Origin of the sequence: Pseudarthrobacter sulfonivorans (genome assembly GCF_024391045.1) — a bacterium.
Taxonomy (GTDB): domain Bacteria; phylum Actinomycetota; class Actinomycetes; order Actinomycetales; family Micrococcaceae; genus Arthrobacter; species Arthrobacter sulfonivorans_B.
The window spans coordinates 1-57,671 of the sequence record NZ_JANFCZ010000027.1 but is presented as its reverse complement, the minus strand read 5'-3'; the positions used below and the strand labels follow the sequence as shown (position 1 = coordinate 57,671).

Here is a 57,671-nt window from a genome sequence, read left to right as displayed (position 1 = left end):
CAGTTGGCCGGTGTTCAGCAGTGGTTGGTTGCGGACCCACACTACGGAGTCAGCCGACCTGCTCTCCTGGTGCCATCCACCGGGAAGTTTCCGGTCAATGGAATCGTAGGACGGAGCGTCCGGATCACGCAGAAGCTGGACTGTGTCGATCGACAAAAGATCGGCCAGAACCCTGCCGGTCGTAGGGTCAGTCTCGAAGAGCTTCGTGGCTGCCGCCCCACAGGTCCAGCCATGGCTCGAGATGCAGAGATCCTCAGCGTATCTGGCGAACATGATGGGCGAATAAAGGTTCTGGACTTCGGCAGAATTCAAGTACCAGGCATTCGATGCAAGCGTCTCATTCCAGATCTCCGGGCCAAGCTTCGTGGGATCACCCACGATAAACGTGCCACCTTGTGCTCCCGGCAGCTGACGTGCGTAACTTTCCGGGGTATCAGGCATCCGATAGTCGGGCAGCGGGGACGCTTTGAAGGCCATGTGCTGCCCCGCAGTGATCGTCATACTCACGAGCAGCACTCCTGCCGCCACGACCACGGGTCCCCTAAAGCGCGACCAACGGGGGGGATAGTAGAGGATGGCTAGAAGGCACACGATGCCTCCAGCCGCCAGGAGCCCGAAAAAGGCCGCCGTTCGGAACGACGGGTACTGGCTCCAAGCCAGGTACAGGCCGGACGTAACAATCCCAGCTGTGACCACTTTTCGCCCTCGACTCAGGACATGAACCCTGAACCGGGAAATCATCACCGAAAAAGTCAGCAGGACCGCCAATGAAACATACGGCATGATCCGGATCGGGAAGCGAAGAGGCCCCAAGTCGCTTGGGGCCAGGGTCAGGGCTAGAGAAACCACTCCCACAAACCACAGCGCTGACATCTCCCTGCTCGCTGCTTTGACCTTCGAGTAGTCGACTACGGCAATTAGGGGGAGAAACCACGCGACATACAACAGGGGCACGGTTGCAAATCCGCCCCACCAGCCGGTGACCTGGGGCAGGCTGCCCGGTACCCAGGCCGTAAAAAGTCCGGTGAGGTCGGTCGTTAGGAAGCCGCTGTTTGCGATTCCACCGGTGCGTGCCGTGACGGGGGCCGTGAGAACGCCAGGAAGGTATACCGCCATGGCGATGAGCCCGGAAACAAAACCGGCCAAAAGCAGGCGGAGGGCGCTCCTTCGGCTGCGTTTAAGCCACGCCTCCAGCAACAGACCTAAAACGACTACGACAAGCATGAGGGTCCCGTGAACATAACCGATGGTGATCAGCACGTAGGCAGGGACTAGTGCAAAGAAAGGGTTGCCATCCTGAAAGGCCATCCGGCGCAGCCCCCACCAAGTGAGAGGCAGCAAACTGAATACCATGAGCCCAGTGACCCAGGAAGCCGCGTCCATGTACACCGTAAATCCGGTCAGGGTGACAGCAACACCAGCGATGGCCCCCCACTCCGGCCGGGCATTGTAGCTCCGCGCCAACAGAAAGGTCCCGCCAGAAAGAATGCAGAGCAAAGCGATTTTAAGAATAGTCGAAAAGACCACGATGTTGGCCGATCGGCTTGCCAGCCAGCCGAGCAAAAGAATGAGCGGATTCCAGATCCCCCACTGGCCCTCGGCAGCATAATTACCAGCCCCCCAAGCGGTATCACTGAATAGTGGCCACTCCCCTGCACTGAGTTTCGTGCCTATTTCGAACCAAATGCCGAAAGCCCCAGCCTGGGTATCGTCATAATAGTAAAATCGGTTATTTGATATTAGCGGGATCAGCGAACCAAGGAAGGCGGCGGCCACTGTCCCCGTCAGCCACATGACATCGTTGCGGTGACGGGTCCGAATCACAGGCTCCCCTCAGATTCCGCGTGCGCGGAACGACGCCGCAACTCTGCAACCACATCGTGCACGTCGCCGTCCATGACCACGTTGCCATGCTCGAGAAGCACACCACGCTCACACACAGTTGCAACCAGATCCAGATCATGGCTCACGACAAAAAGGGTTTTCCCCAATTCCGAAAGTTCCTTAATCTTCGCGATGCACTTGCGTTGAAAAGGCTCGTCCCCCACAGCAAGGATCTCGTCGATCAAGAACACTTCCGGATCAGTGTGTACTGCGATGGAGAACGCCAGGCGGAGATACATGCCAGAGGAGTAAAACTTGACTTCCGTGTCGATGAACTCGCCAATTTCCGAAAATTCGACAATAGAGTCGAACATTTCATCAATCTGTTTCTCTGTCATCCCCAGGATGGCACCATTGAGGTAAACGTTGTCCCGGCCGCTTAGGTCATGGTGGAACCCTGCGCCCACTTCGATGAGTCCAGCCACTCGGCCGCGCGTCCTGACAGTCCCGCCATCGGGTTGCAGGACTCCGGAGATTAGCTTCAGCAGTGTCGATTTTCCCGAGCCGTTGAGCCCCATGAGTGCCACTGTCTCGCCTTGTTTGACTTCAAGGGAAACATCTTTGAGGGCAAGGAACTTCTTCGACAAGTCCCCTTTGCGCCCTTTGACCAGCCACACCAAGGCTTCCTTGAGGGAACGAGTATGGCGCAGGACAAATTGTTTGCGGATGCCGATGCAGCTGATTGCTACCTGGCCATGCGATGTCATTCTAGAGCTCCTGGGCGAAATGGATGGCAAGCCGTCGGAACATTAGCTGTCCTACAAACAGCACTGCAAGAGTGATTAGCATCGCAACCGGTAACCATAGGGCAAAGAAGTCGGGCGGCAGGGTCGCGCCCACTGGCTGGTCTGGCTTCAGAGTCGGTTCCCAGAAAGTCCAGTGGAATACTTCTACGGCCACAGTCATCGGATTCAGCTGGTAGATCCAGAACCAGGGCCCCATGACTCGTTCGACCATAGACCAAACATAAAGAACTGGCGACGCCCAGGTGACGACCATGATGATCATGTCAACAATGTTCTCGGAGTCGCGGAAGTAGACGTTCACCGCGCCGAACATTAAGCCCAGCCCCGTGGCGAGAACCGCAACCATCAAAAAGATTAGTACGACGGCCGCCAATTGAAGTATGGAGGGAGCCCACCCAACCACCAGGCAGGCGACAACCAGTACCAGCAGTTGCGGAAGGAAGTGTGCTGCGGACACCCATACCGTGGCTGCGGGGAAGAGCTCCCGGGGGAGATAGATCTTTCTTATAAGATCTCGGTTATCGACGATTGAACGAGTCGCATTCGCCAGGGATTCAGTAAAAAAGTTCACCAGGACAATTCCAGCAAACAAGTAGATGGCGTAGTTCGGAGTGCCGCGTTCGAGGTTTAGAAAAATGCCGAGGGCAATGAAGTAAATAAGGAACTGAATCAGCGGTTTCACGTAGGACCACATCAGTCCAAGTACAGATCCGCGGTAGCGGACTTTGATCTCTTTGCGGACCAAAAGTTTCAATAGGAACCTGTGACTGTAGACGTCCAGTAGCCCACGTCCCTGACCTGGCTTCACCAATTCGTCTGTGCTGGTCGCCATCTATTTTTCCATCTCTGAAGCCGCGTCGAAGGTCTTCTTCCAAGCGGCCATGGACGTCAAGTCGGGAACAGCGGCCCGATACTGCTCGGCAAGTCGCTCCCACTCCCGGAAGATCCTCATGTGAAGCCCGGTGGCTTCAGTCAGCATGGACTTGAGTTTCTTCGGATCCCTGCGATACCACGAGGCGCCCGTTCCTTCGGCATTTGAAACGACGACACTGTCATAGTGGGCCAGCCGGAACCACCGGTTGTCACGATGAGCGAGAAATCCCTGCGGACGTTCTGCGCTCTCGGGGTCAGGAGCTGTGACGAGTTGCCGGGCAACCGTTTTGAGACCCCAAGGAACGAGTTCTTTTTTGCTCGGCATACCAATCGGGGCGCCGCCCATAGGACCCCGGCCGATCTTGGGTGTTGGAAAATCGTCCGCGTTTTCGCGCAGTTGGGCATCGGAGTAACTGGACTTCAGCGCGTTGATTTCCGGCAGTTTGGTGCCGAGCGATCCGTGAAGACCACCAGGCCCCTTGAGCACATCCTTGAGCGCCTCGATTCGCCCATGCTCAGTGAAGTACTGCATCGACACAAGATGTTTCACATCGTCCTGCACAGATTCGCGCAGGACTCGTCCACCCTTTTTATAGGGGCTGTGAATAAGAGTGGTAACGAGTCGGTTGCGCGAATGGAAGTACGCTTGCCAACCCACGAGATCGTCCTTGTCTGTCCATGAGACGTGCCAGACGGCGGCGCCGGGCAAAGACACCGTAGCGATGCCAGCCTCACGCGCGCGCAGCCCGTACTCGGCATCGTCCCACTTAATGAAGAGTGGCAGCGACAGGCCGATCTCTTTAATCACTTTCGTCGGGATGAGGCACATCCACCAGCCGTTGTAGTCCACATCCACGCGTCGGTGCAGCCATGGGGTCTGCCGGAGGTTGGCGAGGCTAAAGTCGTGCCTGACCTCCATGTCTGCGTGGGGCACTGCCGGCACGATCCGGTAGGGATCGACGACCTCACCGAACGTATGCAGGACACTGCGGTTGTAAAGGTCGAACATGTGCCCTCCGACAATTGTCGGCCTCTTGCAGTGGTCCGCAAAGGAAAGCAACCGAACGATGCTTTCGGGCTCGACGACGATGTCATCGTCGAGCAGCAGCACATAGTCGCTGCCATTTTCTACCGACTCATACATGCCCCGTGCGAACCCGCCGGATCCGCCCAGGTTCGCCTGGTTGATGACCCTGAGCTTCCCACCAAGAGCTTCCTGGATTTCGGCGAAGCCTTGCTCTGCCTCGACTTTTTGTGTCCCCTGATCAACGATCAGGATTTCCTTAACGTTGACGAGAACATCGGCATTTTCTGCAAGAATTCGGGCGTTATTCAGGCAAAAGTCCGGCTTGTTCATGGTGGTGATCTGAAGGGTCACTTGGCCGCTCGGACGCGGAGCCTTCTCGGCCTCCCACTGGGCATCCTCAAGGATCAGTTCGTTCGAACTGGCCGCCAGGTCAAACCAGTACCAGCCGCCGTCGCCGAACGGTTTCAGTGAGAGTTCGAAGGAAGATGTAGCCTCGCCATCGACGTGGACACCGTCAACGCGCTGGACGGAACCGCGCGCATTGGACTTATAAACAGTGACGGTTCCCGTACCGTGCGTGTTGACCGTTAGCCGAATGCTCCGGATCGACGTCCAGCGGCGCCAGTAGCTTGCGGGGAAGGCATTAAAATAGGTGCCGAAGGAAACCTGTTCACCGGACCGGACTCTTATGGAATGCCGCGTCAGTAGGTCCTCGAAATGAGCCTCCCGGTCTCCGGAACTAAACATCTGCAACTTTTGTTCCGGCGACTTGGGGGTGCGGGCAAGTTCGTCGTTTTCTCGCAACCGAATCCCGCTGGCACTGCCCGCATCGACATAAAGAGAAACTGTGTCCGGCTGATCCGGCGAGGGCAGGATAACGCGCTGGATTGGTGCCCAGTCTGTGATTACATTCAGCGAGCTCATGCGTCCACGCCTCCGCTTTCAATCTTGGCGCCAGCCTCGAAGTGCGGGCGGATCTTGTTATCAAACATCGTCAAGGCCGAACCGATGGCCATGTGCATGTCAAGGTACTTGTAAGTGCCGAGCCGGCCGCCGAACAGGACGTTCTTCTCAGCAGCGGCCAGGTCACGGTATTTGAGTAACCGCTCCCGGTCCGCGGCGGTGTTGATCGGGTAGTAAGGCTCGTCGCCCTTTTCGGCGGCACGCGAGAATTCGCGCATGACGACGGTCTTTTCAGTCTGGTAATCACGCTCAGGGTGGAAATGGCGCGGTTCGATGATGCGCGTGTAGGCAACGTCGGCGTCGTTGTAGTTGACCACGGACGTTCCCTGGAAATCGCCGACGTCCAGAACTTCTTGTTCGAAGTCGATAGTCCGCCAAGAAAGGTCGCCTTCAGCGAAGTCGAAGTAGCGGTCCACGGGGCCCGTGTATATCACGGGGATGTTGCCAACCACTTTATTCTTGCTGTACTCATGCGACTCGTCGAAGAAGTCCGTGTTCAGGCGAACTTCGATGTTCGGATGTTCGGCCATCTTTTCGATCCACGCCGTGTAGCCGTTGGTCGGCAGGCCTTCGTACTTGTCGTTGAAGTACCGGTTGTCGTAGTTGTAACGCACAGGGAGGCGGGAGATGATGCCTGCGGGCAGGTCCTTCGGATCCGTCTGCCACTGCTTGCCGGTGTAGTGCTTGATGAAGGCCTCGTAGAGCGGACGGCCTATCAGCTGGATGCCCTTGTCATTCAAATTCTGCGGATCGGTACCTGCGAGCTCGCCGGCCTGCTCCTGGATCAGTGCCTGGGCCTGGCCTGGAGTCATGTTGGCCCGGAAGAACTGATTGATCGTGGCCAAGTTGATTGGCAGGGAATAAACCTCTCCCTTGTGCACGCCATAAACCTTGTGGACGTAGTTCGTGAAGGTGGTGAAGCGGTTCACATACTCCCAAACACGCTCATTAGAGGTGTGGAACAGGTGTGCGCCGTAGCGGTGCACTTCGATCCCCGTCTGCTCTTCCTTCTCGCTGTAGGCATTTCCACCGATGTGATGACGGCGGTCGAGGACAACCACCTTCAAGCCGAGCTCGGTGGCGGCCCGTTCTGCGATTGTCAGGCCAAAAAAGCCAGACCCTACGATGACGAGGTCAGCGGTCACAAAATCTCCAGTTTCGAAAGCGGGCAGCGCAATGTTTATGCAAAGTCTGCTGTTCCAGCCTACCCGAGACCCCATCGTGACCTACTAATCGCGGCAGCCTGCTCCCTCATCCAACAGGTACCGAACTGCAGCTAATCCCCCACCTCGCGCAGCCCGCCGTCGTGCGCCTCATAGCGGCTACCGGTCTGCGGGCACACCCATCCTCCGTTGTCTTCCTGCAGCGGCAGGCCTGCTTTTCCCACCCAGCCGATGCGTTTGGCGGGAACACCGGCCACCAGGGCGAAATCGGGCACGTCACGCGTCACCACGGCACCCGCGGCTACCGTTGCCCAGGAGCCGATAGTCACCGGCGCTATGCACACAGCGCGCGCCCCGATGGCGGCGCCTTCCTTGATCCTGACACCCACTTTGTCCCAGTCGTCTTCCGTCTTGAGCGACCCGTCAGCATTGATCGCCCGGGGAAACACGTCATTCGTCAGCACCGCAGCGGGCCCGATGAAAACACCGTCGCCCAGGACCGCCGGCTCGTAAACCAGGGCATAGTTCTGCACCTTGCAGTTGTTTCCCAACTGCACGCCGGGACCAATGTACGCGCCGCGGCCAATAACGCAGTTCTCCCCCAGCACGGCACCCTCGCGGACCTGCGCCAGATGCCAGATTCTCGAGCCGTGTCCGACCTCGGAGCCGGCTGAAACATCGGCGCTTGCTTCCACTGAAATCACGGGATCGCTCCTTCTGCCGGGGCGGCTCTGCTGAGGTCCGAGGCGTTGTGCCACTGATCCTAACCGAGGCGTGCCGACGAAGGACAGGCTCCGCCAAATTGGCTCCTCCCCTTATCCACATAGGGCCGTCGACACCGCGACACCAGGCCGCGTGGTGGCTAGCTTGAAAGGAAGCCAAATGTAAGGACTTCTACATCATGCCGTTGCACTGCACGCTCGTTCGGAGCCCGTGCGCATCCCTGAGGGAACCACCCGTTGAGCTGACCATCGAGGGTCCAAAAGGCACAGGGGGTGCGGCCCTTCAGGCGGAGCTGGCGGCCAGGTTTGGCACCGGTAACGTGTCTATCGACGGACAGGACCTGACTTCACTCACGCTCGGACAGCCGCCCCTGATCAATGGTGCCACTCTCGTCGATGCGGCGAGGATCGCTGACCGCAGATCCAGGCAGCGCACGCCGGAACCACCCGCTTCCCTGGCGCTAGCGGTGCACAGCGGCGCGGGTGCTGGCCTGGTGGTCCCTCTCCGACGGGGCACGTACACGATCGGCCGCAGCAATGCTGACATCATCATCCCTGACGCCGATCTGTCCCGGGTCCACGCTCGCCTGGTTGTAACCGAGACCGCCATCATGATTGAGGACCTGGCCAGCTCCAACGGCACCGAGGTGGACGGCGAGCGCCAGAGGAACGCCGTGGTCACCACCGCCTCCACCATCGCGTGCGGCAACTCGACCATGTCATTGGCCTTCCTCAACCAGCCGCCCGGTCAACTCGACCTTGCGGGTCTTAATGTCCACGAGCCGTTGGTTATCAGGCGGCACGATTATCCCTCGAACCGGACAGCACTCCTCCTGGCCGCTGTTCTCCCATTGATCATAGGGGTGGGTCTTGCCGTCATCACGGGGATGTGGATGTTTCTGGCCTTCACCGCCGTCTCGGCAATCTCCATCCTCGTTCCTGCGATCGGCGGGCGCAGGCAACGTAAGGAGCTGGCTGCAGCCTTAAGTGCCGCTGTCGCCACAGATCAGGAACGACGACGGCGGGCCGCGCCACCGCTGTCTGCCCTCACTCTCGGCGATGCATCCGACAGGAACCGGGTCTCCCCCGACGCGGACACCGGCATCTGGCTCCGGCTGGGGCAAGGCGCTCAGCCAGCGAATCTCAGGTTCGATCCGCCCGCTCCGGGCCGGCCCGTCCCATCAGGCGGAATCCTGCCGGTCACTCTCGACCCCGCACGTCCTCTCACCATCATCAGTGGACCGCGGGATCTGGCGGAGGGGCTGGTGCGGTCGCTGCTGATGCAACTCGCCGGCTACCCGCTGGGCCGGGAAACCCATGTGGTAGTCCACGGAAAGAATGGTCAACTGCCCCTCGCAGCCCGCTTCCTTCCGGGTGTCACCCTGTCCGGCCATGCCGCCACTGCCCACACCCTGGTGGAGCACGGCATCACCCCCTCGCATGGACACGGCGTCCTGATCCTTCTCGACGACGCAGAGAACGCGCCGGCAATCATTGAAGAGGCCCGCGAACACGGGTGGCAGACCATCAACTTCCCCGGCGATAGCCAAACCGCTCTCCCCGCCGACATCGAACTCGAGGAACGCACCTCCGTGCTCAGGACCGGAACGGAGACCATCCGTTTCCAGCCGGATCTGGCGCCCGCCGAGGTCTTTGAAGAGTTTTGTCGCCGCTTGGCCGGGGATACCTCCGAGCCTGGTACTACCTGCGGAAACGTCCCACCCATCTGCCAGCTTGTGGACCTTCTCCCGGCTTCCGCCCCGGACATAGCCAGACAGTGGGCCACAAACACGAGCAAGCCCGGACTGGCCGTTCCCGTTGGGCTAAATGCGGAGACCGTGCAGACACTGGACCTTCAGTCCGACGGGCCGCATCTCTTGATTGCCGGGACTACGGGCTCGGGAAAGTCTGAACTCCTCCGTACCCTGACCATTGCATTAGCTACCAGCTACCCACCGGACCGCATCAGCTTTCTCTTTGTGGACTTCAAAGGGGGTTCGGGTCTGGGGCCGCTGACCCGGCTTCCCCACTGTGCCGGGATGCTCACCGATCTCAGCAGCCACGAATTGGAACGGCATTTGCAGTCGCTGCGGGCAGAAATCCGATTCCGGGAAGAAATCATGGCCTCCGTGGAGGCACCCGACCTGACGGCCTACCGCGCGACTGCGGCGGGCCTCACGTCGCCGCTCCCGCATCTTGTGATTATCATCGACGAATTCCGCATGCTCGTAGAAGACGCCCCGGAGTCGCTCCGCGAACTCATGAGGATCGCCGCCATCGGCCGTTCACTCGGGATACACCTCATCATGGCCACACAAAGGCCCCAAGGCGCGCTGACCGCAGACATCCGCGCAAACGTGACCACAAGCATCTGCTTGCGGGTCCAATCCGAAATGGAATCACTCGACATCATCAATTCGACAGCCGCCGCCGGCATCAGCATTGACACACCGGGCCGCGCCTACCTTGTGCGTGGCACTCAATCCCCGGTGGAATTCCAGGCCGCCTCCCTGACCGCCGGGGATGAGGCGTCCGAACCGACCAGGCTCTCGGTCCACCTCGCCACGGACTACATCCACGACCCGCCGGCCGGCGGTGAACCCGACGCCGCAGCCGCAAGTCCGACACCCGCCCAGGCAACCACACCGCTGATCGCTTCCCTGGCCAAACTGTGGGAGGCGATGAACGGCGCCCCCGTCAGGAAGCCGGTAGCTCCCTCGCTCCCCCGTGTCCTGACAGAACCACCCGCCGAGGCAGTCCGTTGCCCCGGCAATGCAACCGGCAGCACAAATGATGATGCGGAACCTGCCCAGCACTTAATGGAGCGCGACTCTGAAGCGCCCGCAGATCACCACTGGACCGTCAGGCTCGGAGTCATGGACCTGCCGTCGGAACAGCGGACGGCACCGCTCATCTGGGAACCGGGGAGACACGGACACATGGGGTTTGTGGGCGGACCCGAAGCAGGTGTAGCTGACGCCACCAGGCTCGCGGTGCTTCGCCTCGCCTCACACAGGCACGAATCGCACTTGTACATCCTGGATCCGGACGGCTCGTTCGCGTCGCTGGACACGCACGGCCGGGTGGGCGCCAGGGCCGGGCTGCACGAGATTCGCCGTGCCGTTCGCGTTCTGGAGCGCCTCGCACAAGAGCAATCGCGCCGCCTGGCCGGTCCGCTCATCGATGTCACTCCACTCGCGCTGGTGATCGCCGGCTGGGGTTCCTGGACGTCGGCTTTTCGCTCCGGGCCGCTCGCCTGGGCGGAGGACCTGGTCCACGATTTGATCCGTGACGGCGCCAAAGCCAGGATCAGCGTGATCATCTCCGGCCAGCGGGAACTCGTCACCTCGAGGTTCTTCGCCGCCATTCCGAACCGCGTGTATTTCCCCACCGGTTCAACCGAAGAGAACAGGATTGCGTGGCCGAACCTGCCCACAACCGCACCGGTGACCGGCCGGGGCGTCGCCACGGGCGCACTGTCCGGCGGGACCACGGCTGTTTGCCAGTTCTACTCGGCCGGTCCGGACTCAGCCGGTCCGGACTCGGGCGAGGTGTCATCCGGCCATACGCTGACAACTCCCGCGACCATCCGGCCGTTCCGGGTTGAGCCACTGCCAGTCATGCTTCCCGCAGCCCACCTTCTCGCCAAGTCTCAGCCACTGACCTTGAACGGGACACCCGCCGACACACCGGATGAGGCAACCGCCAGGGCCCGGCAAACCCCCGGCCTGCTCCGGATCGGCGTTGGCGGCGACGAACTCGAAACGGTCTCCATCCGGGTGCCACCAGGCGGAGTCCTCGCTGTGCTGGGCGGCCCGTCATCGGGGAAGTCCTCGCTTCTCCGACTCTTGCCGCATATCAACCCGGATGCAAGCCCCTGGCTTCGGCCTGACCCGGGAAGCGAGCCAACGGCCTACTGGGCCGAGGTCCTGAACCAGGCATCTGCCGGCGTCCTGGACAAGCGATCCGTGGCCCTGGTGGACGATGCAGACCTATTGCCTTTCGACGTGAACCGTCAGCTCGCCGAGATCCACGCCCTCGGAATCGCTGTGATTATCACGGCCGGCTTCAATCCGTCACTGGCACAGCGGGTACCGCTCGCGTTTCAGGCGCGCAATCTGGGCACCGGTGTATTGATCGCGCCCAGGAGCTTTTTAGACGGGGATCTTTTCGGGGTGCGGTTTGAGGTGCAATCGAACCCTCCACCGGGCCGCTGTGTCGTCATCCAGAACGGGCACGCCATGCCTGTCCAGCTGGGCTGGGTGCCGCCTGACGAAGAAGATTCACCCGGCCTTACAGCGCCGGAGGCATCCCGCCGGTCCGGGAGGCGAAGCTGATGACGCGCTTGTCGAACAAAAGTACTGCGGCCGTCAGCGCCGGCAGCACCAGGGCCAGTCCGGCCACCACGACACCCGCTGTAAGCGTGGGGAAGCCGATGGTCAGGACAAACAGCTGAGCCACGAGGGCTGCAGCCCTCGTCCACCGTCGTCCCCGGAAAAGGAAGTGTCCCACCGAATAGAGCCAGGCTGAGAAGGCCAGCAACAGGCCCAAGGTGAAAACAGCGCCCCAAAACGAAAGCACGGGCGCACCGGTCACAAGTTCGTACGCATACCAGCCCGCTGCAACCAATAGGGCTGTGGCCTCGGCGGCTACAATCAGCGCGATCACCAGGATTCCGCGCGGGCGGCCCATGCTGGCGGGAGCAGGTTGGGGCAGCGGATCTGAAGGGTTTTCGGGGGCTCTTGACACACTGGCACCATACCCGACATAGTCGGACAGTGGTGGGGGTCGGCAACGCGGATGTGATGTATCGCTCAGGAATCCGGGGATTTCAAGCTGTATTACCCCTTGTTTACACAGCGTTAACATGACAACCTTGATGGAGATGACCGATGGGGCCCACAGGGCCCTTTTCCTTTGTAGCCCCTAGTGAATAATTTCACAAACGGCTTTTCCCAGAATTGGAGCAACTGATCAGCATGGATTGGCGTAACCGCGCGGCGTGCCTCGACAAGGACCCGGAACTGTTTTTCCCCGTCGGAAACACAGGGCCGGCCCTCCTCCAGATCGAGGAAGCAAAAAGCGTATGCCGCCGCTGCCCCGTTGTTGACACCTGCCTCCAGTGGGCCCTCGAATCGGGTCAGGATGCCGGCGTCTGGGGCGGCATGAGCGAGGACGAGCGCCGCGCCCTTAAGCGTCGTGCTGCCAGGGCCCGTCGCGCCTCCTAAGCACAAGCGAGCTGGCGGCGCCATGGCGGCGCCGCCACAAGAGCAGTCCAGACGGTTTGCACGAAGCGAATGGCCGCGACCCCGGTGGGGTCGCGGCCATTGCGTTAAGTGACAGCTTTACCGCGCCGCCAGGCTGAGTCGGATCTGCACCGCCGTGCCGCCGCCCTCGCGTGGACGCCACTGAATGGTACCCCCAAGTTCACTGGTGACAAGCGTTCGGACGATCTGCAAGCCGAGCCCCTCAACATGCGGCGTATCCGGCAGGCCCACGCCGTCGTCGGCAACTGTCACCGTCAGCAGTTCCTCACCGTCTTCCTCCTCGGAACGGTCGGCGATGAGCCACACAGTTCCCGTCCGCCCCTCCAGCCCATGCTCGACGGCGTTGGTCACCAGTTCGTTGATCACCAGGGCCAGCGGGGTGGCGAAGTCGCTGGGCAGGTCCCCGAAAAGCCCGGAACGCTCGGTCTTGACCTGCTGCGAGGGAGACGCGACCTCGGCCGAGAGCCTGAACTGGCGGCCAATAAGTTCGTCGAAGTCCACACTCTGCGCCAGGCCCTGCGACAGGGTCTCATGAACCAAGGCGATAGTAGCCACACGGCGCATCGCCTGTTCCAGCCCCTGCTTGGCCTCATCACTGACCATCCGCCGGGACTGCATGCGCAGCAGGGCAGCCACCGTCTGCAGGTTGTTCTTCACCCGGTGATGGATCTCACGGATGGTGGCGTCCTTGGTGACAAGCTCCATCTCCCGGCGCCGCAGTTCCGAAACATCCCGGCACAGCACCAGCGCACCAAACCGCTGGTGCTCATCGCGCAATGGAATGGCCCGCAGGGAGAGGCTGACGCCGCGTGATTCAATCTCGCTGCGCCACGGCATGCGCCCTGTCACCACCAGCGGCAGCGTCTCGTCCACCATCCGCCGGTCTTTCAACAGCCCGGCGGTGACCTCGGCCAACGATCTTCCTTCCAGCGACTCGCCGTCGCCAAGCCGCCGGAAGGCGGATACTCCGTTGGGGCTCGCGTACTGCACAATCCCCTCAGCATCGAGCCTGATGAGCCCGTCGCCTACGCGCGGAGCACCGCGCCGAGAGCCGGTGGGTGAGGCGAAGTCCGGCCATAGCCCCAGCGTCCCCATGCGGAGCAGATCGTACGCGCACTGCCTGTAGGTGAGTTCCAGACGTGAAGGCATCCGGGAACTGGACAGGTCCATGTGAGTGGTCACCACAGCCAATGTCCGGCCGTTGCGGACCATCGGCACAGCCTCCACCCGCAGCGCCATGTCCGAGTTCCAGTTGGTCTCGCTGGACCGCTCAATGGCATGGCTTTCCCAGGCCTTGTCCACCAGCGGCTGCAGGTCCGCCCGGATGGGTTCGCCCACAAAGTCGCCGTGGAAGACCGTGTGCGTGGTTGAGGGCCGCACATGTGCCAGCGCAATGTAGCCGTGTTCCGGGTGCGGAAACCACAATGCCAGGTCCGCGAATGCCAGGTCCGCAACCATCTGCCAGTCGCCCACCAGGAGGTGCAGCCATTCGGCATCGCCCGGCCCGAAATCAGCATGTTCCCTGATGGGGTCCGTAAAGATTGCCACTGCACCTCCAGTTGCGACGCAGGGGATTCCTAGCGTCGGACGATTGACCTCAAGAGCCTCAATGCTACCGACAGTGAGGCCATGTCGTCGGTTTCAAGCGCGTTGACCTCATCGAACATGCTCTTGGCCCTGCCCAGCTGCTCGGCATTCTGGCCCTCCCACTCCTTCAGCCGGTTCTCCGGGGAGTCCCCGGACGCTGTCGACTCAAGCACCGCCGTCGTCATGTCCGTAACTGTGGAATACAGGTCGTCGCGCAGTGCGGCCCGCGCCAGCGCCTGCCAGCGGTCCTGCCGCGGCAGGCTGGTGATCCGCTCCAGGAGCGCGTCGGCGTGGAACCGGTTGAACACCGTGTAATAAACCGACGCGATCTCCTCCACCGGCTCCTTGCGGGTGTGCACGATCTTGGCGATGTCCAGCAGGACGAAGCTTTCGAACAGCTCAGCCCACCGCATGGCAAGGTCTTCCGGGAGTTCCCACCCCAGACCCTTATCCAGCCAGCTGGTCACCCGCTCGCGGTCATCGCCCTTGAGGTAGTCCAGCAGCCGGCCGCGCATCGGGTCCAGGAGCGGCTTGAACTCAGCCACCGTCTCCGCGATGGGACGCGAGCTGTCTCCCTGGGCCAGCAGCCACCTGACCGCCCGGTCCAGGATGCGCCGGATGTCCAGGTGGACGGCGCTCCAGTGTTCAGTGGGGAACGAGGCCGGAAGGCTGTTCAGCTGGTCCACCATGACATTCAGTTCGAAAACCTCACGGAGCGCCACGAAAGCCTTGGCCACGGCCACTTCTGTGGCCGAGGTTTCCTCCATGGTCCGGAACGCGAACGTAATGCCGCCCAGGTTGATCATGTCGTTGGCCACCACCGTGGCGATGATCTCGCGCCGCAGCGGATGGGTGTCCAGCTCAGCGTCAAACCGGTCCCGCAGCTGCGCGGGGAAGTATGCGCGAAGGGTCGCCCGGAACCACGGATCATCGGCCAGGTTGCTGTCTCGCAGCGCCGACGAAAGCTCAATCTTCGCGTAGGCCGCCAGTACCGAAAGCTCCGGCGAGGTCAGGCCCTGGCCCTGGCTCAGCCGTTCCTGCAGGGTCTCCGTGCTGGGCAGCGCCTCGAGATCACGCTTGAGGTCCGCAGACTTCTCCAACCAGTCCATCAGGCGCTCGTAGCTGGGGCTCCACTCGGCCACCCGCTGCCGGTCGTTCAGGAGCAGGATGTTCTGGTCCACGTTGTCCTCGAGGACCAGCCGCCCGACTTCATCTGTCATGGACGCCAGGAAGCCTGCGCGCTCGTCCGCCGACAGCTTGCCCGCCGCCACCATCCGGTCCACGAAGATCTTGATGTTGACTTCATGGTCGGAGCAGTCCACACCGGCGGAGTTGTCGATGGCATCGGTGTTCAGGATGACGCCCTGCAGTGCCGCCTCAATCCGGCCGCGCTGCGTCATGCCCAGGTTGCCGCCTTCGCCCACTACCTTGACCCGCAGGTCTTTGCCGTCCACGCGGATGGCGTCGTTGGCTTTGTCGCCCACTGATCCGTTGGTCTCGGTGCTGGCCTTCACGTACGTCCCGATTCCGCCGTTGTACAGCAGGTCGGCCGGGGCCAGCAGGATCGCACGGAGGAGTTCGGGCGGGCTCATTTCGGTGGTGCCCTCAGGCAGGCCGATGGCGGCCCGGACCTGCGGCGAGACCGGAATGGACTTCACCTGGCGGGGATACACGCCGCCGCCTTCGCTGATGAGGGACTTGTTGTAATCGTCCCAGGAGGACCGCGGCAGCTTAAAGAGCCGTTCCCGTTCCGCAAACGAGGCTGCCGGGTCCGGCCTCGGGTCAAGGAAGATGTGCCTGTGGTCGAACGCGGCCAGCAGCCGGATGTGCCGGGACAAAAGCATGCCGTTCCCGAACACGTCGCCGGACATGTCGCCCACGCCCACCACCGTGAAGTCCTGGGTCTGGGTGTCCACGTCCAGCTCGCTGAAGTGCCGCTTGACCGACTCCCACGCGCCGCGGGCGGTAATGCCCATGGCCTTGTGGTCGTAGCCTACCGAGCCGCCGGAAGCGAACGCATCACCGAGCCAGAAGCCGTATTCCGCGGCCAGACCGTTGGCGATGTCCGAGAAGGTGGCCGTCCCCTTGTCCGCCGCCACCACGAGGTAGGAATCGTCGTCGTCGTGCCTGACAACGTCCGACGGCGGCACTACGGTTTCCGCCCCGGCTTCGGTCACGAGGTTGTCGGTAAGGTCCAGCAGGCCGCGGATGAAGGTTTTGTAGCTTTCCATACCCTCGGCCAGCCACGCCGCCCGGTCCACGGTGGGGTCCGGGAGCCGCTTGGCAAAGAAGCCGCCCTTGGCGCCGGTGGGAACAATTACCGCATTCTTCACGGTCTGCGCCTTGACCAGGCCAAGTATTTCCGTCCTGAAGTCCTCGCGCCGATCGGACCAGCGCAGGCCGCCGCGGGCCACCTTGCCGAAGCGCAGGTGCACGCCTTCAACCCGCGGTGAGTAGACCCAGATCTCGAACATTGGCCGCGGGAACGGCAAGCCCTCGATCTTGGCCGAATCGAGCTTAAAACTCAGGTGCGGCTTGTACTGGTAAAAGTTCGTGCGGAGGGTGGCCTCGATCAGGTTGGCGAAGGTGCGCAGGACACGGTCGGCGTCGAGCGTTGCCACCTCGTCGATCGCCGCCGAAAGTTCCGCACGGACCTTTCCCTGGGCGGCGGGCCGCTGGTCCCCGGCGAGCGCCGGATCAAATCGGGCCGCGAACAGGGCCGTCAGGGCCTTGGTAACGTCCGGATTGGCGAGCAGCGTGTCCGCGACGAAGCCCATCGAGTTTGTGTTTCCCATTTGCCGCATGTACCGCGCATAGGCCCTCAGCACCGTAATCTGCCGCCAGTGCATCCCCTCGCGCAGCACCAGCCGGTCAAGGCTGTCCGACTCGACCGCTCCGGAGATGGCAGCCCCGAACGAGTCACCGAGCAATTCGCCGGTGGCCAGCGGATCGACGCCGGTGGGGTACTTCAGCCCGAGGTCGTACAGGAAGAAGTCGCGGCCGTCGGCTGTCTCGATCTCGAAGGGACGCTCGTCCAGCACCTCGAGTCCCAGGTTGTGGAAGTAGGGCAGGATCTGGCTCAAGCTCTTGGGCTCGAGCATGTACAGCTTGACGCGGGCATCCTCTTCGAGGTCTTCCCCGGCACCGTTGGGCAGGTAGACGTGGACACCGGGACGTTCCTGTTTGGCCCCGGCGACGCGCTCGGCCTGGGCACCGTATTTCTCAAACCGGGCGATGTCCTCCAGCGCGTCCTCAACCTCGTAGTCCACGCGGTAGCCGGCCGGGAAGGCCTCGGACCAGATGCCGGCGAGTTCCTTGGACTGCTGGCCGGCCGCGCCGCTGCGCAGCACCTCGGCTACGCCTTCACTCCATGAGCGTGCCGCCCGGACCAGCCGCTTTTCGAGTTCCTCGGTGTTGACATGGCTAAGTTCAGCGTTCTTGGGCAGGCGAATCCGGAAGAAGAGCCGGGCGAGGGCGGATTCTGTCATCCTGGCCTCGAAGTCAATGGATTCAGCCTGGAAAGTGGACCGGAGTTCCTCCTCGATGCGGAGCCGGACGTTGGTGGTGTACCGGTCACGGGGCAGGTAGACCAGCGCTGACATGAACCGGCCGTAAATGTCCGGCCGGAGGAACAGCCGCGTCCGCCGCCGCTCCTGCAGCCGCTGGATGCCTGTCGCCGTTGCTTTCAGGTCCTCCACTTCAATCTGAAACAACTCATCACGCGGATAGGTTTCCAGGATGCCCAGCAGGTCCTTGCCGGAATGGGAGTCCGGGGGGAATCCTGCGCTGCCCAGGACCGCGTTCACTTTTTCGCGCACGATCGGGATATCCCGTACCGACCCTGCATAGGCGCTGGTGGCGAACAGGCCGATGAAGCGGCGCTCGCCGTTGACGTTGCCCGCGGCGTCAAAACTTTTGACGCCGATGTAATCAAGGTAGGCAGGGCGGTGGACGGTGGACCTGGAGTTCGCCTTGGTGATGACCAGCGCACGCTTTTCGCGCGCCTTTTTCCGTCCCGCGTCTGTCAGGTGCTGCAGATGCGGGGCACCTTCTTTTTTGCGGAGCAGGCCCAGCCCGCTGTCCTCCCGCAACTCCAGTACGTCCTCGCCGTCGACGTTTATGAGGTCGTACTCGCGGTAGCCCAGGAACGTGAAGTTGCCGTCGTCGAGCCAGCGGAGCAGATCCTGTGCCTGCCGCAGCTCGGCGATCTGCGCCGGGTTGGCCACCTGGTCCAGGCTCGCGGCAATCTGCATGGCCTTGTTCCGCATCTTGGGCCAGTCCTCGACGGCGGCGCGTACGTCCGCCAGGACACGGGCCAGGCCCTCGAGCAATGACGCCTGGGCTTCATCAGAAACGCGGTTGATCTCCACTGCGATCCACGACTCCATGTGGGACGCGTTTTCGCCTTGGGCGATGAGGTGGGACAGGAGTGGCATGGCGGCGGTGTCACCGCTGGAGATCCCGATATGGGACGGCACCCGGTCCACCTTGACCAGCTCCCCCGTCTCCCTGTTGCGGGTGACAACAAAGAGCGGATGCAGGACAAGGCGGATGGCTGCCCTCTGGCGGACAAGTTCGGCGTTGAGGGAGTCCACCAGGAAAGGCATGTCGTCCGTGACAACATAAACGACGCTGCTGTCTTCCTCGTGGACGATGGAAACCTTGGCTTCGCCGGGCCGCCGGCTGGCAGCTACATTCCGGTGGGTCTCCGCGCGACTGGCCAGCACGGCCTGGGAGTAAGTACGGGCATCTTCTTCAGCCAGATGTTGGTAGTAGTCCCCCAGGAATCCCTCCTGGTCTCCAATTGCTACGGACTGATCCTCCACGCTGGATCCAGACGACATCGACAAACGCCTCCATCACAAAGATTACGGCTGCACCGTTGCAGCTCCTACGGCGAGCCTAACCCTTTACCCGGCGTAGCGCGGTGGAAGAAAATACAGAGGATCTGCCAGATCGCTGGACAGGTGCACAAACCAAATCGGCGATTGACCGCCTGAGTTTGGATTCCGGGGCCGTTTCAAGCAATAACGACCCCGCAAGGAGGGCTGCGTCCGCCACGGCATGGTCGGCAGGCAGGAACGCACTGACTGTCGACGCCGGACCATACCGTTCCCAGGCGTCCCTTAATTGACGCTCCGGCGACCTCCCCACGGCGGAGGCCCGGACTTTGTTGAGCACCACCGTGGGCGAGACATGCGGCACTGCGAGTTCGAGCTCTGCCAATCCGCGGACCAGCCGGGGAACACCCACCGGATCCGCTGCCCCGACAGCAAAAACTGTGTCCGCCAGTTCCAGGCTGCGCAGCGTGGCAGCGTTCCGGCGCGGGGCCATCGTGTCGAAGCTGAGTTCCTCATCAGCCTCGAGGCAAAACCCGGTGTCCACCACCACGACGTCGGCGATCTCCTTGGCGCGTTCCAGAACCAGGGTCAGGGCCGCTCCCCGGAGTTCAGTCCACCTGTCCGCACGGGTGATGCCGGTCAGGACCCGGAAGGTTCCGAGCTTGGTGGTGACCGGCGGGGCGACTTTCAGCAGCGCCTGCGCGTCCAGTTGCCCCTGGTCCGCGAGCCGGCAGGCCTGGGCGAGGCCCGCGGCTTCGTCCAGCAGGCCCAGTACGGCAGCGATGCTTGCACCGTAGCTGTCCGCATCAACCAGCAGCACGGACTTCCCGTCTGCTGCCAGCTCTCCTGCGATATTGGCTGCCACGAAGGTACGCCCGGGCGAGCCCGCCGGTCCCCAGACTGCGATGATACGTCCGGTCCCGGAAGCTGGCGGCACGTCAGCGACGTCGGCGGGAAGCTGGCGCAGCGAGGTACCTGTGTCTCCGAGTGCTGCCCCCGTCCTGGAGCCCTGGGGATTTCCTGTCAGCTGGGATACGGCCTCCGCGATCCTGCCGGCCAAGGCGGCCGATTCAACACCGGTCAGCGCGGACGCCACACCGATCCCCCGCAGCCTTGCTGCTTCCTCGGCATTATCCGTGAGGGCGATAATCGCCACGCCCACTGCCCCAAGCCGGTCAACCAGGGAGGCGGTGAGGCCCTCGGAACCGTCGGCCACCACGGCAGCCCGGGCCAGCCCGCTTTGGCAGGCTGCCAAGAGTTCCGTCAGCTCGGCGCAGCGGCGGACCACTGTGACGGGTCCGTGCAGCCCTTCCAGCCCGCCCACCACGTCCTCCCGGGCCTGGCCAACGGTTACTACCGGGATACTCATGACCTGTCACCGCGCGGGTTCCAGACGACGGAGATCTTGGCTTTGTTGGCCTGCGCCCCGAGCAGGGGAGGCATTTGGCTATCGGCGACCAGCACCATCAGCACCGTGCTGCGGGACGAGCCGAGGGTAGTGGTCGCTGCAGTCACCTGCGCGATTTCCGCTCCGGGCAGCAGCAGCTTTGGCTCGCTGAAGCCGTTCCTGGCGTCGGGCAGCGCCACCCATACATCCACGCGGGTGCCGGCCACCGCCTGCGGAGGCAGCGGTTCGTCAATGGTCACCGCCACGGGCTTGCGGTCCAGGGAGTCAACCGCCGCCAGGCTTTCCTTGGGGACCAACTGGCTCTTTCCGATCCGTTGCACGGCAACCAGCCCGTCGGGCAGTCCCGCTTCCACGGTGATGTAGTGTTCCTCGGTGTCCCCGAGGCGGACCTTGGCCCGGACGAGGTTGTCAGTTGTCAGCTTTTCTCCCACCGCGATGGAGTCCCGGGCCGCATAGACCTCGGTGGTTTGGTCCGCACTGCCCACCAGCGAGATGACGCCCACCACCGATGCCAGCACCAGGAGCACCCCCACCATCAGCCGCGGGTCCTTCCACGATGGAGGCTTCAGCCTGGCACCTGTGGTTCCTGCATCATGGCTCATGCTTTTCCCCCTAGCTCCGAGCCAGGCGGCACTGCGCCCGGACACCTCATTGTTACGGCACAAGCCCAGGAACAAAAGTCAAAAGACCAAACAACACCAAACTGTGGATAACAGCACCAGATAAAGCCTTAAGTGGCAAACTGGTTGCATGCCCAGATTTCTCACCCTCGCCGATGTGGCCGAACAGCTCCAGATCAACTCGCCGGCAGCCTATGCACTGGTACGCAGCGGTGAGCTCAAAGCCATCCAGGTGGGTGGCAGGGGGCAGTGGCGCGTCGAGGAGAAGATGCTGGAGCAGTACATCGAGGAACGTTACGCCGAGGCCAGCCGCATGATCCAGGAGGCTAAGGCCAAGCAGGGCTAAGCCCTGCCGGGGCACGCCTAGATGTCACCGGTGTGCCATGAGCGGACAGCGCCCAGCGATTCAAAAGGAATGGTGGCCACCTGGCGGACCTGCGATGCCCGCCTGGCCTCCCCCGGACCCACCAGCGCCAGATCCAGGAAGTCGGCGCCCACCCGGTCAATGACACCGGTCAGCCCGGTACCGTCATGGGGGCTGTGCCGCAGGATAACCGCCAGCCCGGCCCTGTCCCGCGCCAGGCCGCGCAAGGCATGGGCCAGCCCGATCCGCCGCCGGACGGGTGACGGTTCCCCCACGGAAATGCGTCCCAGGCCGGCATAGTGCGCCACCGCGCCGTAGGGAATCAGGACCTGGCGGCGCACCTCATCCAGGACCAGCGCATCTGCCCCTGCGTGGCTGAGGACACCCTCGAAGGTCCGCCCACCGAGAAGGCAAACGGCCAGCTGGGTACCGAGGCCACCCCGCAGCCTGTCCGCAAGGACCACCGAAGCGGATTCAACCCTGGCCCGTTCAGAAATCTCGGCTTCGACTGCCAGCGCAGCGCCCTCGCCAAACTGCGCCTCCATATCACCGAACAGTGCATCCCATCGCATGGGCCCAAGCGTAGGGCGCTGATTTGTGGACGGTCAATTCATTCCATTCACTAGACAAATCCGATACAACCGGGCCAAACTAAACCTAGTTAAATCAAACAGCATCAAAGTACATCAAACAGAGAGGAATGTGGTGACGACTCGCACGGCACGAATTCTTCGCGCAGACGCAATAATGGCTGTTTCCATCCTTCTTCTGGGCTCGTTCCTCTGCTTGGCAGGCGCGGGGCTGATGGACCGGTGGCATTTCTCGGCGGCCCGGCGGCAGGCGGCCGGCTTCGATGACCTCTTGGGGGCAGTGGCCGTCGCCGCAGGGCTCGCCATCGTCGCGTGGTGGATTTTTGCCGTCGTGGCGTCTTTGGCAGTCGCAGTGCTGGTGCGCTGCGGCCGGCGGCGTGCCGCCGACCGGGCAGGCAGGCTCTGTCCGTCTTTTATGCTGCGGCTCGCCGTGGCAGCGCTGTCCGCCCAGCTTCTCGCTGCTCCCATGGCCGAGGCGGCCGCACCACCAGCTGGGCCGGCCTGGTCGCCGACACAGGGAGCAACCGTCCAGGCCCAGTGGGCGCCCACGGTCAACGCCCAGCCTGCCCCGGAGCCCGCGTACGCGCCGCCGGAGCCGCCGGTCGCCGCGGCGGCCGCGCCGGTCACTGAACCGCATTCTGGTTTGGAGGCGGTCGGGCCGGACTGGCGTCCCAGCCCGCCGGTAACCGATCCCGGGCTGTTGTCCGCCCGGCCCGTCCGCGCCGCACAGGGCTCGCCGCCATCCGCGTTCGAGGTCACGGTGCTGGCCGGGGACACCCTTTGGGACATTGCGTTGCGTCAGCTTGGACCTACTGCCTCGGACGTTGACGTCGCCCTGCAATGGCCGCGCTGGTATGAGGCCAACAAGGCGCAGATCGGCGAAAATCCGAACGTCCTGCTGCCCGGTCAGATCCTGAAGGCACCCGCCACGGCATAACGGAAGTGCCGGCATTCATCAGCACACAATCGAAGGGGAAGCACATGAACGCAGTTACGCCCATCCGCTCCGTGAGGGCCAACGGGGTCCCAGCGGCAGCCGTCCGCCACGTCGATCTTCAACCCGCCGGGACTCCAGGCCGCCAGTTAAAGGCAGCTGACCACGAAGCGGAGGTCCTCGCGATCGCGCGCAGTACTGTGCAGGCGGCCATGGAAGTGCTCGCCGGGATCCGGCCAATCCATCAGCTGGCCCGGCGCCTGGATCCGCGCTGCCTCACCGCCCTCCAGCACCGGGCCGCCCTCATTCGGCGGGAACTGGCCCGCTCCACCTCACCCACTCTGGCCCGGCTGCACAAGAATTCAGTGGTCCGTTCAGTCCGCGCGTGTGAGGTCGCTCCAGGCATTTACGAGGCAAGCGCAGTGGTGGTTGACGACGTCCGCGCGCGGGCGGTCGCCGTCCGCCTGGAACGGAGTAAACAGGTCTGGCGGGTGACTGAGCTCGTGGTTGGCTGAGCCCATAGTCGGCTGAGGCTTATGGCAGAAACAGGAAGTGCCCGGAGCCATAGCTCCGGGCACTTCCATGGATCTTCGCGCTGCCGTCAGCGGCGCTTCTTCTTTGTCTGGCGCTTGGCGGCATCCTGCGCGGCTGCCTTGGCTGGGTTGCCGGACCGGGACGACGCGCGCCCTTCAATCCGCGTCTCGGTGCCGCCGTCCTCGCGGGGGGCCGTGTACTGCAGCTGCGCCGGTTTCTCCGGCGCCTCCAGGCCGGCGGCGTGGATCTGCGGTTCAACGTGTTCGGTGTGGCCGCCGGCGGCATCGGTCACCATCAGGTCCTGCGCCGGTGTCACCTCAACTTCCAGGTTGTACAGGAAGCCGACGCTTTCTTCGCGGATGGCCTCCATCATGGCCTGGAACATAGTAAAGCCCTCGCGCTGGTATTCGACCAGCGGGTCGCGCTGGGCCATGGCACGCAGGCCGATGCCCTCCTTAAGATAGTCCATCTCGTAGAGGTGCTCCTGCCACTTACGCCCGATGACTGAGAGCACCACGCGGCGTTCCAGCTCACGCATGCTCTCCGAACCGATGGCCTCTTCGCGGGCCTGGTAGACCAGGCGTGCATCAGAGAGCAATTCCTCCTTGAGCATCTCCACGGTAAGCCGGGATTTGCCGCCCGCTTCCTCGATGATCTCCTCAGCGGTAACACTGACGGGGTACAGCGTCTTCAGGTTGGTCCACAGCTGGGTGAAGTCCCAGTCGTCACCATTGCCCTCGGCGGTGGCCGCGTCAATGAGCGCGGTGATGGTGTCCTCAATGAAGAACTGCACCTTCTCGTGCAGATCGTCGCCTTCGAGGATCCTGCGACGGTCACCGTAGATGGCTTCACGCTGGCGGTTCAGGACGTCGTCGTACTTCAGCACGTTCTTGCGCTGCTCGGCGTTGCGGCCCTCCACCTGGCCCTGCGCGGACGCGATGGCGCGGGAGACCAGCTTCGACTCCAGTGCGACATCGTCCGGGACGGAGCTGTTCATCAGGCGTTCGGCGGCACCGGAGTTGAAGAGCCGCATGAGGTCGTCGGTCAGCGAGAGGTAGAAACGGGACTCGCCCGGATCGCCCTGGCGGCCGGAGCGGCCACGAAGCTGGTTGTCGATGCGCCGGGATTCGTGCCGTTCGGTTCCGAGGACGTAGAGGCCGCCGGTGTTCAGCACTTCCTCGTGTTCGTCCTTGACTGCCTGCTTGGCTGCCTCCAGTGCTGCAGGCCATGCGCCCTCATACTCTTCGGAGTTTTCCTCCGGATCCAGTCCGCGACTGGCCAGTTCGGCCACGGCCGTGAACTCGGCGTTTCCACCCAGCATGATGTCAGTGCCGCGGCCTGCCATGTTGGTGGCAACCGTGACGGCGCCCTTGCGCCCGGCCTGCGCCACAATGGCAGCTTCACGCGCGTGGTTCTTGGCGTTGAGGACCTCGTGCCGGATGCCTTCCTTCGCCAGCAGCCGCGACAGGTATTCGCTCTTCTCGACGCTGGTGGTGCCCACGAGGACCGGCTGGCCTTTTTCGTGCCGTTCGGCGATGTCCTGCACCACGGCGTCGAACTTAACTGTCTCGTTTTTGTAGACCAGGTCCGACTGGTCAATGCGCTGCATATCCCGGTTGGTGGGGATGGCCACAACACCCAGTTTGTAGGTGCTCATGAATTCGGCGGCCTCAGTCTCGGCCGTGCCGGTCATGCCGGCAAGCTTGGAATACATGCGGAAGTAGTTCTGCAGGGTCACCGTTGCCAGGGTCTGGTTCTCGGCCTTGATCTCAACGGCTTCCTTGGCCTCGATGGCCTGGTGCATTCCTTCGTTGTAACGGCGCCCCGCCAGAATACGGCCCGTGTGCTCGTCGACAATGAGGACCTCGCCGTCGAGAATGACGTAGTCCTTGTCACGCTTGAAGAGTTCCTTGGCTTTGATGGCGTTGTTGAGGAAGCCGATCAGTGGCGTGTTCGCGGACTCGTAAAGGTTCTGGATGCCCAGGTAGTCCTCCACCTTTTCGATGCCGCTCTCCAGGACACCCACCGTGCGCTTTTTCTCATCGGTCTCGTAGTCTTCGCCGAGTTTCAGCCGCTGGACCACTTTGGCGAATTCGCTGTACCAGCGGTTGGTGTCCCCCTGGGCAGGGCCGGAAATGATCAGCGGCGTTCGGGCCTCATCGATGAGGATGGAGTCAACCTCATCGACGATGGCGAAGTTGTGGCCGCGCTGGACCAATTCGGACTTGTCCCACGCCATGTTGTCGCGCAGGTAGTCGAAGCCAAATTCGTTGTTGGTGCCGTATGTGATGTCCGCAGCATACATCTGCCGGCGCACCGAGGGATCCTGGTTGGAAAGGATGCACCCGCTGGTGAGGCCCAGGAACCGGTAGACCCTTCCCATCAGGTCCGACTGGTATTCGGCAAGGTAGTCGTTCACGGTGACCACATGGACGCCGTTGCCGGTGAGGGCGTTCAGGTAGGCCGGAGCGGTGGCCACGAGGGTCTTGCCTTCACCGGTCTTCATTTCGGCGATGTTGCCCAGGTGGAGGGCAGCGCCGCCCATCAGCTGGACGTCAAAGTGGCGCATGCCCAATGTGCGCGACGACGCCTCCCGGACGGCGGCGAAGGCCTCCGGCAGCAGATCGTCCAATTTCTCGCCGTCCAGGTGGCGGGCGCGGAGGCGATCGGTCTCCTCACGGAGTTCCGCGTCAGTGAAGGTCTGGAATGATTCTTCGAGAGCATTGATGGAGTCGGCATAGTTCCGAAGTTGCCGCAGGGTTTTTTTGTCACCCGTACGGAGAAGTTTTTCGATAAGTGATGCCACGTGAAGATACTCCCAGTCTGATGCTGCCGAATTCTGGCGTTTTTAGTCTACGGGAGAGACGCTGGCCACGTGGCCGCTGTTCCCTGAGAGCGGATCGGCCCGCTCCGGTGCCGCAATGCGGCGGCGAGAGGCTCCGCCAGGTCTCCCACCGGGCTGACCACAATGTCCTCCAACCCGAGCCATTCGGCCATCAGTTCCAGCTCTTCGGAGAGTTCGACGGCGGTCCCCGGCGGCGCGTCGGGCTCCCCGAAGGCGGATCTGACCAGTAGTTTCCCTGCCGGGCGGTCAGCCTTCAGGTCCACTCGGGCCACAAACCTGTCCGCCAGGAGGAACGGCAGGACGTAATACCCGTATCGCCGCAGGTGCCCGGGAGTATAAATTTCGATCCGGTAGTGAAACCCAAACAGCTCCTCGAGCCTGCGCCGTTCGAACACCATCGAATCGAACGGGCTCAGCAACGCCCGTCCCGCAGCCTGCCGGGGCTGTCTGGCATCCGCGTGCAGGAAGACTTTCCGGTCCCACCCCGCCACCGTGACGGGCTCCAGCCGCCCGGTGCTCACAAGATGGTCCACGGCGGCGGCCGCAGCCTTGACGGGTGTGCGGAAGTAGTCCGCAAAGCAGCGAACGGTGCCGATCCCGTGGGCCTGGGCGGCGGCATCGATGAGGCGGTTGATGGCATCCACGGGATCGGGCCGGCTCGCCGCGACCGTCAGCCGGTTCGGCACGACCCGTTCCGTGAGGGCATACCGGCGCTCGAACTGATCGCTTCTGGACGCCGCCGAGATCGTGCCGTCCTCGAAGAGGTGCTCAAGGACCCGTTTGACCGCGTTCCAGTTCCATCCCCAGTTGTCAGTACGCCGGTCCTCGACGTGGCCGATTCTTGCCGTAAGTTCCGCTGCCGTCAGGGGCTTTCCGGCGGCCAGCACCTCAAGGATCTCTTTTGTCACGGCATCGCGCAGTACGGGGTCCAGGGCCGCAGCGCCGACCCATGCGCGTTTCTGCCAGACGACGAGGTCCGGGAAGAGTTCGGGCCGGATGTAGCTGGCTTCGTGCGCCCAGTACTCCATCATGCGCCGGGGGTGGGTTCCTGACATCCGGTGCAGGATGGTGCGGTCGTAGTTCCCCAGTCTCGAAAAGAAGGGAAGGAAGTGACTGCGCGACAGCACATTAACGGAGTCGATCTGGACCAGCTGGAGCCGGGCAAGGGTACGGCCCACCGCCCGTGGGGTCACGGGGCCGGCGGGCCGTCCTTTGTCGAGTCCCTGTGCTGCCAGTGCGATCCGTCGGGCCTGGTCAAGGCTCAACGTTGCCGGCACATCAGTCCCTTCATTGACGGGTGGTAACCACCCTAGACTTTCGCAGCCTGATCGTCGGAACGGTAAGCAAGAATCTTTTCTTCAACCACGGTGTCACCAGGTTCGCATTCGTGATCAAGGGTGATGACCCCGTACGTCCAGCCGCGCCGGCGGTAGACGACGGACGGCGTGTTGGTGGCTTTGTCGACAAACAGGTAGAAATCGTGGCCCACGAGCTCCATGTTGTCCACGGCGTCGTCAAGGCTAAGGGAGGCGGCGGGGAAGACCTTGCGCCGGATCAGCACCGGGGAGTCCCCGGCAGGGATGTCGTTTTCGCGGTCATAAGGCGATGCTTCGGCAGGTGTTGCCTGCGGCTCGCTTCGGTGGCTTGCCTCAACGTAAAGCGGTTCGCTGGTGCTGGCGGGCTCCAATGACGCCGTTGCTTCGCGGACGGCCTTGGGGGTATGGCGGCCGTGGTGGACCTTCTTGCGGTCCTTGGCCCGGCGGAGGCGTTCCAGCAGTTTGGTGTAGGCGAGATCAAATGCCGCGAATTTGTCTGCGGCGCTGGCTTCGGCGCGGATCACCGGTCCGCGGCCCAGCACGGTCACCTCAACGGTGAGTTGGTCGCCGGTCTGGCGTGCGTTCGTCTCTTTGGACACCTTCGCATCCACCCGCTGGACCTTGTCGCCCAGTGACTCGATCTTCGAGATCTTCTCACCGGCGTATTCGCGGAATCGGTCTGAGACCGTCAGATTTCGTCCGCTGATCATAAACTCCATGGTGCCCTCCAAATGACTTCGGTGACACGATGACAGCACTTCCCAGAGGCCGATCTGATTGACAGTCGAGCCCCTTTCCGAGCCGCCATCGAAAGGTACAACTTGTTCTTGGTACCCATCAACGACGTTAGTTCATAGCCACCGCTTATTCATCCTTTATTCGTTTATTTTTTTCCAAGACGGGCGGCTTTCCGCCGGCTGCCGGGGACCCCGCTCCGCTACCGGCTGAATCGGGCGGGCGTGTCGCCGCAAGTACGACCGCCCCGGCCACAACGGCTCCCCCGGCGTGCAGGGCACGGGCCGCTTCGGCGAGCGTGGCGCCGGTGGTGAGGACGTCGTCCACGATGACGCACCGGCGGCCGGTCACCTTGAGGCGCTTGTATGCCGGCACGGTCATGGACCGCCGAACCCGGGCGGCCCTGGCTCCCCGCCCAAGGCCCTTCTGGCCGCCCGGGAGCTGCTGCAGGGCCGCCCGGCGCCGGGATTTTCTGAGCACGTCCGCAACCTGCAGTCCGCTGCGGGGACGGCCTTGGACCTGCAGCCAGGGGGACAGCAGCAGGTGGATGGGGCTGAAGCCGCGTTTGATGAATGCACCGGTGCTGCTGGGTACCGGGACCAGGCAGACGTCGTCGAGCCCTGCCGTTGCTGCGGCAATGCCGTTCCCCAGGCCCTTGGCAAAGACGGCCTTGAGTTGGTGCTGGCCGTGGCGCTTAAACGACAGCAGCGCTTGGGCCAATTCCTCGCGGTACACCCCGGCCGCGACGACAGGGAGGATCACGCCGCCGTCGACGTCCATCAGGGCCGGCGCCTGCTCCTCGGCCCTGAAGGGGTGCCGGGTCAGAAGCCGCACCTGCCGTTCACAGGCCACACACAGCGCCAGGTCCTCTGCCCCGCAGCAGACACAGTCCACCGGGACCGCAAGCGCCAGGAACTCAGCCAGGGCACCCGCAATGTGGTCTGCAGCCCGCACCCACCCGCGGTGCTGGCTGCCGCGGTGCTTGGCTGACAGCAAGGGCGGCAGGAGGTCCGGGTCCGCGGCGGCGGTCGCCCTGGCAGGACGGCCGCCGGGACGCTGCGTGGATTGTTCTTTCTGCACGCCTCCACGCTCGCCCGATCGCGGCGGCAAGGCCAGCCAACAGCCGGCCTATGTGGACAACGGCTACCCCGGGAAGGACTGGTCGATGGGACCTTTCAGCTGCGGCGACCAGCCGTTCCCCAGCCGTTGGAAGATTCCTTCCGCCGACTGGGCGTAGATTTCCTCCGGACCGTTGCCGGCGCTCAGCCACACCAGGCCAGGCCAGGGAGCCAGTTGCTGGGGTTGCCCCGAAGTGAGGGAGAGCAGCTCCGGGGTGACGTTCGCGCTGGCCGACCCCTTCATCACGGCAACGGTTGTGTCATTGACCCAGACCCCCTGCTCCGGGTTGCTTTCCGTCACAAGCGTGATCGGGGTGGTCAGTTCCTTGGGCGTCCCGTCCGCATTCCGGATAATTCCCGCGACCTGGACCTTGGTCTGTCCGTTCTGTTCCGAGATCACCAGGGCCCGGACGCCTTCCCGGGAAACCCTGAAATCCTTGACGGTCCTTCCCGCCAGCCACGCCGGGGTGATGGTGACAGTGGGAACGGTTGCCCCCTCGGGCACTCCAACCGGCCGGTAGGCTATCACCTCCGTGCCTCCGGTTGCCCCGGGGCCGGCGGCCCACACCCAGTCCTGGAGACTGAATGAAGGATGCGTGATGGTGCTTCGGGTGGTCAGGGCGCGGGCCGGCTGCCCGGGCACGATGCTGTAGAGCGTGGTCCTGCTTTCGTTGAGGAAGGCCACCGTCTGGGAGACCGGAGACTCCGCCGGATAGCGGGGACCCAGCGAGGACACCGGCTGCATGTCCGGAAGGGGTGACACCCTGTTGTTCTCGTAGCGCACCAGTTCGTTGCCGCTGATGGCGATCTCCCGTGCCGGCACGTTCTTGTCCCGCACAGGGGGCAGCACGGAGCCGTTGTCCTCCACCCGCACCAGGTCCTGGTTAGCGCGCAGCTCAACATTGACCACGTCAGGCTGGCTGCGGAACGTGAGCGTCAGCTGGGTCTGCATCCGGAGTCTGTCCTCGGTGGATGCCTCGGTGAGCTCCTTGGCGGAGAGGTCCACCTGGGCTGCTCCGGACACCACCGGGACGGACTCGCGGGCCAGCTTCATGCCCGACGGGAAGGCGCTCACCACGGCACCGCGAAGATACGGCGCGGGGCCGGCAAGCAGGGCGCTGGTCATGGCCTTGACCGTCTTGTTCTTGATGAACCAGCGCACGTCCGGTACTGCATAGGTAAAGCTGGGATCGTAGAAGTAGATGGGGTACGCGCCATAGATGACCTTGAACGTCTCCTCGGGGATCGCCGTCCCGTTGGGGATTGCCGAAATCCTCCACTCGCCGTCCACCTGCGTGAGCGTCACCGGAATGTTCTCGACGGTTCCTTCCGGAGACTGCGTGGCAATGCCGTCAACATCCACGGTGTAGGACACATCCAGCTGGTAGTTGTAGACGTTATCGACGCCGGTCTTCACCACGGTGGCCGAGCGGTACACCAACGCCCGCTGGTCGGGTTTCCAGGAAACAGACGCGGCCTGCGTGAGGTACTCGCGGGCCACCGCATAGTCCCCCTCATACCCGCTGCCTGCACGATAGAAATAATCGATGATGTTTTCGGGCGTTGCCCCCGCCTGGGGCGCGGCCGGCAGGAACACCGGGGCGTTCACATTGCCTGCGCTGCCTTCCTCGCTCTTCCCGACAGGCCCGGAAGTGGGGATACGGGCACAGGAGGCCAGGAGGAACACCACCGCCATGACAATGATGGTCCTGAGCAGCCCGCGAGTCGTTGGACGGGTCACGACCGTGGACGTGGTCTCCGTGCGCTTCATGGCTGGTCCTTCGTGGAGGGAGCTCCGTGCGGGGCGGCGGTGCCGGGCGCCGGCCTGCCGTTGACGGTGTTGGCTTCGGCGGCTCTGTCCCCGGGACCGGAGACGGATCCCGCCCCCGGAGCAGATCCCGCATCCGCAGCGGGCCCCGCCCCCGGAGCAGGCGCCGTCACAGCCACGGGCCCCGTCCCCGCAGCAGGTCCGGTTCCCGGTCCGAACACCAGGATGTCTTTGTCGCTCTGTCCGCCGGGCAGGACGATGTCGCCGGGCTCAAGCTGGACCGGCGAACGCTCAATCTCTTCGCCCTGGCGCAGGGGAATGGTCAGCCGGAAATTGGATCCGCTGCCCCTGTTGCCCCACGCCTGGAGCCAGCCGTTGTGGAGTTTGGTGTCCTCCATGGCGATGGAAAGGCCCAGCCCGCTGCCTCCGGTGGTCCGGGCACGGGCCGGATCTGCCCGCCAGAAGCGGTCAAACACGCGGGCGGCTTCGGCCGGTGTCATGCCGATGCCCTGATCCCTGACAGCAACCCCTACTGCGGTCTGGTTGGCCGCAACAGTAACCGTCACGGGCCGGCCCTCGCCGTGCTCCACGGCATTCAGGATGAGGTTCCGCAGGATCCTGTCGATCCGCCTGGCGTCCATTTCGGCCACAATGCCGCCATCAGGTGCGCGCAGGATGATCTCGGAACCGTATTCCGCTGCCACGGGGCTCGCTCCCTCAATGACATGGGCGATGACCTGCACAATGTCCTCGGGCTCGGCGTCGAGCACTGCCACGCCGGCATCGAAGCGGGAAATCTCGAGGAGGTCCGCCAACAGGGACTGGAACCGCTCCACCTGGTTGTACAGCAGTTCAGCCGAGCGCTTGTTGATGGGGTCGAAGTCATGGCGGGCGTCAAAGAGCACTTCGGCGGCCATCCGCACCGTGGTCAGCGGGGTCCGGAGTTCGTGGGAGACGTCGGACACAAACCGCTGCTGCATCTGGGACAACGTGGCCAGTTGGGTGATCTGTTCCTGGAGGCTGGCGGCCATGTGGTTGAACGAGGCACCCAGGCGCGCCACCTCGTCCTCGCCCTTGACCACCATGCGCTCCTGCAATTGCCCCGCCGCGAGCTTCTCGGACACCAGGGCCGCGTGGCTCACAGGGCTGACCACATTGCGGGTGACGTACCAGGCGATGGCCCCGATCATGAGCACCAGCACCGCGCCGCCCGCCAGGAGGACGCCCTGGATTTCATCGAGGGTCTGCTGCGCGGTGTTGAGGTCGTAAATAAGGTACAGCTCGTACACGGTCCCGTTGAAGGTCACCAGGTTGCCCACGGCGATGCCCGGCCTGTCCTCGGTACCCACCGGGATCACGGTGGAGGCCCAGTACTGGTCCTTGCCGGAATCCTGCACGGCCTTGCGCAGGTCGGGCGGGATGACGCTGACGGTCAACTGGTCCGAGGCCCGCGACTCGACCCACCGGTTCCTCGGTTTGGTCTGCTCGGGCTTGGCTTCGAAGACGTACCGGCGCTGGATGACGGAGCCGCGGCCCTCCACGGCGTTCAGGGTGTCGTACACCAGCGTGATGACGCTGGACTGGTCGGTGACCTGGGCGCCGTCGAACGTCTCCTGTACCTGTTTGACGTTGTAGCGGGTCTCGGATTCAGCCTGCGTCAGCCGCTCATGGAACAGGTTGTTGGCGATCTGGTTGGAGAGATACGCGCCCACGGCACCGAAGGACGTCACGGCCAGCAGCAAGGTGGTGAGAACGGTCCGGAACTGCAGGGAACGGCGCCAGCGCTGCCGCAGGGAACGTCCCACGTAACGCATGGCGGGGAAGAAACGCTGCAGCCCGACACGGACGAGGCGCGCCACCCGGACACTAACGATAATGCCGCGGCGACGCCAGATCCGCGCACGGAAAGGCAGCGCCGCCAGCTCCGCAGCCAGCGCGTCAGTGTGTTCGGGCCCTTTGGCCGCTGCGGGATCCGGGGCGGGGGCGCCTTCTGGTCCCGAGGACTCAGGAACCTGCTTTGTAGCCGACACCACGAACCGTCAATACAACTTCCGGGGCTTCCGGGTCCCGTTCAATCTTGGAGCGGAGCCGCTGTACGTGGACGTTGACCAGCCGGGTGTCCGCCGCGTGACGGTAGCCCCAGACCTGTTCCAGCAGCAACTCACGGGTGAACACCTGCCACGGCTTCCGTGCCAGCGCCACCAGGAGGTCAAACTCCAGCGGCGTCAGCGAAATCCGCTCGTCGGCACGCTTAACCGTGTGGCCGGCGACATCAATGGTGATGTCTGCAATCCGCAGCGTCTCGGGCGCCTTCTGGTCGCCGGGACGCAGGCGCGCCCGGACCCGGGCAACCAACTCAGCGGGCTTAAACGGTTTCGGCACATAGTCGTCAGCGCCGGACTCAAGCCCGCGGACGACGTCGGACGTGTCGGATTTTGCGGTGAGCATCACGATGGGGACATCCGACTCGGAACGGATCTGCCGGCAGACCTCAATGCCGTCCACGCCGGGAAGCATGAGGTCCAGCAACACGAGGTCCGGCTTCGATGAACGGAAAACGTCAAGGGCCTGACCGCCATCGGCGCAAAAGACGGGATCAAAACCGTCGTTGCGCAGAACAATTCCAATCATTTCGGCCAGCGCTTCGTCATCATCAACTACCAGAATGCGTGCCTTCATAGTTATATATTCCCCTATTGGACTAGGTTTGTCCTGTTCAACGCCCTTCCGGCATGGCGCAGCAGCGGGAGTGCATGTGCGTCCCCGCGAGTACATTGGGAAGCAACCGCGGCGCCGCCGGCGGCACCGTCCAGGAGGTCATCAATGAACGTCCCCATCTACCAGCAGGCCCTGGGCAAGGAATTCACCCGGCTGCAACCGGAACTGCAGGAGTACTTTTCGCTCCGGCCGGGCTCCGGGCAGTACGGCGTGGGCGAGGGAGTTTTCGACGTCGCCGGCTGCCGGCAGGCGTGGTTAAGGCCGCTGCTGAAGCTTACGTCCGGGGAAGAAGCGTTCTTCCCCGAATTTGGTGCCCAGGTCCCGTTCCGGATCGAAAACCACGCACACCTTGATCCGTTCGGCCGGGCCAGCCTCACCGCGCGGCGCGAGATCCGTTTTCCGGGCCGCAGCCGGATTTTCCAGGACACCACCAGCCTGGTGGAATCCGATGCCGGCCCCAGGCTGGTGGACTACCTGGGCAGGTTCCGGCGTATGGTCACCGACCTGAAACTCAGCGTCACGGACGAAGGCAGGCTGCGCGGGGTGTCAGAGGATTCGCGGCTGTTCCTTGGCAATCTCCGGCTGCCGCTGCCGGCTGCCCTGGACGCCAAGGCCTACGCGGAGCAATGGTGGGAGCCGGACGGGAACGGCAGCGGACGGCACCGCATCCAGGTCAAGGTCCTCCAGCCACAGATCGGGGAGGTTTTGGTCTACGCCGGCCATATGCAGTACCGGCTGCGCCCGTACGTTGGCGGCAGCTCTGCACCGAATTTCCTGCCACGCTACGCCCAGCCGGAGCGCTGGGAAGACCGGATGTAAGTCACGCGCATGACTATCCGTGCGCCCGCTGGTTCAGGCCGTCCGCCACCTGGGTCAGCCTGCCCAGCACCGCGGTCGCGGCCGACGGCGTGAGGCCGGCCAGTCCCCCGGCGGGAGTTAAGCGCACACTGCCCAGGGACGACGCCGGCATTCCCATCTGGTGCCAGGGCCGCCAGACTGATTCGACGACGTCGGCCACCTTCGGCAACGTGCCGCCGTTGGGATCCAGCGCACCGGCCCAGACCCGTTTGCCCGCCTCCACCGCGGCGGCCAGGTGCTCCCACTGCCGCGACGTCAGCGCCTTCAGGGGCACCGCCACGCCGTCAGCACCCGCCGTGACGATCCGTTCGATCGGGGCCTCCACTTCGGGCACCGCGACAATGATCTCGACGGCGCCGGCCTGCCGAAGCGCCTCAATGACCAGCTGCCAGGACTCGGTGACCTCGTGCCCGGCTACCGCGCGCAGCGTGCGGTAACCGCTCGACGTCGGAATACTCCCGGCAAGCACGGCGGCGATATCAGGTTCGTCCAACTGGACCACCAGCCGGGCGCCCGGCACCGCGCCGGATATCCGGGACAGGTAGTTGCCAACGCCCGCTGCCAGGGACGCCGCAATGTCCCTGCGGGCGCCGTAGTCAATCAGTGCGCGTTCGCCGTTGTGCAGGTGCAGCCCGGCGGCCAGGCTGAGCGGGCCCAGCAGTTGGACCTTGAGCTCACTGGCGGGGGTGTCCTCCTCGCCGGCCACGTCCGCCAGGACATTGATGTCCGTGGACAGTGCCGAAACGGCCCGCCGGAAATCCTTGCCGGGCCGGTCCACGAGCCGCCAGCCATACGGCTGAACGTCCACAGCGAGCTCCACCAGCAGGGAAGCCGTGCGGCCCAGGGCGTCGGAGCCTACGCCGCGGTCGGGAAGTTCGGCCAGGAACGGCAGGTGCGGACTGCCGAGTTCGCCGCGGATGATCCGCGCGGCCTCCACCGGGTCTTCCCCCGGCCAGGGCCCCAGCGCGGTGGCTGTTACTTCCACTCTGCAGCGGCCTGGTGGTCCTCGGCGATGGCCTCGTGATGACGGATGACCTCACCGATGATGAAATTCAGGAACTTTTCGGCGAACGCCGGGTCAAGGTGGGCGTCCTCAGCCAGCCGCCGCAAGCGGGCGATCTGGGCGCTTTCGCGGCCCGGATCGCCCGCCGGAAGGCGGTGGGCAGCCTTCAGGAAACCCACCTTCTGCGTGGCTTTGAAGCGCTCCGCCAGGAGATAGACGAGGGTGGCATCGATGTTGTCGATGCTGGACCGGATGGACAGCAGTTCCGCCATCACCGAGTTGTCAACCTGGCCTGCCAGCGAACTCGCCGTGGCATCGTAGGTTTCGGCGTCGGGAACGTCATGGTTTTGCTGCGTCATGCTCCAAGTCTATGTGGCCAGCAGAGCCCGGTGCGCCGCCCGCCGCCGTGCCTGCTCGTCCGGATCGGGAACAGGCAGGGAGGCGATCAGGCGCTTGGTGTAATCGTGCTGGGGCGACCCCATGACCTGGCTGCCGATCCCCTGTTCCACCAGCTTGCCCTTGTACAGCACACCCACCCATTGCGAGAGGATGTCCACCACGGCGAGGTCATGGCTGATGAACAGTGCCGCAAACCCGAACTCGGCCTGGATGTCCTTGAAGAGTTCCAGCACCTTCGCCTGCACCGAAACGTCCAGTGCCGACGTCGGCTCGTCCGCGATCAACAGCCTGGGGTTCAGGATGAGTGCGCGCGCCAGCGAGGCCCGCTGGCGCTGCCCGCCGGAGAGCTCATGCGGGTACCGGTCAGCGTACGACGCCGGCAGCTGCACTGATTCGAGCAGCTCACCCACGCGTTTGCGCGCCTGGGCCGGGCTGGGGTTGGTGTGGATGAGCATGGGTTCCGCCACGCACTCGCCGATGGTCAGTTGCGGGTTGAACGACGCCGCCGGGTCCTGGAAGACGAAGCCGATGTCCTTGCGGAGTGGCTTGAACGTCCGTTCCTTGAAGTTCAGCATCTCGTAGCCGAGCACCTTCAGGCTGCCGCCGGTGGTCCGGTTCAGGCCGGCAATTGCGCGGCCGATGGTGGTCTTTCCGGAGCCGGATTCGCCCACCAGGCCAAACACTTCCCCCTCTGAGACCGTGAAGCTGACCCCGTCCACTGCCTTGAACGCAGGCGTCCCCAGCCGCCCGGGGTACTCAATCGTGAGGTCGGTGGCCTCCACCAGTACCGGCGAGTTTTTGTGGGCGCGTTCCGTCAGACCTGCCGAGGCCGAATTCCGGCCCAAGTGCGGAACGGCGGCCAGCAGCTTCCTGGTGTAATCCTGCTTCGGCTCCGCAAACAGCACCCGTGCGGGAGCTTCCTCCACCACATCGCCCTGATACATCACCACCACCCGGTCCGCGAGGTCCGCGACGACTCCCATGTTGTGGGTGATGAGCACGATCGAGGTGCCGTATTTGTCCCGCAGGTCGCGCAACAGCTCCAGGATCTCCGCCTGGACGGTGACGTCCAGGGCGGTGGTTGGCTCATCCGCCACGATCAAGCCCGGGTTGAGCGCCAGCGCTGCCGCGATCACCACACGCTGCTTTTGGCCGCCGGAGAACTGGTGCGGGTAGTAGTTGACGCGATGTTCGGGGTCCGGGATTCCCACTTTTCCCAGCGCCTCAATGGCACGCGCCTTGGCTTCTTTGGCCGTGACGCGCTTGCCGTCGGTGGCGTGGGCACGGATGCCTTCGGCGATCTGCCAACCCACGGTGAAGACCGGATTCAGCGCGGTGGACGGCTCCTGGAACACCATGGCCACATCGCGGCCGCGGATCTGCCTCAGCTTCGCGGCGCTGACGCTGATGACGTTGTTTCCGTTGATCAGGACCGCGCCTCCGCTGGTGGCGGTTTCGGGCAGGAGCCCGAGGATGGTTTTCGCCGTCACAGTCTTCCCTGAACCGGATTCGCCCACGATGGCCAGGACTTCGCCGGGGCGCACGTCCAGGCTGACGTCCTTGACCGCGTAGACGTCTCCGCCGTCGGTGGCGAACGTGACTTTGAGGTGGTCGATCTCCAGGACAGGTTCCGCGCGTTGCCCGGCGCTGGTTTCGATGATCTCCGGACCGCTCATGCGGACACCTCCGTCTGGTTCTTTTCTTTGCCTTTGCCCTTGGTCCCTGCACGTCTGCGTCCCCGCAGGCGGGGATCGTTCAGGTCGTTCATGCTCTCCCCCACCAGGGTCAGGCCCAGGACGGTGAGCACGATCGCCGCGCCCGGAAACACGCCCGTCCACCAAATGCCTGAGGACGCATCGGACATCGCCTTGTTCAGGTCGAAGCCCCATTCCGAGGCGGAACTCGGTTCAATGCCGAACCCGAGGAAGCCCAGTCCGGCCAGGGTGAGGATGGCTTCCGAGGCGTTCAGCGTGAAGATCAGGGGCAGCGTGCGGGTGGCGTTGGCGAAGATGTGCTTGCCGATGATCCGTGCGCTGGAGGCACCCACCACCTGGGCGGATTCCACAAACGGTTCGGCTTTGAGCCGGATGGCCTCAGCCCTGATCACGCGGAAGTACTGCGGGACAAAGACTGCAGTGATGGCGAACCCGCAGGCGAGGATTCCGCCCCAGAAACCGGACTGCCCCTTGTTGATGGCGATGGAGACCACGATGGCCAGCAGGAGGGTGGGGAACGCGTAGATCGCGTCGGCGACCACCACGAGGACCCGGTCGAGCCAACCGCCAAAGTAGCCGCTGAGCAGGCCCAGGAAGACGCCCAGGAAGATGGCCATGATGACGGCAACCACGATCACCGTGGCCGCTGTCTGCGATCCCCAGATCACCCGGGACAGCACGTCATAACCGCCCACAGTGGTGCCCCAAAGGTGTTTGCCGCCCGGTGCGGCCTGCGCCGGGAACGTCCCGCCGTCGTCGGAAATCTGCGAGTAGCCGTAGGGCGCGAGCAGCGGCGCGAAAATGGCCGCCAGGAGGAAGACGGCGCACAATACGACGCCGATCAGCAGCATGGTGCGCTGCAGGCCCACGCTGCGCCGGATGTGGGACGTGACGGGGAGCCTGTCCAGCAGGGACTTTTTAATTGGGTTGAATGCTTCGGCGCTCATCAGTACCTCACCCGCGGATCGATCAGGGCTGCCACGATGTCCACCACGAAGTTGGTCACTGCCACGATGACGGCCAGCAGCATCACGATGCCCTGGACAGCCACAAAGTCGCGCGCCGTAAGGTACTGGGCCAGTTGGTAACCCAGGCCCTTCCACTCGAACGTGGTCTCGGTCAGGACGGCGCCGCCGAGCAGCAGCGCGATCTGGAGGCCCATGACGGTGATGATGGGGATGAGTGCAGGCTTGTAGGCGTGCTTGGTCACCAGCCGGTATTCGCTGACGCCGCGGGACCGGCCGGCCTCGACGTAGTCTTTGCCGAGGGTGCCGATCACGTTCGTGCGGACCAGTCGAAGGAACACGCCTGCTGTCAAAAGCCCCAGCGCGACGGCCGGCAGGACGGCGTGGTGGACGACGTCGCCGAAGGCCGCGAGGTCGTTGCTTCGCAGGGCGTCCAGCCAGTAGATTCCGGAGGGCGCCGACAACCGGCTCATGGCCAGTTCGGTGGTGGTGGAAGCGCGGCCGGCAACGGGAAACCAGCCCAGGCCGACGGAAAAGGTGAGCTTCAGGAGCAGGCCGGCGAAAAAGACCGGCGTGGCGTAGCACAGGATGGCGAAGAAGCGCAGCAGGGCGTCCGAAACCTTGTCCCGCTTGTGCGCAGCGAACATGCCGAACGGAATGCCCACCAGCAGCGCCACAACGAGTGAGTTGATAGCCAGTTCGAGGGTGGCGGCGCCGAATTTGGTGAGCATCTCAACAACGGGCCTGCCGTCGGAGATGGTGCGGCCGAAGTTGCCCGTGGCGATGTTGCCGAGGTACTCGATGTACTGAATGAAGAGGTTACGGTCGTACCCGGCCTGGTGGACCAGGATGTCAATCTGCTCCTGCGGAAGGCGTCCGCCCTGGGCTGCCGTGATGGGATCGCCGGTGATCCGCATAAGGAAGAACACCAGGGTGACGAGAATGAAGATCGTGGGGAAGATCAGCAGGAAGCGGACCAGGATGTACTTCCCGAGGCCACCTCCCGCGGATTTGGATTTGGGGGCCGCAACCGTGGGCGGCGGCGCATCAATCAAGGTGGTCATGCTGTCCCTGCTTGTTTTGAAACTGGAAAATGTGGACCCAAAACGCAGGAGGCGGGGCCGTCGAGCCCCACCTCCTGACGTTGGTTATGCGGTGTTACGGGAACCTGCTGTGCTACTTGGAAACCAGGCCGAGCCGGAACTTGAAGGAAGCGTCCAGGGTGGAATCCACGCCCTTGACGCCCTTGCCTGAAACAGCCACTTGGGCACCCTGCAGCAGTGGCAGCGTGGAGATGTCCTTGGCCAGCTGATTCTGGATGTCCTGGATGGTCTTCTCGCGCTCGGCTTTGTCAGTTGTCACGAGCTGCTTGGCGATCAGCGATTCGACCTCAGGGTTCGAATAGTGGTTGTTCATGAAGCCGCCGCCGACGAAGAACGGCGTCAAGTAGTTGTCCGCGTCGCTGAAGTCCGGGAACCAACCCAGCTGGAAGACCGGGTAGCTGTCCTTCTTGGACGCCGAGTTGTAAGTAACCCATTCGGTGGACTGCAGGTTGACGGTGAACAGCCCGCTCTTGTCCAACTGGTCCTTGACCGCGGCGTATTCGTCGCCGGATGACTTGCCGTAGTGGTCCGGGTTGTACTGCAGGTTGATGGTCACCGGGCCGGTGATACCGGCGTCGCTCATGGCCTTTTTGGCCTTGTCCAGGCTTGGCTTGCCGGAACCATCGCCGTAGGCCAGCTTGAAGGATTCATTCGCCCCGGCGAATCCGGACGGCACGTTTGACCACATGGGCAGGTACGTGCCCTTATACACCTGATCCGAGATGGCCTGCCGGTCAACGAGGTTGGCCACCGCCTGGCGGACTGCGAGCGCCTTCTTCGGATCCGCTTCGGGTGTCTTGGCGCCGAAGGGCATGGTGTCGAAGTTGAAGACGATGTACCGCATCTCGCCGCCGGGTCCGACGTTGACGGTGACGTTGGAGTCCTTCTTGAGGTCATCGATGTCCGTGGCGCTCAGGCTGCGGTTGGCGACATCGATCTGGCCACCCTTGATCTCAAGCTTCATGTTGGTCTGGTCGGTGTAGTACTTGATCGTTGCCCCGGCGTTGGCGGGCTTGCCCAGGAGTCCCTTGTAATCCGGCCACGCCGTCAGGCTGACCAGTGAATTCTTGTTGTACGAATCAATTGTGTACGGACCGTAGAAGGCCTTGGCTTTGACAATCTCCTCGTCGCTGAGGAGCTTGTCCGCGGGGAATACTTCATCGTCAACGATGGGCGCCGCGGGGCTGGTCAGAATCTGCGGGAACGTTTGGTCATTGGCGTTCTTGAGCGTGAAGACCACGGTGGTGGCGTCCGGAGTAGCGATGGAAGAAATATTGGAGAGCAGCGACGCCGGTCCGTTGGGATCGTTGATCTTGAGCTGGCGGTCAAAGGAGAACTTGACGTCCTTCGAATCAAGGTCGTGTCCGTTGGCCCACTTGAGGCCGCTCTTGAGCTTGACCGTGTACTCGGTTGGCTTGGTGAAGGAGGACGACTCGGCCAGATCCGGCACGGGCTCGGCCCCGCCGGGCTTGGAGTTCAAGAGGAACGAGTAAATCTGGTTCATCAACATAAATGAACCGTTGTCGTACGAACCGGCCGGGTCCAGAGCAGTGACCTTGTCCGTGGTGCCATAGGCAATAACACTGCTTGCGCTACCGGATTCCGTGGATGTTCCGCCGCCGGAGGGCCCCGTGCAGGCAGTCAAAGCGAAAGCGGAAACGCCTGCGAGCGCGATTGCGCTGCGCAAGGCTCTGGTGCTCTTGGTCATCTGTGAGCTTTCTGTTCGATGAGTGCGCGTCAGCCGCCCGCTAAGGGGTGTTTACTCGAGCGGGCAGCGCGCTGTCCTGATGCCTAGATTCAATCAGACGCCGGGCTCATCAACCGGCATTTTTGTGAGTTGAGACACAAAATTTACCTGCTTGGGAAGAACATTCTGCTCAGACCCATTCCAGCAGCCTAAAGTTCGGCGCGCTGCAGCGACCGGGCGGCGTCAATGGTGGCCTGGCCGAGCACGCGGGTGCCCTGGTACAGCACCACCGTCTGGCCGGGGGCCACTCCCCGCAACGGTTCAGTCAGGGTCACCAGCAGCTGCGGTGCGTCCTCACCGGCAACGGGCACCATGCGGGCCGTGGCCGGCACGGGGTCGCCGTGCGCGCGGACCTGCGCGTGGCACTTAAATTCGGCTCCCGTTTCGATTTCCGCGATGGGCAGGCCGGCCCACGAGACCTTGATGCCGCGGATCTCGTCAATGGCAAGGAGCGCCTGGGGCCCCACCACCACTTTGTTTTCCTTCGGCCGGATTTCCAGCACAAAGCGGGGCTTGCCGTCCGCTGCGGGCGTGCCCAGCTTCAGGCCGCGGCGCTGGCCCACAGTGAACGCGTTGGCGCCGGGGTGCTCGCCCACCTTGGTTCCGGTTTCGTCCACGATGTCGCCGCCGGTCATTTCGATCTTTTCGGCGAGCCAGCCGGCGGTGTCGCCGTCGGGGATGAAGCAGATGTCGTGGCTGTCCGGCTTGTTTGCCACCGAGAGCCCGCGGCGCTCGGCCTCTGCCCGCACCTCGGCCTTGGAGGGCGTCTCGGCCAGGGGGAACATGGAGTGCTTGAGCTGCTCATGGGTCAGCACGCCCAGGACGTAGCTTTGGTCTTTGGCCCAGTCCGCTGCGCGGTGAAGTTCGGGGTTCCCGTCCGCATCCGTGATGACCTTGGCGTAGTGACCGGTGCAGACGGCGTCGAAGCCGAGGGCGATGGCCTTCTCCAGCAGGGCGGCAAACTTGATCCGCTCGTTGCAGCGCATGCACGGGTTGGGGGTGCGGCCGGCTGCGTATTCGTCGATGAAGTCCTGGACAACGTCTTCCTTGAAGCGCTCCGAGAAGTCCCACACGTAATAGGGGATGCCCAGCACATCGCAGGCACGCCAGGCGTCGCGCGAGTCTTCGATGGTGCAGCAGCCGCGGCTGCCCGTCCGCAGGGTGCCGGGCATCCTGGACAGCGCAAGGTGGACGCCGACGACGTCGTGGCCGGCTTCAACGGCACGTGCTGCGGCTACGGCGGAGTCAACTCCGCCGCTCATGGCTGCTAAGACTCGCATGCTGGCTTTCTGTTGGGTTCAGGGGACCGCCGGCACCGGCAGCGCGCCGGCTGAATCGGACAGCGGCCGCGCAAATAACACAATGCCTGCCGCTCCATTGTATCGGCACGCCGAATCCTGCCCAAAAGGCCTTGACGGCCACGTCCCCCGCTTCTAACGTCAGGCCTAACAGTTTTAGAGGCGGCGCGGCAAAGGAAAGCGGGCGGACATGGCTGTTCAGGACATTGTCATAGCGGGTGGCGGCCTGGCGGGAGCCACCGCGGCCAAGACGCTGCGGGCCGAAGGTTTTACCGGGCGGGTGACCATCGTCGGCGCCGAACACCACCACCCTTACCTGCGCCCGCCGCTGTCCAAGGAGTATCTGCTCGGCACGGCCGCGGAGGACACCGTCCCGGTGGTGCCGTCCGGCTGGTACGCAGAGAACGACGTCGGCCTCCGCCTCGGCGCCCGGGTCACCGGTATCCGGAGCACGGAGCGGACCGTGCAGCTGGACGACGGATCGTCGCTGCCCTATGGGTCCCTGCTCCTGGCCACCGGAGCGCGGCCCCGGACCCTGCGGCTGCCCGGCAGTGACCTGGCCGGCGTCTCGACGTTCCGCACCCTCGATGACAGCAGGCGGCTGCGCGGCCACCTCGCTGCCGGCGGCAAGAACGTGGTGATGGTCGGCTCGGGCTGGATCGGAATGGAGTTGGCGGCCGCCGCGGCAACGTACGGCAACCACGTCACGTTGCTGGGGCTGGAGGATATTCCCCTGGCGGGCGCCATCGGCCCGGATCTCGGACAGTTTTTCCGGGGGTTGCACGAGGCGAACGGGGTCAGTTTCCGGCTTCCCGCCTCGGCGCGGGAGCTTTCGGGCGAAGGCGGAGCTGTCACGGGCGTCATCACGGACAGCGGCGAACGGCTCCGGGCAGATGTTGTCATTATCGCCGTGGGGGTGGTCCCTGACACGGAGCTTGCCGAAGCGGCAGGACTGGCACTGGACAACGGCATCCTCACGGACGCCTCGCTGCGGACCAGCGAACCAGGCATCTATGCGGCCGGCGACGTCGCGAACGCCCTGCACCCCTTCACCGGACAGCACCACCGTAGCGAGCACTGGTCAAACGCCCTGAACGGGGGCAAGGTGGCAGCCAAGGCGATGCTGGGCCAGGATGCCACGCACAGCGCCATCCCGTATTTCTACACGGACCAGTTCGACGTCAGCATGGAGTACTCAGGCTTCCCCACACTGGCTGCGGGTGCCGAACCGGTCATCAGGGGGTCGCTGGAGGACAAGGAGTTCATCGCCTTCTGGCTGCAGGACTCGCGGGTGGTGGCCGGCATGAGCGTCAACTGGCCGCGTAAGGTCCAGCCGGGAGCCCAGAAAACCATCAAGGCGCTGATCTCGGCCCGGACCCCCGTCAGCACCGAGCGTCTGGCCGACCACGGTGCCGGCCTCGATCAGCTCCTGCCGGACCCGGCCTGACGCGCCACGGTGCCTGCTGTCTGGATGGACGACTCATGCCCGGCCATCCCCGCCTGGCGGGCACGCTCATAAGCGCCGGGCAGGGCAGCCAGGAGAGCGTCCACATCCGCCTCCGTTGAGGCGTGGCCGAGGGTGAAGCGCTGGGCGCCCCGGGCGGTTTCCTCATCCAGGCCCATGGCCAGCAGCACATGGGATGGCCGCGGCACGCCGGCGGTGCAGGCGGAACCGGTGGACGATTCCACGCCGGCGAGGTCCAGCAGGAACAGCAGCGAATCCCCTTCGCAGCCGGGGAAAGTGAAGTGCGCGTTGCCGGGCAGTCGTCCCTCCCCCGGCGCTCCGCGCAGAACGGCCGAAGGCACGCGTTCGAGGACACCGGCGATCAGGCGGTCGCGAAGCGCGGCGATGCGGCCAGTCTCCGGTTCCAGGTGGGCCGTGGCAGCTTCCGCGGCCGCAGCAAACGCGGCGATGGAGGCCGTGTCCAGCGTCCCGGAACGCACATCGCGTTCCTGGCCCCCGCCGTGCTGTACCGGAGTCAGCTTGACGGCGCGCCCCAACAGCAGCGCCCCCACACCTACCGGGCCCCCGATCTTATGCCCGGAAACAGACATGGCATCGAGCCCCGAGGCCTTGAAGTCCACGGGCAGCGAACCGAATGCCTGGACAGCGTCCGAATGGACCGGGACACCTGCAGCGTGGGCCAGCTCCACTATCCGCGCCACAGGCTCGATGGTCCCTACCTCGTTGTTAGCCCACATCACCGTGACCAGGGCAATGGAGCCGGGATCGTGCGCCAACTCGGCGGCGAGGACCTCCAGGTCCACCACTCCCTCGCTATCCACCGGCAGCCAGGTGACTTGGGCGCCTTCATGGCGTTCCAGCCATTCCACCGTGTCCAGTACCGCGTGATGTTCGACGGCGGAGCACAGGATGCGCCGCCGCGCAGGGTCTTCGCCGGACCGGGACCAGAACAGGCCCTTGACCGCCAGATTGTCCGACTCAGTGCCGCCGGAGGTAAAGATGACCTCGGAGGGATGGGCGCCGGCCGCCGTCGCGATGGCTTCCCTCGCGTCCTCCACGGAGCGGCGGGCACGGCGGCCTGAGCCGTGCAGGGAGGACGGGTTGCCGGTGCGGGAAAGTTCCCGGGTGAGAGCTGCCAGGGCCTCCGCGGAAAGCGGGGTGGTGGCTGCATGATCGAGGTAGACGGGCACGGATCAATTCTAGCCGCGCCGCCGGTCAGGGAATCAGGGCGCGGGAATCCCCGGCGTGAGCCTGGCGCAGCACTGGCCCTGCACAGTGTTTGGCACGATGCGGTCCTCGGGCTCGCCGCAGGCCGCGGCGGCGCCCCGGAGGAAGGAGCCGTTCATGGCACAGACCACGTCCGGATGCCCGTCGGAGAGCCGATGGAACGGGCAGTTTGCCAACACCAGGCCACCCTCGCCGTCGGGTTGAGGGTCGTACCCCTCGGCCGCCATGAACTCCGTGAGGCTGCCGGCTCCGGCGGCAAGTTCCCGGCCCTTGAGGTAGGCGGTGGTGCGCAGTGAGTCGCCCACCGCGCCGCCGGTTGCCGCGGAATGCTCGATGGCAGCGGCGAGGAGTTCCCCGGCCAGGTCGTAGTTCCGGTCGGGCACCGAGGCGCTCACTTCATTCGCCGCGGGACGATACATCTTCGCGGGCCGGCCGGAACCCGGGCCGGTTTTGCCGGCCGCCTTGTGGAATTCCACCGCCAGCAGGCCATCCTGGACCAGCTTGTCCAGGTGGAAGGACGCCGTGCTTCGCGGCAGCCCGAGGGCATCCGCGGCCTCGTCGCGTCCGATGGCTTCGTCCCGGGACGCAACCAACTGGAAAAGCTGCCGGCGTTTGTCGTCACCGAGCGAGGCAAGTGCCGCGACGCGTCGGCCCCATGGAGGTCTGCGCACTAGAAACCCTTCATTCTAAAAACAACATCCATTGCTTAATCCCATCGCTCTTTCTAAAATTATGATACCTACTTTTAGAAGGAGAGCACCATGAAAACCAGGACAGAAACCATCACCGCAGGCCGCGCCCAAACGATGGCGCCGGACCGCCAGGCGTTCTTCCTGCTACGGACCGTGTTCACCGTGGCCCCGATCCTCTTTGGGTTGGACAAGTTCACCAACATCCTCACCGACTGGACCCACTACCTTGCACCAGTTGCCACCTCAGTGGTTCCGGTGACGCCGCAGACGTTTATGTACATCGTCGGCGTGGTGGAAATCATCGCCGGCATCCTGGTTGCGGTCCGCCCCAGGTTCGGGTCGCTGCTGGTGGCCGTCTGGCTGCTCGGCATCGTCGTCAATCTGCTCGTCCTGGGCGAATACTACGACGTGGCGCTGCGGGACTTCGGCCTGCTGGTTGGTGCGCTGGCGTTGAACCGGCTGGCACCCGTAGGGTCCTGGCGAAGGAACCGCTAAGTCGCGTCGCCGCTAGTTCGACGGCGGTACTACTATCAGCCGCGCTGCCACCTCGGCCTTGGCCGCAGCCAGGGTGGCAGCATCAGGGCAGGAAACCGAGACATACACCGACGACGCGGCAGCGCCGAAGACCCTCGCCATGACTGCCGTTGATTTCGAGCCGGCCTGGCCTGGTTCCTCGAGGACAAGCACTTCAACCACCGGACCCGGCTTGTCCGGTTCACCACCCCATCGCAGCGTTCCGGTCTTCAGATATGCGGGCAGGATGGTGGGGTCCAGGTAGGTGAACAGGCCGGCGGTTGATTCTTTGTCGTCAGCAAGGACCAGGGAGGACTGGTTGGCACGCACCTTGGCCGCCACCAGGCACCCGTCGGATTTCAGATACTGGCTCCCGCCAGCCACCTTGTCCTTCACCAGCGCCCAGCCCGGGGCGCTCTTGAGGCCGTCGGAGATCCCCACGGGAACGCCCCCGGCCAACGATGCGCCGGCCGAGAACGGCATGTCCTTGGCGGCCACCGCCGCGGCGTCATGGCCCGGCGTGATGGTGGGGGTGGCTAGTGCGGTAGCGGTCGGCGAAAATTTGGGGGCGGCCGGGTCCGGGACACCAACACTGCATCCTGCGAGCGCCCCGACGCCCAGGAGCGCGGCGGTCACAAGGCCAACTGCAGCCTGTGCCTTCACATCCACCCCAAACGTGTTCGCCGGACAGCCGTCATCCTCAAAAGTCTAAACGGCCTGCGGTTCCGTTCCGTACGCCCGTGCCGCTCCCTGTGCCGCTGCCGACCGGTAACCGATGCTGGCAGCTACCCGTGCTGCCGCCGGCGCCGGGAACCTCCGCCACCTACCAAGACGTTGTGTGGACAGACGGCTAAACTGGGCCAGCCGGGCTGCCTGTCGTGGGCTGGCCAGACGAACAGAAGGATGAGTGCTTGACCGAGAGCAGCAGCTCCTACTACGAGGTGCTCCGAGTCGCGGTGACAGCCACGGACAAGGAAATCAAGGTGGCCTACCGCCGCGCGGCGCGGACGGCCCATCCGGACCACGGCGGGGACGCAGCCGCGTTCCGCCGAGTGACGGCAGCCTACGAAACCCTGATGGACCCGAAGCGGCGGAAGGCCTACGACCGCTCCTACGCGGCGGGGACAGCCGGCACCACTGCCGCGGCATCCTCCGAGGCACACTTTGATGCGCCGGCCGCGGGAAGTCACGCTTCTGCCACCGTGCACAGGTCCGGCACGCCCCGCAACACCGCCGGCGACCCTGCGCTCTATGTGCCGCCCTATGATGCCGTGGCGTTCCAGGCAGCCGGGACCGTTCCCCTGATCCCCTTCAGCCAGGCCAGTCAGCAGGTTCACGGGATGCCGCGTAAACGCGGAATCTTCGGGGCGGAGGCCAGAATCCAGCGTGAGATGCGGACAGTGCAGCTCATCACCCGGCAGGTCCTCACTGCGATTCCGGCAGCCAGGCTGGTGAACGGGCTGCAGTCCCCCGCGGACAACAGCCATATAGACCACGCACTGTTGTCCGGCTACCGGCTGGCGCTCATCGGTTCCATGCTCCTGCCCAAGGGGGCCTACGCCTGGGACGGGCAAGCCCTCAGGCACGGCGGCCGCGCCATCGCCCCGCCCCAACTGGCCCACGTGGTGCGCGCCATGCAGGATATTTTTCCTGAATTGAACGTCACCGGCTGGGTGGTCGTCCACAGCCCCGACGGCAACCTCCACGAACCCGTCATCGACCGCCACCGGCGTACGGCAGGCGCCGGCGAAACGGTACAGGTGGTCAACGCTGCAGGCCTGGCCCGCGGCCTCAAACAATTCCTCTCCGCCGGCCCGGCGCCGAATACGGTCAACGTGCCCACTCTGGCCAGGCTGCTGCGCGGCATGCACACTGGCTAGGATTGGACAGTGTTCCGAATCCTCTTCCATTCTCCCGAAATCCCGGGCAATACCGGCAACGCCATCAGGCTGGCCGCCATCACCGGCGCCGAACTGCATCTGGTGGAACCCCTGGGCTTTGATTTCTCTGACGCCAAGCTCAGGCGGGCCGGCCTCGATTACCACGACCTCGCCGTCGTGACTGTCCACAAAACCCTCGAGGATGCCTGGCGGGAGCTGCAACCGGAACGCGTCTACGCATTCACCTCCGACGGCACGGCCAGCTATGCGGACATTACGTATCAGCCCGGCGACGTGCTGATGTTCGGCCAGGAATCCGTGGGCCTGCCCGAAAGCGTCAAGCATGACCCGCACGTCACCGCCACCGTCCGGCTTCCCATGCTGCCTGCGCTCCGTTCGCTGAACCTCGCCAACGCGGCTTCCATTGCGGTGTACGAGGCCTGGCGTCAACAGGGATTCGCCGGCGCCCAAATCTGACCGCCGCATTGGATCGCGGACAGGCCCATCCGTGATGCTGCCGGCACCGAATCCCTCCTGACAGCAATTCCGGGATGGAGAAGGAGCAGCGCGTGAGACTGTTACAGGCCCGGCCGCAGCCAGCTGCGCCAGCCGTCTCGTCTGCTGCCTGGTCCGGTCCCGGCGTCGATCCCCCGGATCCCGCGGTGGGAGACCTATGCTTGATAGTGATGGAAACTCCCAACGCGCCAAACTTCGAGTCCCCGGCCGCAGTCACAGACTCTCCGGCGGATCTAAGCCAGCGCCTGGGCGGCCTGCTCGCCCGGGTGGCCGTCGGAGACCAGGCGGCGTTCGCCGAGTTTTACCAGCTGACCTCGCGCCGGGTTTTTGGGATGGCGCGCCGGGTCCTTATCGATCCTGAGCTCAGCGAGGACACCACCCAGGAAGTCTTTCTCCAGGTCTGGCAGAATGCCGGGAAATTCAATCCCGACGCCGGCAGTCCGCTGTCCTGGCTGATGACCATTTCCCACCGCCGGGCGGTGGACAAGGTGCGTTCCACACAATCGGCCACCGACCGTGAAGCAAAGTACGGCGCCAGCAGCCAGGAGGTGGATCACGACTCCGTGTCCGCCGAAGTGGACAACAAACTGGAGGCTGAGGCGGTGGTCCGGTGCCTGGAAACGCTGACCGACACACAGCAGGAATCCGTACGGCTCGCCTATTACGGCGGCCTCACGTACCGGGAAGTCGCGGACAGGCTCAATGCGGCAGTTCCCACCATCAAGTCCCGCATCCGCGACGGACTGATCCGCTTGAAGACATGTTTGGGGGTGAGTTGAGATGACAGAAATGAATGGTCACGGTGGTGCCCGCCGGCCAGGGTCCTTCGGCCTGGAAATCGCTGCCGACCTGGACTCCGGGCTGGCCGTGGACCTGGCTGAGCTCTATGCCCTGGACGCTGTTACTGACAGCGAACGCACAGCCATCGACCGTTACATCGCCGCCGCCCCCGCAGAAGAGCGCAATTCCTTCCTGGAACGGGTTCGCCAGGCACGGGAAACCCTTGCCGTGTCGTTTACGGCACAGGAAGAACCTCCGGCAGATCTGTTCGAGCGCATCGTGGCGCAGCTTCCGTCGCTCGCTCAATTGCCCGGCGACGGACCTGCCGCACCCCCTGCCCTCCCGTCTGCGGCAGAGCCGCAACCGCAACCGACGGATGAACTTTCCGCGGCCAGGGCGAAGCGGGAAGCACGACGCCGGCCCGGCAGCACCCGCCGCTGGTTCGCCGCTGCGGCAGCCGCCGCGGTCATCGCGCTCGGTGGCGTCGCCGTCGGCAGTTACGTGGCCGACCAGAACGATCCGCTGAACCAGGTGGTCCGGGCCGGGGACGTCCGCGAGGCGTCAGTGCCCGTGGCCGCAGGTGGAACTGCGACTGTCCTCATCTCGTCCTCCAAGGATGCCTTGGTGATCAAGATGAAGGACGTTCCCCCGCCGCCGGCCGGGAAGGTCTATCAGATGTGGCTGATCCCCAAGGACGGCTCGGCACCGGTTTCCGAGGGCCTGATGGACAAAGAAGCGCTGTCCAAACCTGCCGTGGTGAAGGGAATTGCTGCGGCGGCATCCCTAGGCATCACGGTGGAACCTGTGGGCGGCTCTGCGGCCCCGACGACCCCAACAGTGGCAGCCGCACCGCTGGGCGCCTGACCGTCCAGTTTCCGCCCCGGGGGGTTTTGTCCAGATAATGCGTCCCAAACGGCGTATTGGCCGCATTATCTGGACAAAAACTCCTTAGAAGCCGGCGATGGTGTCCGGGCCGTTGACGGTAACAACGTGGAACGCTTCGGCGCTGCGGCCGTCGGCAAGGCCGGCACGGCGGGCGTTTGCCAGCAACCCTTGCCGGACCACTGCCTCCATGGCGGCAACATCGGGATGCTGGCTGACGTGCACGTGCAGGGCAGCGAGCTTGGTTGCCACGTGGTCCGTGACGTCCACAAAGTGGTTCTCCCGCTCGTCCGGCCCGGCATAGAGCCACAGCCACGGCAGTTTGTAGGCCTCGAGTCCGGCCTCGGCCAACTCGGGATAGGCGAACGGATTTTCCACCGCGGGATAGACGGCCCTGGTCACGGCCTCCCCCACCGCCAGGTGGTCCGGGTGGCTCTTCTGGAGGCGGTTCCAGTTCCGTTCCGGATGCATGGCAAGCACGACGTCGGGACGGACTTCCCGGATCAGCTTCACCACGCCCTTGATCACCTCATGCGTCGGTTCCAGATAACCGTCCCGCTCGTGCAGGTAATAAATATCGGAGACGCCCACCAGAGCAGCCGCCCGGCTTTGCTCGGCAGCCCGCAGGGCGATGATCTCTGCCCGGTGAGCCGGATCAAATCCGCCGGCGTCGCCGTCGGTCATGATGCAGTAGCTCACGTGGACGCCCGCAGCCGTCCAGGCGGCGATGGTGCCGGCGGCAGCGAAGTCGATATCGTCAGGGTGGGCGGCGAAACAGAGCACCCGCCCGACCCGGTGCGTGGCCGGGTCGAACGGGCTCTGTGCTTGGGCAGCTGGTTCGGCCACGGTCAGCCTTTACGCTTCTTGATCTCTTGCGCGGCCTGGGGCAGGACGTCGAAAAGGTCCCCGATGATGCCGAAGTCGGCGATCTCGAATATCGGTGACTCGGCGTCCTTGTTAATGGCCACGATGACCTTGGCCGTCTGCATCCCGGCCTTCTGCTGAATGGCACCGGAGATGCCTGCCGAGACGTACAGCTGCGGGGACACGGTCTTGCCGGTCTGGCCTACCTGCGCGTCATGGCTGATCCAGCCGGCATCGGTGGCCGCCCGGGAGGCACCCACGGCAGCACCCAGTGCGTCCGCAAGTTCTTCCACGGGGCCGAAGTCGCCGTCGACGCCGCGCCCGCCGGCAACAACAATCCGCGCGTCGGCGAGGTCCGGACGGCCGCTGGCCACCTTGTGTTCGCGGGAGGTGATGCGGGCGGCTGCTGAGCCGCCGTCGGCGGGCACCTCCACCGTGGAGGTCCCAGGAGCCGTGGCAGCCGGGGCAGGCTCGGGGGTGATGCTGTTGGCCTTCAACGTCAGCACGGAGACCGGCGTTGTGGCTTTGGCAGCCGTGGTGTAGGAGCCGGCAAGGACAGATTTGTGCGCTGTACCGTCGGCGTCGACCGCGACGACGTCGGTGATCACGCCGGCGTTGAGCCTGATGCCAAGCCTGGCCGCGATTTCCTTGCCTTCGGATGAGTTCTCCAGGAGCACGGTGCTGGCGCCCGCTGCCGTGGCGGCGGCCGCCAGGTAGGCCGCCTTGGGCGCCACGAGGTAGTCGTCCAGGTCTGCGGCGGAAGGCTGGAGGACCGACGTGACGCCGTATTCGGCGAACGCGGCCAGCACGGCAGGGCGCAGCTCACCGTTGACGGCGACGACGGTTTCACCCAGGTCACGCCCCACGGTCAGCAGTTCCAGGCTGCTCTTCTTCAGGGCATCTCCGGGGTTGTCAATGAATACAAGTACGTTTGCCATGTAGGTAATCCCTCTTAGAGCAGCTTCTGGGCGGCGAGGAAGTCGACGAGCTTGATGCCGGCGTCGCCTTCGTCGGTAATGATGGTGCCTGCCGTGCGTGGCGGGCGTTCCGCGGCGGTGGTCACAGTGGTCCAGGAGCCGGACCGGCCCACCTGGGCCGCGTCGACGCCGATGTCGGCCAGCGAGAGGGTGGTGATGCTCTTGCGCTTGGCGGCGATGATGCCCTTGAAGTTGGGGTAGCGCGGCTCGTTGATCTGGTCCGTCACCGAGACGACCGCAGGCAGCGGGGCTTCGACGGTCTCGGAGTAAGTGTCGGCGTCGCGGCGGGCGGTGAGCCGGCCGCCGTCGACGGTCAGCGAGGATGCGAAGGTCACCTGCGGAAGGCCGAGCCGTTCGGCCAGTTGCGCCGGCACCAGGGATGTTTCGCCGTCGGTCGAGGCCATACCGGTGAGGACAAGGTCCACCCCGCCGATGTGGCGGATGGCGGCCGCCAGCGCGAGCGAAGTAGCCGCGGCATCGGAACCCGCCAGGGCGCTGTCCGTCAGGTGCACACCTTCAGTGGCACCCATCTGAAGCGACTTCTTGACGGCATTGACCGCGCCCGCCGGGCCCATGCTCAGGGCAATGACCTGGTTGCCCGCCTTCGCGCCGCCGCGGGCCTCGGCAAGCTGCAGCGCCGCCTCGAGCGCATATTCATCCAGCTCCGAAAGAATGCTTTCGTCGCGGTCGGTGGTGTAGCCCTCCCCGTTGAGGTGACGGTCGAACTGGGCGTCCGGTACATGCTTGACCAGGACGATGATCTTCAATGTCTCTTCCACTGTGTTTACAGCAGCCTTCCATGCTTGTGGACAGCCAGCCGGGTGGGGTCATGGCCTCGGAACGCCCGGGGTACGGGTAGCTCCTAGCTAACCATATAGTCGTGTCCCGTTGCCGTCCCGTTAACGCCTGTGTCAGGGCCCCGGGGCGCGCCCGGTACAGGCGTTAACGGAACGGACGACGGCGGCAGTCACCGGGGTGACCGCAGCCGTCGTCGTTTTCCTGCTGCGTTCCTACTGGTCCGCTGCGGTGCCCAGCGTCACGTCGAGCGTCTGCTCCTGGCCGTTGCGCAGGACCGTGATCTTGACCGTGGATCCGCCGGCCTGTTCGCGGACGGCAGCCGTCAGCTGGTTAGGCTCGCTGACTGTCAGGTCGTTGAACTTGGTGATCACATCGCCCACCTTGATGCCGGCCTTGGCGGCCGCCGAATTTGCTTCGACGGTGGCCACGTCCGCTCCGACCGAGAAGCTGGACGAGGTGCCGGATGACTTGTCCCTGACACTGACGCCCAACTGGCCATGGGATGCCTTGCCGGTATTGATAATCTCCTGCGCCACCCGCTTTGCGTGGTTGATGGGGATGCTGAAGCCCACGCCGATGTTTCCGCTGGAGGACGAGGATGCGGAGTCGGAGCCGGCCGAGGCGATGGCCACGTTGACGCCGATGATTTCGCCCTTGGAGTTGACGAGGGCGCCGCCGGAGTTGCCGGGGTTGATGGCGGCATCAGTCTGGATCACGTTGATGGAGATGGATCCCTGGTTGGCTGTGCTCTGGCCCTGGCCGCCGCCCGGAGGCGCGAACTGGAAGCCCTGGTCGCCGCCCTGGGAGCTGTCGCCGTTCTTGGGGGCGGCCGAGGAAGCCACGCTGATGGTCCGGTTCAAAGTCGAGACGATGCCGTCCGTCACGGTGCCGGTGAGGCCCAGCGGGGAACCGATCGCAATGGCGGTGTCGCCGACGTTGAGCTTGCCCGAATCTCCGAGGGTTGCCGGGGTGAGCCCGGACGTGTCGTCCACCTTGATGACTGCAAGGTCAGACAGCGGGTCGGTGCCCACCAGGGTGGCTTTGAGGACCTTGCCTGTGCTCGTGCGGACCTCCAGCACGGCGTTGGCTGTCTGTCCGTCCAGGGTCACCACATGGGTGTTGGTCAGGATGTGGCCGCTGTCGTCAAGGACGATGCCCGAGCCCGTTCCGCCGGCGTTGCCGCTGGAGGCGCTGATGGTCACCACGCTGGGGGTGGCTTTCAGCGCGGCGGCCGTGATGGCGTTGACATCGTCCTTGTTGTTGACGATGACGGTCCCGGGCTGGCTGCCGGTGCTGCTGACTGCTGAGGCGGAACCATGGTTGAAAGCGCCCGAACCGACCGTGGCCACGCCGCCACCCACGAGGCCCGCGGCGAGGATGCTCGCCACCAGGGTTCCGACGCCGAATGAGGCCTTCCGGCGGGGCGTGTGCGCGGGGTTTGAACCGTTGTACTGGCCCGGGTTGTAGTGGCCTGTGTATCCGCCGGGCAGCGCTGAGTGCACGCCGGGCTGGCCCTGATGCTCCGGAGTTTGCTGGCCTTGGGGCTGCTGGTTGTGGGGCTGGCTGTAGGCTGGCTGACCGTAGAACGGCTCGCGGGGAGGATATACGGGACGTGGCGCACCGGGCAGTTGCTGGGTGGGGTTGTCGGGCGCCGCGGAGTGGTCCAGCTGCTCGGTCGGATTGGAGTGACCGCCAGCGTCGCTGCGGGCCTCCGCAGGGGGCTGGGCCGGATTCCGGTAACCGTCCGGTTGCCGGTTGTCAGGCGCTGCACCCGGGGTTGGGTTCTCAGTCATTGGACTTCCTTTCATCCTCGTCTGCATTAACTATGTACCGTCTGACTGGAACTGGGGCGAACGTTGGCTGGGAGGTTCCTGAAAGCACTATTTAATCCCCGATCCGGGCGCTGCAGGGGTTTCGCTGGTGGCATATTCGCTCCGGTGGACGCACCCAAAGGTGCACCATAGAATCAAAAGGAATTGCCACAGCGACCTGCGGCTTTACACCACGCGTGGGGGCGCTGCTGCATTCTGAGACGTTGATTCGTCCCGAATCGGTGTCAGGCGTGCTGAAGGGTTGCACATGCGGTCAAAGTTCAAACGTTTCCTCGCCGTGGTCGGCCTGACCGGGCTGCTCGCGGTTCCCGCCGGCGCGGCCTGGGCCGAGGACCCGGTGGCCATCCCGTCAGGCACGAACATTGTGGATAACGCCAATGTACTCGGCAGCCGCAAGGCCGAAGTCCAGGACGCCATTTCCAAGCTCCTGAAGGACGAGAAATACAACCTCTACGTGGTGACCGTGAACACGTTCACCAACCCAACGGTCCCCAACGACTGGGCCGCGGCCGTTGCGAAGAACAAAGGCATGGGGCGGTCCGATGCCATCCTGGCGATCGCCAAGGATGACGGCAAGTTCAGCTTTGTCCTGAACTCTGCAAGTCCCATTAAGTCCAAGCAGGGCGCCATCAGCCAGAACGCCGTCACGGCGAACCTCGCCGGCGGCAAGAAAGACTTCGCCCAGGCGGCCATCGACACAGCGGCTGCCATTGGTGATGCAGCGGGCGGTGGCAGCGGCAACGTTCCATCCAGCAGCGGCGCCGGAGCAGGCGTCCTGGTAGGGGCTGGCGTGGTTGTAGCCGGCGGCGCCGGCGCGTACCTCTACTTCCGCAACAGGCGCAAGAAGGCCGGGCAGGCATCCAGCGCCAGCTACGGACCCCAGGGTGCCCAACTCGATCCCCTGGCAACGCTCAGCATCGCGGAACTCCGTCGCAAGAGCGGCTCCCTCATCATCGAGGCCGATGACGCCATCAAGTCCAGCGAGCAGGAGCTCGGGTTCGCCCAGGCCCAGTACGGGGACGCCGCCGTAGGCAACTTCACCAAAGCCCTGGCCGAAGCCAAGGCCCATATGACTGAGTCCTTCAAGCTCCAGCAGCAGCTGGACGATCACATCCCGGACACCGAGGAACAGCAGCGGAGCTGGTACGGCGAGATCATCCGCCGCTCAGAAGCAGCGCTGGCCTCGCTCCAGGAACAAAAAGCTGACTTCGATTCGCTCCGCGAGCTCGAGAAGAACGCGCCGCAGGCACTCGCTGCCGTAAGCGCGGGCGCCCGGGAAGCAGACGCCAAGATCGCCAGCGCGGAACAGTCGCTGACGGCCCTGCGCGCGAAGTACGCCGACAGCGCCCTGGTGCAGGTCGCCGACAACATCACGCAGGCCAAGGAACGCCTCGCCTTCGTACAGAATGCCACCGCCACGGCGCAGGAGAAGCTCACGGCCGGTGAAGGCAGCCTGGCCGCCGTCGCTGTGCGCGCATCCGAAGAAAGCCTGCACCAGACCAACGTCCTGCTGGACGCCATTGCCAAGGTTTCGGCCAGCCTGGATGAAGCCCGCAACGGCCTCGAAGCAGCGGTTGTTGAGACTTCCCAGGACCTTGCCCAGGCGAAGGCCATGATCCAGTCCGGTGAGCACCCGGAGCTGGCCGGGCCCGTGGCGGGCGTCGAAGCTGCCCTGGGCCAGGTGAAGGCGGAAATCCAGGGCGGGAAGATCGATCCCATCGCCACCCTGCAGCGCGTTGAAACGGCGCATCAGGCCCTGGACCAGTCCCTTACCGGCATCCGGAACCAGCAGGACCAGGCCCGCCGTGCACAGGCCTCGCTGCAGCAGACCATCATGTCGGCGCAGGCGCAGATCAGTGCCACGTCCGATTACATCACTGCCCGGCGCGGTGGCGTAGGCACGGAAGCCCGTACCCGGCTTGCCGAATCCCAGCGCAACCTTGACTACGCGCTCTCCATCTCGCGCAACGATCCCGTCACCGCTCTCACGTACGCCCAGCAGGCGCACGCCCTCGCGGCCCAGGCAGCGCAACTGGCGCAGGCCGACGTCGACAACTTTGGCGGCTATGCCAACCAGGGCTTTGGCGGCGGAATGTTCGGCGGGCGCGGCGGAGGAGGCGGCGGCCTCGGCGGC

Annotated in this window: 46 protein-coding genes (1 of these 46 running past the window's edge); 13 read left to right on the top strand and 33 right to left on the bottom strand. The window is 64.2% G+C overall.

Features of this window, described 5'->3' with window-relative positions; genetic code table 11:
- The 6 genes from NQJ30_RS15975 to NQJ30_RS15950 all read right to left on the bottom strand — a co-directional run.
- Positions 1-1,824: the 5' portion of a hypothetical protein gene (locus NQJ30_RS15975; RefSeq protein ID WP_255771054.1), read on the bottom strand. Its footprint begins 378 nt before the window's first position; the window shows 1,824 of its 2,202 coding nt (coding positions 1-1,824); its start codon is at positions 1,822-1,824; its stop codon lies off the left edge, out of view.
- A complete protein-coding gene (locus tag NQJ30_RS15970; RefSeq protein ID WP_255771049.1) occupies positions 1,821-2,591 on the bottom strand; it encodes an ABC transporter ATP-binding protein in 771 nt (256 codons plus the stop codon). The genes NQJ30_RS15975 and NQJ30_RS15970 overlap by 4 nt, the downstream gene beginning before the upstream one ends.
- A gap of 1 nt (position 2,592) precedes the next feature.
- Positions 2,593-3,462, bottom strand: a complete 870-nt coding sequence (locus tag NQJ30_RS15965) for an ABC transporter permease (RefSeq protein ID WP_255771047.1) — start codon at positions 3,460-3,462, stop codon at positions 2,593-2,595.
- A complete protein-coding gene (locus tag NQJ30_RS15960; protein WP_255771045.1) occupies positions 3,463-5,454 on the bottom strand; it encodes a glycosyltransferase in 1,992 nt (663 codons plus the stop codon). It abuts the gene before it with no gap.
- A complete protein-coding gene (gene glf / locus NQJ30_RS15955) occupies positions 5,451-6,638 on the bottom strand; it encodes a UDP-galactopyranose mutase (protein ID WP_255771042.1) in 1,188 nt (395 codons plus the stop codon). Before glf ends, NQJ30_RS15960 begins: the two co-directional genes overlap by 4 nt.
- A gap of 131 nt (positions 6,639-6,769) precedes the next feature.
- Positions 6,770-7,360, bottom strand: a complete 591-nt coding sequence (locus tag NQJ30_RS15950) for an acyltransferase (RefSeq protein WP_255771037.1) — start codon at positions 7,358-7,360, stop codon at positions 6,770-6,772.
- A gap of 338 nt (positions 7,361-7,698) precedes the next feature.
- Here NQJ30_RS15950 and NQJ30_RS15945 point away from each other — a divergent pair, with 338 nt between their 5' ends.
- Complete coding sequence (locus NQJ30_RS15945; RefSeq protein WP_255771034.1) at positions 7,699-11,715, top strand: FtsK/SpoIIIE domain-containing protein; 4,017 nt, start codon at positions 7,699-7,701, stop codon at positions 11,713-11,715.
- Here the strand turns inward: NQJ30_RS15945 and NQJ30_RS15940 are convergent.
- Complete coding sequence (locus NQJ30_RS15940) at positions 11,672-12,070, bottom strand: hypothetical protein (protein WP_255771060.1); 399 nt, start codon at positions 12,068-12,070, stop codon at positions 11,672-11,674. The two genes, NQJ30_RS15945 and NQJ30_RS15940, sit on opposite strands and share 44 nt — an antisense overlap.
- Positions 12,071-12,357: 287 nt before the next feature.
- On the opposite strand from NQJ30_RS15940, the gene NQJ30_RS15935 reads away from it, so the two are divergent.
- Positions 12,358-12,606: a WhiB family transcriptional regulator gene (locus tag NQJ30_RS15935; RefSeq protein WP_003804966.1), complete on the top strand. Its 249-nt coding sequence runs from the start codon at positions 12,358-12,360 to the stop codon at positions 12,604-12,606.
- A gap of 117 nt (positions 12,607-12,723) precedes the next feature.
- Here the strand turns inward: NQJ30_RS15935 and NQJ30_RS15930 are convergent, their stop codons facing one another.
- Genes NQJ30_RS15930 through NQJ30_RS15915 form a run of 4 tightly spaced genes read right to left on the bottom strand, consistent with a single transcriptional unit; the run spans position 12,724 to position 21,083 of the window.
- Positions 12,724-14,193 carry a sensor histidine kinase gene (locus NQJ30_RS15930; protein WP_255771032.1) on the bottom strand — a complete coding sequence of 490 codons (1,470 nt, stop codon included), beginning with the start codon at positions 14,191-14,193 and terminating at the stop codon, positions 12,724-12,726.
- A 29-nt stretch (positions 14,194-14,222) separates the two neighbouring features.
- Complete coding sequence (locus tag NQJ30_RS15925) at positions 14,223-19,076, bottom strand: NAD-glutamate dehydrogenase (RefSeq protein ID WP_255771026.1); 4,854 nt, start codon at positions 19,074-19,076, stop codon at positions 14,223-14,225.
- A 58-nt stretch (positions 19,077-19,134) separates the two neighbouring features.
- On the bottom strand, positions 19,135-20,442 hold the full coding sequence (locus NQJ30_RS15920) for an AAA family ATPase (protein ID WP_255771025.1): 1,308 nt from the start codon (positions 20,440-20,442) through the stop codon (positions 19,135-19,137).
- On the bottom strand, positions 20,439-21,083 hold the full coding sequence (locus tag NQJ30_RS15915; protein ID WP_255771024.1) for a hypothetical protein: 645 nt from the start codon (positions 21,081-21,083) through the stop codon (positions 20,439-20,441). The genes NQJ30_RS15920 and NQJ30_RS15915 overlap by 4 nt, the downstream gene beginning before the upstream one ends.
- 148 nt (positions 21,084-21,231) lie before the next feature.
- Between NQJ30_RS15915 and NQJ30_RS15910 the strand changes: the two genes are divergently transcribed.
- Positions 21,232-21,447, top strand: coding sequence for a helix-turn-helix domain-containing protein (locus NQJ30_RS15910; protein WP_104062208.1), 216 nt, complete (start codon positions 21,232-21,234; stop codon positions 21,445-21,447).
- A 17-nt stretch (positions 21,448-21,464) separates the two neighbouring features.
- Here the strand turns inward: NQJ30_RS15910 and NQJ30_RS15905 are convergent, their stop codons facing one another.
- Positions 21,465-22,037, bottom strand: a complete 573-nt coding sequence (locus NQJ30_RS15905; RefSeq protein WP_255771023.1) for a hypothetical protein — start codon at positions 22,035-22,037, stop codon at positions 21,465-21,467.
- 175 nt (positions 22,038-22,212) lie between these two features.
- On the opposite strand from NQJ30_RS15905, the gene NQJ30_RS15900 reads away from it, so the two are divergent.
- On the top strand, positions 22,213-22,992 hold the full coding sequence (locus tag NQJ30_RS15900) for a LysM peptidoglycan-binding domain-containing protein (RefSeq protein ID WP_255771022.1): 780 nt from the start codon (positions 22,213-22,215) through the stop codon (positions 22,990-22,992).
- A 44-nt stretch (positions 22,993-23,036) separates the two neighbouring features.
- Positions 23,037-23,504: an Rv3235 family protein gene (locus tag NQJ30_RS15895; RefSeq protein ID WP_255771020.1), complete on the top strand. Its 468-nt coding sequence runs from the start codon at positions 23,037-23,039 to the stop codon at positions 23,502-23,504.
- Between the two features lie 86 nt (positions 23,505-23,590).
- Here NQJ30_RS15895 and secA read toward each other — a convergent pair whose 3' ends face one another.
- The 7 genes from secA to mtrA all read right to left on the bottom strand — a co-directional run bounded on the left by secA (position 23,591) and on the right by mtrA (position 33,984).
- Entirely contained in the window at positions 23,591-26,329 is a 2,739-nt protein-coding gene (gene secA / locus NQJ30_RS15890; RefSeq protein WP_255771019.1) for a preprotein translocase subunit SecA, read from the bottom strand.
- Between the two features lie 47 nt (positions 26,330-26,376).
- Positions 26,377-27,645, bottom strand: coding sequence for a winged helix-turn-helix domain-containing protein (locus NQJ30_RS15885; RefSeq protein ID WP_255771012.1), 1,269 nt, complete (start codon positions 27,643-27,645; stop codon positions 26,377-26,379).
- Between the two features lie 32 nt (positions 27,646-27,677).
- Positions 27,678-28,403 (bottom strand): ribosome hibernation-promoting factor, HPF/YfiA family, encoded by a 726-nt coding sequence (gene hpf, locus NQJ30_RS15880; RefSeq protein WP_255771011.1) that lies wholly within the window; start codon positions 28,401-28,403, stop codon positions 27,678-27,680.
- A gap of 145 nt (positions 28,404-28,548) precedes the next feature.
- Entirely contained in the window at positions 28,549-29,499 is a 951-nt protein-coding gene (locus NQJ30_RS15875; RefSeq protein WP_255771010.1) for a ComF family protein, read from the bottom strand.
- A 63-nt stretch (positions 29,500-29,562) separates the two neighbouring features.
- Positions 29,563-31,308, bottom strand: coding sequence for an LpqB family beta-propeller domain-containing protein (locus NQJ30_RS15870; RefSeq protein WP_255771004.1), 1,746 nt, complete (start codon positions 31,306-31,308; stop codon positions 29,563-29,565).
- Complete coding sequence (gene mtrB / locus NQJ30_RS15865) at positions 31,305-33,338, bottom strand: MtrAB system histidine kinase MtrB (RefSeq protein WP_374113277.1); 2,034 nt, start codon at positions 33,336-33,338, stop codon at positions 31,305-31,307. Before mtrB ends, NQJ30_RS15870 begins: the two co-directional genes overlap by 4 nt.
- Positions 33,310-33,984 carry an MtrAB system response regulator MtrA gene (gene mtrA, locus NQJ30_RS15860; protein WP_190989387.1) on the bottom strand — a complete coding sequence of 225 codons (675 nt, stop codon included), beginning with the start codon at positions 33,982-33,984 and terminating at the stop codon, positions 33,310-33,312. The genes mtrB and mtrA overlap by 29 nt, the downstream gene beginning before the upstream one ends.
- 144 nt (positions 33,985-34,128) lie before the next feature.
- Between mtrA and NQJ30_RS15855 the strand changes: the two genes are divergently transcribed.
- On the top strand, positions 34,129-34,842 hold the full coding sequence (locus tag NQJ30_RS15855; protein ID WP_255771001.1) for a DUF4166 domain-containing protein: 714 nt from the start codon (positions 34,129-34,131) through the stop codon (positions 34,840-34,842).
- Between the two features lie 13 nt (positions 34,843-34,855).
- Here NQJ30_RS15855 and NQJ30_RS15850 read toward each other — a convergent pair whose 3' ends face one another.
- The 7 genes from NQJ30_RS15850 to mnmA form a co-directional block, all read right to left on the bottom strand.
- Positions 34,856-35,866 (bottom strand): hypothetical protein, encoded by a 1,011-nt coding sequence (locus NQJ30_RS15850; protein WP_255770999.1) that lies wholly within the window; start codon positions 35,864-35,866, stop codon positions 34,856-34,858.
- A complete protein-coding gene (locus tag NQJ30_RS15845; RefSeq protein ID WP_255770998.1) occupies positions 35,857-36,243 on the bottom strand; it encodes a chorismate mutase in 387 nt (128 codons plus the stop codon). Before NQJ30_RS15845 ends, NQJ30_RS15850 begins: the two co-directional genes overlap by 10 nt.
- A gap of 9 nt (positions 36,244-36,252) precedes the next feature.
- Positions 36,253-37,959 (bottom strand): ABC transporter ATP-binding protein, encoded by a 1,707-nt coding sequence (locus NQJ30_RS15840; protein WP_255770997.1) that lies wholly within the window; start codon positions 37,957-37,959, stop codon positions 36,253-36,255.
- Entirely contained in the window at positions 37,956-38,945 is a 990-nt protein-coding gene (locus tag NQJ30_RS15835; protein ID WP_255770993.1) for an ABC transporter permease, read from the bottom strand. The genes NQJ30_RS15840 and NQJ30_RS15835 overlap by 4 nt, the downstream gene beginning before the upstream one ends.
- A complete protein-coding gene (locus tag NQJ30_RS15830) occupies positions 38,945-40,027 on the bottom strand; it encodes an ABC transporter permease (RefSeq protein WP_255770991.1) in 1,083 nt (360 codons plus the stop codon). Before NQJ30_RS15830 ends, NQJ30_RS15835 begins: the two co-directional genes overlap by 1 nt.
- 112 nt (positions 40,028-40,139) lie before the next feature.
- Entirely contained in the window at positions 40,140-41,774 is a 1,635-nt protein-coding gene (locus NQJ30_RS15825; RefSeq protein WP_255770990.1) for an ABC transporter substrate-binding protein, read from the bottom strand.
- Positions 41,775-41,962: 188 nt separating this feature from the next.
- Positions 41,963-43,093, bottom strand: a complete 1,131-nt coding sequence (gene mnmA, locus NQJ30_RS15820; protein ID WP_255770989.1) for a tRNA 2-thiouridine(34) synthase MnmA — start codon at positions 43,091-43,093, stop codon at positions 41,963-41,965.
- A gap of 208 nt (positions 43,094-43,301) precedes the next feature.
- Between mnmA and NQJ30_RS15815 the strand changes: the two genes are divergently transcribed.
- Positions 43,302-44,558, top strand: coding sequence for an NAD(P)/FAD-dependent oxidoreductase (locus tag NQJ30_RS15815; RefSeq protein ID WP_255770982.1), 1,257 nt, complete (start codon positions 43,302-43,304; stop codon positions 44,556-44,558).
- On the opposite strand, the gene NQJ30_RS15810 is transcribed toward NQJ30_RS15815, so the two are convergent.
- Entirely contained in the window at positions 44,534-45,766 is a 1,233-nt protein-coding gene (locus NQJ30_RS15810) for a cysteine desulfurase family protein (RefSeq protein WP_255770981.1), read from the bottom strand. The two genes, NQJ30_RS15815 and NQJ30_RS15810, sit on opposite strands and share 25 nt — an antisense overlap.
- A 33-nt stretch (positions 45,767-45,799) precedes the next feature.
- Positions 45,800-46,474, bottom strand: a complete 675-nt coding sequence (locus tag NQJ30_RS15805) for a helix-turn-helix transcriptional regulator (protein WP_255770980.1) — start codon at positions 46,472-46,474, stop codon at positions 45,800-45,802.
- A 90-nt stretch (positions 46,475-46,564) separates the two neighbouring features.
- Between NQJ30_RS15805 and NQJ30_RS15800 the strand changes: the two genes are divergently transcribed.
- The gene (locus NQJ30_RS15800; RefSeq protein WP_255770979.1) at positions 46,565-46,990 is read left to right on the top strand and encodes a DoxX family membrane protein; all 426 of its coding nucleotides are present in this window, start codon (positions 46,565-46,567) and stop codon (positions 46,988-46,990) included.
- Between the two features lie 12 nt (positions 46,991-47,002).
- Here the strand turns inward: NQJ30_RS15800 and NQJ30_RS15795 are convergent, their stop codons facing one another.
- The gene (locus NQJ30_RS15795; protein WP_255770975.1) at positions 47,003-47,644 is read right to left on the bottom strand and encodes a hypothetical protein; all 642 of its coding nucleotides are present in this window, start codon (positions 47,642-47,644) and stop codon (positions 47,003-47,005) included.
- 275 nt (positions 47,645-47,919) lie between these two features.
- Between NQJ30_RS15795 and NQJ30_RS15790 the strand changes: the two genes are divergently transcribed.
- The 4 genes from NQJ30_RS15790 (at position 47,920) to NQJ30_RS15775 (ending at position 51,048) form a co-directional block, all read left to right on the top strand.
- Positions 47,920-48,888, top strand: coding sequence for a J domain-containing protein (locus NQJ30_RS15790; protein WP_255770973.1), 969 nt, complete (start codon positions 47,920-47,922; stop codon positions 48,886-48,888).
- Positions 48,889-48,897: 9 nt separating this feature from the next.
- A complete protein-coding gene (locus NQJ30_RS15785; RefSeq protein ID WP_255770970.1) occupies positions 48,898-49,365 on the top strand; it encodes a tRNA (cytidine(34)-2'-O)-methyltransferase in 468 nt (155 codons plus the stop codon).
- A gap of 209 nt (positions 49,366-49,574) precedes the next feature.
- A complete protein-coding gene (gene sigK / locus NQJ30_RS15780; protein WP_255770969.1) occupies positions 49,575-50,183 on the top strand; it encodes an ECF RNA polymerase sigma factor SigK in 609 nt (202 codons plus the stop codon).
- A 1-nt stretch (position 50,184) separates the two neighbouring features.
- Entirely contained in the window at positions 50,185-51,048 is an 864-nt protein-coding gene (locus NQJ30_RS15775; RefSeq protein WP_255770968.1) for an anti-sigma factor, read from the top strand.
- An 84-nt stretch (positions 51,049-51,132) separates the two neighbouring features.
- Here the strand turns inward: NQJ30_RS15775 and NQJ30_RS15770 are convergent, their stop codons facing one another.
- From NQJ30_RS15770 to NQJ30_RS15755, 4 genes are all read right to left on the bottom strand, one after another.
- Positions 51,133-51,912 (bottom strand): PIG-L deacetylase family protein, encoded by a 780-nt coding sequence (locus NQJ30_RS15770; protein ID WP_255770967.1) that lies wholly within the window; start codon positions 51,910-51,912, stop codon positions 51,133-51,135.
- 2 nt (positions 51,913-51,914) lie between these two features.
- Positions 51,915-52,868: an electron transfer flavoprotein subunit alpha/FixB family protein gene (locus NQJ30_RS15765; RefSeq protein WP_255770966.1), complete on the bottom strand. Its 954-nt coding sequence runs from the start codon at positions 52,866-52,868 to the stop codon at positions 51,915-51,917.
- 14 nt (positions 52,869-52,882) lie between these two features.
- On the bottom strand, positions 52,883-53,674 hold the full coding sequence (locus NQJ30_RS15760; protein WP_255771056.1) for an electron transfer flavoprotein subunit beta/FixA family protein: 792 nt from the start codon (positions 53,672-53,674) through the stop codon (positions 52,883-52,885).
- Positions 53,675-53,917: 243 nt separating this feature from the next.
- Positions 53,918-55,498: a S1C family serine protease gene (locus NQJ30_RS15755; protein ID WP_255770965.1), complete on the bottom strand. Its 1,581-nt coding sequence runs from the start codon at positions 55,496-55,498 to the stop codon at positions 53,918-53,920.
- A 286-nt stretch (positions 55,499-55,784) separates the two neighbouring features.
- On the opposite strand from NQJ30_RS15755, the gene NQJ30_RS15750 reads away from it, so the two are divergent.
- A partial coding sequence (locus tag NQJ30_RS15750) for a TPM domain-containing protein (RefSeq protein ID WP_255770963.1) occupies positions 55,785-57,671 on the top strand: 1,887 nt, incomplete at its 3' end.

Coding starts and splice junctions, on each gene's coding strand:
- NQJ30_RS15970 (WP_255771049.1), bottom strand. CDS start 2,591: ATGACATCGCATGGCCAGGTAGCAATCAGCTGCATCGGCATCCGCAAA.
- NQJ30_RS15965 (WP_255771047.1), bottom strand. CDS start 3,462: ATGGCGACCAGCACAGACGAATTGGTGAAGCCAGGTCAGGGACGTGGG.
- NQJ30_RS15960 (WP_255771045.1), bottom strand. CDS start 5,454: ATGAGCTCGCTGAATGTAATCACAGACTGGGCACCAATCCAGCGCGTT.
- NQJ30_RS15940 (WP_255771060.1), bottom strand. CDS start 12,070: ATGGGCCGCCCGCGCGGAATCCTGGTGATCGCGCTGATTGTAGCCGCC.
- NQJ30_RS15935 (WP_003804966.1), top strand. CDS start 12,358: ATGGATTGGCGTAACCGCGCGGCGTGCCTCGACAAGGACCCGGAACTG.
- NQJ30_RS15925 (WP_255771026.1), bottom strand. CDS start 19,076: ATGTCGTCTGGATCCAGCGTGGAGGATCAGTCCGTAGCAATTGGAGAC.
- NQJ30_RS15920 (WP_255771025.1), bottom strand. CDS start 20,442: ATGAGTATCCCGGTAGTAACCGTTGGCCAGGCCCGGGAGGACGTGGTG.
- NQJ30_RS15915 (WP_255771024.1), bottom strand. CDS start 21,083: ATGAGCCATGATGCAGGAACCACAGGTGCCAGGCTGAAGCCTCCATCG.
- NQJ30_RS15910 (WP_104062208.1), top strand. CDS start 21,232: ATGCCCAGATTTCTCACCCTCGCCGATGTGGCCGAACAGCTCCAGATC.
- NQJ30_RS15905 (WP_255771023.1), bottom strand. CDS start 22,037: ATGCGATGGGATGCACTGTTCGGTGATATGGAGGCGCAGTTTGGCGAG.
- NQJ30_RS15900 (WP_255771022.1), top strand. CDS start 22,213: ATGGCTGTTTCCATCCTTCTTCTGGGCTCGTTCCTCTGCTTGGCAGGC.
- NQJ30_RS15895 (WP_255771020.1), top strand. CDS start 23,037: ATGAACGCAGTTACGCCCATCCGCTCCGTGAGGGCCAACGGGGTCCCA.
- hpf (WP_255771011.1), bottom strand. CDS start 28,403: ATGGAGTTTATGATCAGCGGACGAAATCTGACGGTCTCAGACCGATTC.
- NQJ30_RS15870 (WP_255771004.1), bottom strand. CDS start 31,308: ATGAAGCGCACGGAGACCACGTCCACGGTCGTGACCCGTCCAACGACT.
- mtrA (WP_190989387.1), bottom strand. CDS start 33,984: ATGAAGGCACGCATTCTGGTAGTTGATGATGACGAAGCGCTGGCCGAA.
- NQJ30_RS15855 (WP_255771001.1), top strand. CDS start 34,129: ATGAACGTCCCCATCTACCAGCAGGCCCTGGGCAAGGAATTCACCCGG.
- NQJ30_RS15845 (WP_255770998.1), bottom strand. CDS start 36,243: ATGACGCAGCAAAACCATGACGTTCCCGACGCCGAAACCTACGATGCC.
- NQJ30_RS15840 (WP_255770997.1), bottom strand. CDS start 37,959: ATGAGCGGTCCGGAGATCATCGAAACCAGCGCCGGGCAACGCGCGGAA.
- NQJ30_RS15835 (WP_255770993.1), bottom strand. CDS start 38,945: ATGAGCGCCGAAGCATTCAACCCAATTAAAAAGTCCCTGCTGGACAGG.
- NQJ30_RS15830 (WP_255770991.1), bottom strand. CDS start 40,027: ATGACCACCTTGATTGATGCGCCGCCGCCCACGGTTGCGGCCCCCAAA.
- NQJ30_RS15825 (WP_255770990.1), bottom strand. CDS start 41,774: ATGACCAAGAGCACCAGAGCCTTGCGCAGCGCAATCGCGCTCGCAGGC.
- mnmA (WP_255770989.1), bottom strand. CDS start 43,093: ATGCGAGTCTTAGCAGCCATGAGCGGCGGAGTTGACTCCGCCGTAGCC.
- NQJ30_RS15815 (WP_255770982.1), top strand. CDS start 43,302: ATGGCTGTTCAGGACATTGTCATAGCGGGTGGCGGCCTGGCGGGAGCC.
- NQJ30_RS15800 (WP_255770979.1), top strand. CDS start 46,565: ATGAAAACCAGGACAGAAACCATCACCGCAGGCCGCGCCCAAACGATG.
- sigK (WP_255770969.1), top strand. CDS start 49,575: ATGGAAACTCCCAACGCGCCAAACTTCGAGTCCCCGGCCGCAGTCACA.
- NQJ30_RS15775 (WP_255770968.1), top strand. CDS start 50,185: ATGACAGAAATGAATGGTCACGGTGGTGCCCGCCGGCCAGGGTCCTTC.
- NQJ30_RS15765 (WP_255770966.1), bottom strand. CDS start 52,868: ATGGCAAACGTACTTGTATTCATTGACAACCCCGGAGATGCCCTGAAG.
- NQJ30_RS15755 (WP_255770965.1), bottom strand. CDS start 55,498: ATGACTGAGAACCCAACCCCGGGTGCAGCGCCTGACAACCGGCAACCG.